The sequence below is a fragment of the uncultured Cyclobacterium sp. genome, from assembly GCF_963977555.1.
Taxonomy (GTDB): Bacteria; Bacteroidota; Bacteroidia; order Cytophagales; family Cyclobacteriaceae; genus Cyclobacterium.
In genome coordinates this window covers 576,715-634,385 of record NZ_CAXBPD010000001.1, presented here as the reverse complement: position 1 = coordinate 634,385, position 57,671 = coordinate 576,715, and the positions used below count along the sequence as shown (strand labels likewise).

Here is a 57,671-nt window from a genome sequence, read left to right as displayed (position 1 = left end):
CCAAGAAACAATTGATGCCTTAATGGAGGTTATGGAAGAAGACTATATAAGTTGGGCCAGATCTATAGCTCCGAACATAATGGATTCCCAAAACGGGAAGGAACTTACCAGTGAATTGGCTGATGGTTTTTGTTCTATTGATCCTGAAATAGCGAAGCAGTTTGCCAGGGTGACTTTTTTGTCAGACAATAGGCAAGACCTTCCTTTAATTCCAGTTAATAGCCTAACCATTCAATGTTCAGATGACATGATAGCACCTGTGTCCGTGGGACAATACATCCACAAGAATGTTCCAAATAATACCTTAAAAATAATAGATGCCAAAGGCCATTGTCCACATATGAGCCATCCAAAAGATACGGCGCATGCCATTAGAAATTTTTTGGAAAAAGAGTTAAGTAGTTGATTAAAATGGGATAATTCGTATCTTCAGAGATTATCTAAAATAAATTAATATGGCACCGGATAAAGAGGAAGAGAATAAACAAAGTAAACGCAAACTAACTCCTGAACTCTATGATATGTATGCGCCACCGGTTTATGGTAAAATTCTAAGTATAGTGCACAAAGGCCCGATTGCAGGAAAAGTACTTGAAAAGGTTTTTGTATCCGCTTACTCAAATAATCCTACATTTCCCTTGCGAAGCCCCCTAATGTCTTTGGTTGACATAGCCCATGAAAAGAGCAAAAAAACAATCAAAGCACTTACTATTTTCAATGAATGTTGTTCAGGTAAGAGTATTGGTATTAAAGACAAAAATAAAACTACCTAATTGTCTATTTCTATGGCTAAATCGCAACATTGATTTAAATGGATCCTAAGACTTTAGTAAAATGACTTAGAGTAGCTAACACTGGTAGAGATTTATTAGTATTGATCCTAAAAAAAAGGACAATACTGCGAAAATCGTGGTGTGCTCATTGTTATTATCAGGGGATGGCCTCCTAAATTTATCAATTTTTACGGGTGAAACAATAAATATTTGATTCCAGCCCCTGAGGCTATTATTTTTGTATCTCGGGAGTCTCAATGGTGAGTACAACCGAAAGTGTTAATTTGAGCTACATTATTTCCGCTAACATTATTATTGTTATGAAAAATAAATTATTTGAATCTTAGACGTAATTGAGAGTCTTTTGAGTCCTTTTTATCTCAATGGCAAATAATACATCGTATAATTGCCGGCATTTTTTCTCATATCTAATTTTATTTTTGGTTGGATATTTCAATTATTAAGGTTTTATTCAACCCTATGCATTAAAAGGCCAATGAATTTTATAACTTTAAAACTTTTGATCAGCCATCATGGTTTTAAAGTGTATAATGATTGTATTCTTACAGACGTTCTTTAGCCTAAAGTATTTAATTCACTAGTTTTGGATTTATGAAAGTATTAATTATAGAGGATGACCCAACTTTGAGTAAGAATATAAGTGATGCACTGAGAGCTGAAAATTTGAATACTGAATGTGTTTATGAGGGACGATTGGCAGAAAGAATATTGAAAAAACACAATTTCGATTGTATTGTAATGGATATCAATCTACCTGGGAAAAATGGATTTGATCTATGTAAGGACTTTAGGCAATACAATACTTCTACTCCGGTTATTATGCTAACTGCATTTGGTGAATTAGAGGACAAGATACATGGTTTTGATTGCGGAGCAGATGACTACCTTACCAAGCCCTTTTACATGAGAGAGCTTATTTTAAGAGTAAAATCTCTCTTCAAAAGGTTTAAAGGCAATGATTTAACTTCTGAAAATAGCTCTCATTTATCCGCAGATGACATTACTCTGATCGACAGTCAAAAAAAAGTTTTCAGGCAAGGAAAGGAAATAAGTTTAACTCCCAGGGAATATCAAGTTCTCCGAAGATTAATAGAAAAAAAAGGTGAAATTGTATCAAAAGCTGATCTGATTAAAGAAATTTGGGGTAATTCTTTTGATGCAAATACAAATACTATAGAGGTATACGTGAATTTTTTAAGAAATAAGTTGGACAAACCTTTCGATAAAAAAACGATAAAAACCAAGGTGGGATACGGATACTATCTCGATCTAAAATGAAAATAAGGAATAAGATATTAATTTATTTTTCAACTACTGTAGTTTTCGTGACAGCCGTTTCACTTGTCCTTATTTATGTATTGTTCTATGAATACAGGGAAGAAGAATTTCAACAACACCAGAATGAAAAAATTCACACAACCATTAAACTGATTGAAAATTTTAAACAGCAAAGCGCAACCATTTCTTTTCTGATTGACCAGCAGGATATTAATGATTTTTATGATGAGAAGTTACTTGTCTATGACTCGAACAAAAGCCTTATTTTTGCCAGTTTAGATAGTTTGGATATTAGTAAAGCAGAAAGTATTCTCAATCAACTTTCTCCTAGTCAAAAATGGGTAGAAACCAAAGAAGAAAATTATGACCTAATCGGTGTTTATGTAGTAACAAGCGATGGAGATTATTATGCTGTTAGTAAGGCATTTGATGCCTTTGGCTACACCAAAATTGCTTTTTTAAGGATAGTTCTAATCGGGATTTTTTTATTTATAACAGTGGTAGTGATTCTGATTTCCTGGTTTTTATCCAGTAATATTTCCAAACCAATTACTGAACTTACAGAAAATCTGAAAAAATATGAGGCTGGCAAGGAAAAATTTGGTGAGTTGGCAATAGAAACATCCTCCTATGAGTTGACACAATTAACGCGAATATTTAATGAGTTGTTGAAAAGGACTAATGAAGCGTTTCTATTTCAAAAGCACACGATCCATCACATTTCACATCAGCTGAAAACGCCTATTTCAGTTTTGGTTTCCGAACTTGAAAGGATAAATAACTATGATAAAATTGAAGAAGTTAAGCCTAAAATTGAAAGTCAAATAGTAAAAGCAAAATCGTTAGGTAGTATTATTAATGTGTTGCTTGAAATTTCAAAAATTGAATCTGGACAAGAAATAAATAAACAAGAATTGCGTATTGACGAAATGTTCTTTGATATTATTGAAGAACTTAAGGTTATTTATCCAGGTTTTAATTTTGAAGTAAATTATACCCATCATGAAGTAAATGAAAACAAACTTATCATTTCAATGAATCAAACATTAATCAGTCAGGCTATACAAAACTTACTGGTTAACTGTGTAACCTACAGTGACAATTCAAAAGCTGAAATATTGATTGATTGTTCCGAAGAAAATCAATTGAAAATTCAAATAATAAACTCAGGCAAACCAATTACCCTAAAAGAACAAGATTACCTATTTGATCACTTTTTCAGAGGCGAGAATAGTGTAGGTAAAATGGGCCAGGGTCTCGGGCTTATCCTTACTAAGAAAATTATGGAACTTCATTCTTCCACAATTACTTATTCAAACACAGCCCATAACATTAACATTTTTACACTAAACTTTATTTTAAGCTAAATTTTATCCACCTTAAGGTCATTTTAAGGTTGTTGTGCTGACTTTTGCATCTTAATTACTAGATGTACTATAATGGAAATTATTAGGTCAGGAAAATTCATTCTCATTCTTTTATCATTGCCCTTTCTCACAAAGGCACAGGACACCCTAAATTTAAGTCGGGAACAGGCTGAAGCTGTTTTTCTAAAAGAAAACCTAATACTTATTGCGGAACGCTTGGAAATCCCAAAAGCCGAGGCGATGGTATTGCAAGCTAAATTATGGCCCAATCCGACAATTGAAATCAGTGAGGTCAATTTATGGGCTACACAATCTCAAATTGAACATGCTGGCGCGGATGGTTTTTTACCGCCATTTTATTCGAATGGGGATTTTGGCAGAAACCAGCAATTTGGAGTTCAAATTGAGCAACTCATTCTTACCGCAGGAAAACGCAAAAAACTTTTGGAATTGGAGCAGGTAACAGCGGACCAATCCATACAATATTTCGAAGATTTGTTGCGGAATCTTAAAATTGAACTTCGAAATCGACTGACTAACTTACAATATTTGCAATTCAGTAGAGCGGTCTATCAAACTCAAATTACCTCAATAGGTCAACTCACACAAGCCTATAAAAAGCAAGTAGGGCAAGGAAACATTCCTAAAGGCGAATACATTAGGCTTAAGGCCCTCGAGTTGGAAATTGCTCAACATATCAATGAATTAAATACAGAGGTAAATGAGGTACAAAAGGAATTGAAATTATTGATGGGATTACCAGCCCCCACACAATTGAAAATTACTGAGGATGGTTATTTATTAGATGTTCAGCAGTTCGAGGAGATAGTTTTTGGTGATTTAATTGATCTGGCAAGGGAAAACCGTGCAGATTTTAAAATAGCTGAATTGAATGTAGCATACAATACCAGATTAAAAGCTTATGAGGAGGCCAAACGAATTCCTGATATCGCACTTGGTGTAAATTATGATAGAGGAGGAAATTTCATTAAGGATTTCGTAGGCTTTGGATTGACGATGGATTTGCCTTTTTTTAACCGGAATCAGGGAAACATCAAAGCAGCAAAAATAGGGATTGAGCAATCCCGAATTCATGTCCACCATAAAGATTTGAGTATAGAAAATGAAGTTTCACTTGCCTATAAAAATCTTTATGCCGCCATTCAGTTTCTCGATCAAATAGAAGCAGGGTATGAGATGGAATTGGATAGTTTACTCACAAGCTACACTAATAACTATATCAGTCGAAACATCAGATTGCTAGAATACCTTGATTTTCTTGAGGCTTATTTGGTGAATAAAGAGATCATTCTGGAAGCGGCAAAAAATGCACTTGAGAAAGCAGAAGAGCTAAACTACACTGTTGGAACAGATTTGATTAAATAAAATATTTAAAAAAAATGAATACCATGAGAATACAGATGAAGCTGATTTGCTACCTATTTGGGGCATTCCTTCTCGGCAGTTGCCAAAAATCTAATGAAGAAAAGGCAACTCCAAAAAACAAACATTACTGTTTAGACGAAGCTTTCAAATCAAAAATTGAATTGGAAAAACCTAAAAATCAAAATGTAACTGTCAGTATACCGCTTACAGGTGTGATAGAGCCCAATCCGAACAAGGTCATCCATTTTAGAAGCTTGGTTTCTGGGATAATATCCAATACTTTTTTTTCCTTGGGTGATATCGTTTCCAAAGGGCAAGTGCTTGCAGAATTGCGGAGTACCGATCTGTCTGAATTACAATCCCGGTCAAAAATAGTTTCTTCTCAATTGATAGTTGCTGAGAGAGAATTGCAATCTGTCCAATCAATGTTTGACGATGGTATTGCTTCTCAAAAAGATTTACTTGTAGCTCATAGTGAACAGGATGCTTTAAAAGCTGAATTGGAAAGGATAAATGCCAATCTAAGTTTGTACAGTGCAAGTTTGGAAAAAGGAGTATTTCAAATTAAGTCTCCTACAGCAGGGATAGTTACTGGTAAATCCATCGCGGCAGGTAACCAAATTTCAACCGATGGAGAATCCTTGTTTACCATATCTGACTTGGATGAAGTATGGGTAATGGTAAATGTTTATGCTGCCAATGTGAAGAATATACAAAAAGGGATGAAGGTAAACATTAAAACACTTTCCTATCCTGATGAATTTTTTAACGGGGAAATCGAAGCTATATCACCTATCCTTGACACGGAAGCTAGGGTATTAAAAGCAAGAGTGGTTTTAAAAAACACTGATTATAAGCTAAAGCCAGGAATGATCGTAGATGTAATAGCTTTAAAGGATTTAAAAACCGAGGCTTTGTCCATTTCTACTTCTGCTTTGGTTTTTGACAACAACCAAAATTTTGTTGTCATCCATAATAGCGACTGCGAAATTGAAATAAGGCAGGTAAATATTCTTTCCAATAGTAGGAATAAAACATTTCTTTCAAAAGGAATAAATGATGATGAAATTATCATCTCAAAAAATCATTTACTGATATACGAGCAAATTAAAAACTTCCAAAACTAATTGAGATGCAGAAATTTGTTCAGGGAATAGTAGGGTTTTCTTTAAAAAACTCCATCATTGTATTTTTTCTAACCGCATTATTGGTGGTTGCAGGAGTCATAAGTTATCTTAATACGCCGATTGAAGCCTTTCCGGATGTAACCAATACCAGAGCTAGAATCATTACACAATGGTCTGGAAGAAGTGCAGAAGAAGTTGAGAAATTTGTTACGCTACGTATCATGAAGGAGATGAACACTATCCCAAAAAAGGCGGAAGTTCGTTCTATTTCTCTATTTGGTTTGTCTGTAGTTACTGTAATATTCGAAGACGGTATTGATGATTTTTATGCCCAGCAATACGCTGCAAACAGGCTTCAGGGGATTGACCTTCCAGAGGGAGCCCAAGCAGAAATAGAACCCCCTTTCGGTGCGACGGGTGAAATTTTTCGCTATGTAATAAAAAGTGATCGGCCTATAAAGGAGCTGACTGCTATTCAGGATTGGGTGATAGAACGTGAACTCGTAGCCGTTCCTGGAATTGCGAATGTGGTAAGTTTTGGAGGTGAAGAAAAGATTTACGAAATAAAAATAAATCCAACAGAGTTGGCAAACTACGACCTTTCTCCATTGGAAGTGTTTGAAGCTGTATCCAAAACGAACATCAATGTAGGTGGAGATGTGATCGAAAGAGGTTCACAAGCCTATGTTGTTCGCGGTGTGGGTTTATTGGAAAGCATAGGTGATATTGAAAACATATTAATTGAAGTTAGAGGTTCAACACCTATTTTAGTAAAGCACGTTGCAGAAGTAAGTTTAGGGGCAAAACCCAGATTGGGGCAGGTAACCCTACAGGATGATGACGACCTGGTTCAAGGTGTTGTTTTGATGCTCAGAGGAGAAAATCCCGGGGATGTAATTGCCAGGTTGAAAGAAAAAATAAGTGATCTAAATGACCGGGTATTGCCCAAAGATGTCAAGATTGAGCCATTTATCGATCGCACGGAACTTGTAGAGGCAACAGTAGGAACGGTTAGCAAAAACTTAATTGAAGGAATCCTTTTGGTTTCTATTATTGTTTTTGTTTTCCTATTCAATTGGCGAACAACGGTTATTGTAGCTTCTGTAATACCACTTTCATTTCTTTTTGCATTAATAATGCTTCGCATTCAGGGTTTGCCCGCCAACCTAATATCGATGGGTGCAATAGATTTCGGTTTATTACTGGAAGGCACGCTAGTAATAGTGGAAACCGTATTTGTCGCCATGGAGAAACGAGCCCATCAATTGGGGATGGCCAGATTCAATCGAACAAGCAAATTGGGATTGATAAAAAGGAGCACAGGAAGTGTAGCAACCTATATTGTGTTTGCTCAAATAATATTAATTGTGGCATTGCTTCCAATTTTTTCTTTTCAAAAGGTTGAGGGAAAAATGTTCTCTCCATTGGCTTTTACATTGGGATATGCCTTGTTGGGTTCGCTTATTTTAAGTATCACTTATGTCCCCGCATTGTGTAAAGTATTATTGACCAAAAACATTGTTGAAAGGGAAAATTTTATTTCACGTTTTTTCCGTACCAATCTGTTTAAGCTTTTTTTATGGAGTAATAAAAGAAGAAAAGCAATCCTTGTAGGGTTTGCAGCAATCTTATTGGCATGTACTGTGAGTTTTATGTTTTATGGAACAGAATTCATCCCCAAACTCAACGAGGGGGCTTTGTATGTAAGGGCTACACTACCTAATAGCGTTAACCTTGAAGAATCTGTAAGGATTTCGAAAGAAATGAAAGGTAAAATCAGAGAATTTGAGGAAGTGAAATTTGTCTTGACACAAACTGGCCGACCCAATGATGGCACAGATCCTACTGGATTTTTTAACAATGAATTTCACATTCAGCTTTATCCTGAAAACGAATGGGTAAGCAATAAAAGCAAAGTAGAGTTGATTGATGAAATGAGGCAAACCCTTCAAAGTTATCCTGGAATAGTTTTAGGCTTTAGCCAGCCAATTCAAGACAATGTTGAGGAATATGTAGCTGGAGTAAAAAGCTCATTGGTCATAAAAATATTTGGAAATGATTTGTTTGAATTAGAAAAATATGCCGATAAGGTTGCTGACAACATCAGAAATGTAGAAGGAATTACAGATTTAAATGTTTACCGTAACATTGGCTTGCCTGAGTTGAGAATCAAGTTAGACGAAAGTAAAATGGGTAAATATGGCGTATCAATGGAAGAGGCACAGTCCGTAGTTGAAATGGCCATTGGAGGTAGGGCTGCGACCACTTTCTACGACAATGAACGTATGTTTGATGTCCGCCTTCGTTTCCAAAAAGAATACAGGGATGACCAACATAGAATCGGAGAAATTTTAATCCCTACCATGGCAGGTAAAAAGATTCCCCTGAGAGAAATTGCTGATATCAGTTTCATTACCGGTCCAACTTTTATCTATAGAGAGGGAAGTAGCCGCTACATAGCTGTTGGTTTTAGTATCGAAGGCCGAGATTTAGGAAGCACTATAGCCGAGGCCAAAAAGAAAGTGGCGGATAATGTTGAATTACCAAAAGCCAATAAAATGATTTGGGCTGGAGAATTCGAAAGTAAGGAAAGAGCTACTAAACAGTTAACAGCCATTGTACCAGCAGTTTTACTGTTAATTTTGTTCCTGTTGTATTTCAACTTCGGGAACCTGAAGGACACGCTTATTGCTGCCAGCACCATCCCCTTTGCCTTTATAGGTGGCTTTGCTTCACTTTGGGCCACACAAACTATTTTCGGAATATCTGCAGGAATAGGATTTATCATTCTTTTTGGTGTAAATACAATTAATGGGATTATTTTAATTGCCGAAATGAAGGAAAATCTGCGCACCATGTGCTTAAAAGATGCCATCTCTAACGGTGTTTATAGCCGCATCAGACCTATTGTAATGATCGCTTTAATGGGGTCAATGGGATTGCTTCCTGCAGCGTTATCAACAGGAATGGGTTCCGAAATTCAAAAGCCTTTGGCGATTATGATTGTTGGAGGATTATTGATTTGTATGATCCTTTCATTAACTGTATTGCCTCAATTTTTTTATTGGGCATACAGGAAATCAAACCATAAAAATTAATGGAAAGATTCAGTTAAACCTAGAAAGGAAAGAATGCATTTGAACCACTGGTCGAAAATAGGGTCTTCTGCATTCTTTCTATTCAATAGTTTTTGAAGTGTTTAGAGTGAGTAATGTTTTGAATTCCAGCTGTTTAAGTTTTGAAAAACCTCCTTTTCTTCAGTGACTTTATCCAAAACAATGGCAATAGCGCCATCTCCAGTGACATTACAGGCAGTGCCAAAACTGTCCATGGCGATGTATAGCGCAATCATTAAACCTATCATCTCTTCGTTAAAGCCGAGCATGGATTGCAAGATGCCTACTGCGGCCATAATGGCTCCTCCAGGTACTCCTGGCGCTGCAATCATAGCGATACCCAAAACAAAAATAAAACCTGAAAAGAGCGAAAAGGTATATGGCATACCAAATAATATCATCAAGGCCATGGCACAAGCAGTGATCTTCATGATACTGCCAGACAGGTGAATGGTAGCACATAAGGGAATAACAAAACCTGCAATTTTATCGGAAACACCATTCTTAAGGGCTTGTTCTAAGGTCACAGGAATGGTGGCTGCAGAAGATTGGGTGCCTAACGCCGTAAAATAAGCAGGCATCATGTTAAGCAATAATTTAAAAGGGTTTTTCTTCGTAACTACTCCTGCAATGATGTATTGAAGCAATAATAATAGAACGTGTAAGGTGAAAATTACCCCAATAATGCTTATGAAAACCGAAAAAATTGAAAAAACTTGTCCGCTAAAGGACATTTTGGTGAAAATACCCAAAATGAAAAGCGGCAAGAGAGGGATAATTACATTCTCTATCAATTGCATGATGATTTTTTGAAAGTCTCTCACCATCAATTTTAAATTTGATTCTTCCTGCGAAGAAAGGCCTATTCCAACTACAAAAGCAAAAACAAGCGCTGACATCACGTCGAGTAAAGGAGGAATATTTATACTGAAATAAGGTGTTAGTTTAGGGCCTTCTTCTGCAATTGGAGCAGCTCCATTGACATGTGATTCCAACAGCATGGGAAAAATACCAGAAGTAGTAATGTAGGTCATAAAACCTGAAAACAAGGTGGAGCCATAAGCAATGGCAGCAGTCATTAACAATAATTTCACTGCTCCTTTTCCTAAATCAGCTATTGCTGGCATTATTAACCCCATTATTATTAATGGGATAGCGAAATTTAAAAACTGTCCGAAAAAAGCATTAAATGTGGTAAATACGCGATTGATTGATTCAGGTAGGTATTGCCCGAAAATAAGACCCAATACTATGGCAATAAAAACTTTAAACAGTAAGTTCGAAAATATGCGCTTCATAATTTATGCTAAATGATAGGGAAGCTTGTCCCAGTTGTAATTTTACGTTTGCTAATATACAGCCATTGTAATAAAGGTACATTTTTAGGGTACCTTATTTTGTATGAAAGGCTTGTAATCATGTTGCTCAATATATTTAAAATAGGCAAGATTTTCTACATTAGGGTCTGCTATCCAGCGTTAGTATACTACTAAATCTTTTTAAAAATATGGAGTAAGCATTTTTGTGTAGGATTTTTAATTTTGGCTCTGGTTTTACCATAGTCGTATTTGTTAAACTAACAGTATTTAATTACGGGCGTCAGAATTCATCCAACTTTTGCCCTTTAAAGGTTCATTTTTATTGGACCGGTAAAACTTCACTAGATAAATAAAATAAGATGAAAATAAACCTGAAAATTTGGCTGGCATTAATTTTAACTAGTGCTATAATGGCTTGCTCGGTAAAAAACCAAGAAGGAGTGAACCTATCAGAGGCAAAAATCCTGATTTCGGCCCAAATTAAATCGCCTATTCAGGAAACTGCGGGAGATATTCTTCTGGAAGAAATTGAAAAGCGAACAGCTCTTCCTCTTGATATAACGAATAACTGGGATGCCAAAACCACCATTGCGCTAGCATTAGCTAGTGAAAAGAATTTGTTTGGTGAGAGTATTCCTTTACGTGATAGCATAAATTCACAAGAATTTCAAAAGGAAGGCTATCGTGTTTTTCATGAAAACAAAGGGGACAAAAATACCATTTGGATCATTGGGGCAGATGCTCGAGGGATTTTATATGGGATCGGTAAATTCCTAAGAACAGCCAAAATGAACAGTGGTAATATTATTATTGATTCGAATATAGATTTTTCAGAAGCCCCGGAATACGCCTTACGTGGGCATCAGTTTGGGTATCGGAATACCGCCAATTCCTGGGATTCCTGGACGGTGGAGCAATTTGACCAACATTTTAGAGAGCAAGTGCTTTTTGGTGCCAATAGTTTTGAAAATATTCCTTTTCAAAAACCCAATTCAAGTCCTCACTTTAAGGTAAACCCTCAAGTAATGGAGGTGGAGTTAAGTAAAATTTGCGAAAAATACGATGCAGAATATTGGGTATGGACACCTGCCCCCCATGATTTGACCATAGAAAATGCACATCAAGAAGGGTTAGTAGAACAAGAAGCATTTTATGCCAAATGCCCTAGGTTAGATGGTGTTTTTGTTCCGGGTGGTGACCCGGGTGAAAACCATCCTGCCCAGTTGATCCCCTATTTAAACGATTTATCAGAAATTTTGAAGCAGTATCATCCGGATGCGGGGATTTGGGTTTCTTTGCAGGGCTTCAATAAAGAAAAAGTAGAATATTTTTTTGATTACTTAGAACAGAATAACCCTGATTGGCTCAAAGGCTTGGTGTACGGACCAAGTAGTCCTCCTATTACTTTGGAGAGAAAGTTATTGCCCGAAAAATACCAGCATCGATTTTATCCGGACATTACCCATACCGTTAGGTGCCAATATCCTGTAGACAATTGGGATCAAGCCTTTGCATTGACATTGGGCAGGGAACCTAGTAATCCTCAGCCTTTGATGTATACTGAGCTTTTTAATAGAGACAGCCAATTTACAGATGGTTTCATAACCTATTCTGATGGTACCCATGATGATGTTAACAAAGTGCTTTGGAGTCAATTGGGAGTAAATCCCGATAAAGATCCCAAAGAAATCATTTTTGAATACAGCCAATTCTTCTTTGGTCCAGCCGTCGCTGAAGCTGCTGCACAAGGTATATTTGCTTTGGAAGAGAACTGGGATGGTCCAATTGCTAAAAATGAGTCAATTAAGGAAACCTTGGCATTGTGGAAAAGGTTGGAAGAAAACCATCCCGAATTGGCTGATAATTGGAGGTGGCAACAATTAGTGATGAGGGCTTATTACGACGCTTATATTCAAGACAGACAGGCTTATGAAAAAATGCTTGAAACCGAAGCCTATTCAATCTTATCCCAAGCCAATACCATTGGTGCTGATAAAGCTATGAAGCAAGCCTTGAAACTTCTCAACAAAGCGGATACTGAACCTGTTTCTCAAGACTTGAAGAGGATTGTTTTTGATTATGGTGAAAAACTATTTCAATCCATAGGGGCTCAGAGTAGTGTTGAAAAATACCAGGCAAGTGGTGCAGAAAGAGGAGCGGTACTTGATTTTATAGATTATCCCTTGAACAATAGATGGTGGTTGGAAGATGAGTTTAAAAAAATCGCCACGTTTAAAACTGAGACCGAAAAATTAGAACGCTTGAAATTTATTAAAAATTATGAACTCGCAGGAGAAGGTGGTTTTTATGACAATATATCCAGTGCCGATGCCATGCATGTCACCTCCAAAACAAATGATGCGATAGATTTTCTATGGGAAAATGACGGTTTAAGCAGAAAACGGCTTTCAACACAATTGTTTCAATTTAGACCCACTTTGGAATACACTGAGTTGGAAGCTAATTCCGATTATTTGATTCGTGTTTCAGGTTATGGGGAGGCCCTATTGAGAGCTAACGGGCAGCGGCTACAACCTACAAAGTATAAAAAGGACTTTGAAGAATTTAAAGAATTCCCCCTTTCACAAGATTTGATTAAGGATGGTAAATTGAAGCTTAGCTTCGACAAACCAGATGAAGATCATTTGAATTGGAGAAAGCAGTCACGTGTTACTGATGTTTGGATTATCAAACAATAAAAATGGAGATTAAGGACAAAGTGCCATTTGAAAAGGAACTTTACCCGCTAAAAGGAATTGTCACGGTACTCAATACACCTTTTACCCAGGAGGATACAATTGATTATAAGGCGTTAAAAGACAATGTACTTAATGCTTTAAATGCAGGGGTTGCTGGTTTTTTAGTGCCTGCAATGGCTGCTGAGGTTTATAAACTTTCCTATCTCGAGCGAGAAAAGATGCTCACTCTTGTTTTAGAAACGGTGGAGGATAGGGTGCCGGTTATTGGAGGAGCAGGGGAACAGGATTTATCCAAAAGCAAAGTCCTATTGAAAAACTATATCAAGCTGGGCTGTAAAAATGTGTTGTTCCAAATCCCGTTTGTGGATGAGCAACAATTCAGTAATCACTTTGAGGAATTGGCTACACTTGGGCCAGAAATGATCATGCTCCAAGATTGGAATGCCACGGGATACGGGTTGCCGGACGACCTTATTTGTAATTTGTTTGAAGAAGTGCCTGCTTTCAGATGTTTAAAAATTGAAACTGTTCCGGCAGGTCTCAAATATTCACGGATTTTGGAATTGACGAAAGGGAAATTGAACGTAAGTGGAGGTTGGGCAGTTTCCCAAATGGTTGAAGGGCTGCATCGTGGTGTCCATGCCTTTATGCCAACAGGCATGCATTCCATTTATACGACTATATATCGTCTCTATGAGGAAGGAAAACCTAAGGAAGCGGAAGCGCTGTTTGAGAAGATTATACCTGTTCTGGCCTTTTCCAATCAACACCTTGACATCTCCATTCATTTTTTTAAACGCCTGCTTTACCGGCAAGGTATTTACGCTACTCCCAATGTGCGAAATCCAATTTTGTCCTTTGATGCGTTACATCAAAAATTGGCAGACAAACATATAGATCGTATTTTGCACATTGAAAAAGAATTGGAAACCCTAAGTTTAAATAAAGCTTGATTTTCATTTAGGTACGTACATTCCTTGTCGAGGATGGTTGGAAAACTTCCTTAAATTATCAGGGTTAATAATTTACTTGTTTTTTTAATGAAGAAGTTAATAATTATTGGTGGAGGTCCTGCGGCACTTATTCTCGCAGCAGAGCTAGACACTAAAAAGTATAAAGTGACCATTTTTGATAAGAAAAAGACAGTAGGTCGAAAATTTTTAGTTGCTGGTGAAGGTGGCTTGAACCTGACCTTTAATGCTGGCTTAGAAGCACTCACAAATCAATACTTTCCTAAAGAGTTTATGACTCCTGTCCTCCATCAATTTACCAATCAGGACCTGATGAGTTGGCTAAGTAAACATGAAATCCCAACTTTCATCGGCTCAAGTAATCGGGTTTTTCCAAAACTCGGAATTAAGCCTATTGAGGTACTTAATAAAATTACAACTTTTATCTCAGACAGGAATATCGAATTTCAGCTAGATACAAAATGGGAAGGCTGGAATGGGGAGGGGCATTTGTGTTTTCGTGATATGAAAGACATTGATACTGATATTGTTGTGTTTGCGATGGGAGGGGCAAGCTGGAAGGTAACTGGTTCTGATGGGGGATGGAAAAAAACTTTTGAAGATCGCGGGATAAGCGTGCAGCCATTTAGAGCAGCTAATTGTGCTTTTGAGGTAGATTGGGATAAAACCTTTATCGCTACACACGAAGGGAAACCTTTAAAGAATATAGCCCTGTCTTTCGATGGGCATAGTTCTAAAGGAGAGTTGAATATTTCCAAATTTGGACTTGAGGGCAATGCCATTTATGCCTTGAGTCAAAAGATTCAAGAAAAATTGCTTGACGAAGAAAGTCTCATTATCCATTTGGACTTAAAACCTACCATGACAGTAGATCAGTTGAAGGCAAAATACAAACGTTCTCGACAAATCAAGGTGACCGATGTTTTGAATAAGGATTTAAATCTTGACCGTACGGCCATTGCCTTGTTAAAGCAATGCTGTGACAAAGATACCTTTTCAAATCCAGAGATGCTGGTGAAAACAATCAAGTCTGTACCCATTGTTATCAAATCTGCAGGAGAATTGGATGAAGCAATATCAACTTTAGGTGGTGTCGATCTAGATGAAATAGATGGAAATTTTCAGTTAAAGAAATTACCTAATTCTTATGCTATTGGAGAAATGCTGGACTGGTATGCGCCAACTGGTGGCTATTTGTTGCAAGGATGCTTTAGCATGGGGTTTGTCTTGGCTAAATATTTGAATGCTCAGGAAGATAAAGAATAGGGGGATGAGCTTGTCTTGAGTGTAACCTTAAGGTTAGGCGTAGATAAATCAAATTTCAGTTATACTTCACTTAGTTCGTTTGGCTTGAGAGAATTGATTCACAAATTGAGCTTTCATATTATTCTAATTTATTTACCCTTATATCAAACAGGGTATCCTCTTTTTTTTGTAACCTTGGTTGAAATGATCCCAATACCAAATTGAAGACTTTATTCGAAAGGCAAAATCTATAAGACCGGAAGCATCAAAGAGCAAATGCTAACCATGATTTAATTCTAGATATTAAATACGCACCTTGTTTAAGGAAGAAATTAATGTTTGCTATTTAGAGTGGTCTGCATAATTGAGAAAGTGTATTGGTTTTGTTTTAATAACGAATAAAGCTAACACCTATTTTTTGCATGTTCACGGCAAAAAATAGGCTTGAAGCCATTTTATAGAGATAATTTATGAGTGAACTATTTTACCATTTTGGAGTGGCATTGGCAATCGGCTTATTGATTGGGCTAGAACGGGAATTTAAAAAGTCCGATGAAGCGCAACAATTTCTTTTTGGTGGGATTCGTACTTTTCCTTTGCTAGCACTTATTGGTTGTTCAGCTGCAATGTTAGGTGAATTGATGGATTCACCTTGGGGATTTGCCATTCCTATGGTTATTGCAGGAGCTTTTTTAGTTGTGGCCTACATTGGCACTGTTAAAAAGAGAGACTTTGGAATGACCACCGAAGTAGCCGCACTGCTCACCATTATAATCGGTATTATATGCTACTATGGCGAAATAGAACTTGCTGCAGCTTTGGGCATAATTGTTTTGGTTTTACTTTCTTTTAAAGTAAAGCTGCATGAGTTTAGTAAAATGCTTACCAGAGAAGAGATTGTCAGTTTGGCCAAATTTGGCCTTATGACAGCCATTGTGCTACCAATACTTCCGGATGAGCCTACGCTTCCTTCCCCGTTTGATGTTTTGATTCTCAGAAATATATGGCTAATGGTCGTCTTAGTGACTGCTATAGGCATGGTTGGTTATTTTCTAAAAAAGCTTATTGGAAACCGTAAAGCAATTGTTTTAACTGGCTTCATTGGAGGCTTGGTTTCAAGTACGGCAGTAACCTTGTCTTTTTCTTCTCAAAGTAAAGGTCGTCCAACCTTATCCAAAGCATTTACCATTGCGATCATCGTTTCTTGGATTACTATGTTTCTTCGTATACTAGTGGAAGTAGTTGTTGTAAATTCAAGTCTCATCAAAGAGATGTGGATACCTATGACTGCTGCAGCAGTAGTAGGTGGTTTGTATTGTTGGTTCCTTTACATGAAAGATGGGAAACATGAAGCCATTGCTGAGGAGGTCAACGTAGAAAAACCTTTTTCCTTGAAGAAATCATTAATTTTTGGTGGCCTTTATGCCGCTGTTATTGTTATAGCGAATATCGCTCAGATTAATTTTGGTGATAAGGGGATTTACTTGTCAGCAATTGCCGCAGGGTTTACAGATGTGGATGCAATTACACTCACAATGGCGGAGATGAGCCAGGTGTCAGGAACGGTTGAGCCAAGCGTAGCCATTCGGGCAATATCCCTGGCGGCGGTTTCCAATACCTTGGTGAAGGCAACAATTGTCTTGTTTACAGCTCATAAAATACTGAAAAAAGATATTTTACCAGGAGTTTTACTGATTGTTTTTGCCGCATTGATTGCTGCTTATTTTGTCTGAACAAGTAGTATTCAAAATGATTGCATCGAATAGTCCTAAGGAGTATAGACCTAGTCATTGAAGATTCTCATTCCCATATTTACCATTTTTAGCAGCGCATTTACCTTTATATACCAATGTGATATTACGACCTTTGATTAAATTAAAATGAGTCAAGGGGTAGCATTCCCAACTGTGACTGACTGTAATCTAAAAAATCAAAAGACATGAAAATAGCCGTAACATCTGCAAGTGGAAAATTGGGCGCATCCATTGTGAAACAATTGGTGAAAGAAATTGGAATAGAGCAAGTAATAGGAATTGCCAGGACACCAGAAAGAGCTAAACACCTTGGCGTTGAAATTAGAAAGGGTGACTACAATAATCGGGGACAATTCGACGAAGCACTGAAAGATATTGATGTGGTTTTACTTGTTTCTGGTATGGATGAGCCTCAAAAAAGAATCCAACAACATAGAAATGTTATTGAAGCAGCAAAGTTAAATGGAGTTAAAAAAATAGTCTATACAAGTATAATTGGAGATGAGAAAAACACTGCGTTTAGCCCAGTGGTATCAAGTAATAGGCAGACTGAAAAAGATGTACAAGCTTCCGGTCTCCAATGGGTTATCGGCAGGAATGGAATTTATATCGAGCCTGATCTTGAATACATTAACCAATATATTGAAGAGGACGGAATTAGGAATTGTGCAGGCGAGGGGAAATGTGCTTACACGAGCCGGGGAGAATTGAGCCAGGCCTACGTGAACATGCTATTGCATGAAAAACACAATGGTCAGTTATACAACCTTGCAGGTAATCCAATTACACAAACAGAATTAGCCGATATTATTAATAAAGTTTACGGTACCAGTCTTTCCTATTATCCAGTGTCCGTAGAGGCATATCAGAAAGAGCGAAAAGAGGCCTTAGGGGATTTTATAGGAACTGTTATTGCTGGTATCTATGAAGGAATTCAAATTGGAGCGAACAATGTACCATCGGATTTTGATAAAGCTACAGGAAGGCCACATAAAGCCCCATTGGAAATGGTGGAGGAAATAAAGGCTAACATTATATAATTACTATAACTTTTGTTGAGCCAGTGAGTATTCATTTTGCGTTAAGATTTACATAGAACCTTGACTTTTTTGGTTCGTTTTTGTGTCATAGCCTGCCCTGATTTAATTCACTCAGGGCCTCCCTTGAAGCGTAGCAACTCAGGGACAAAAATGAACAGGAAGAAATAAGGCTAACCAGTAGCTTAAGCCTTAAAATTATATTAAGCGGTTAATTCATGCCTATAAATATATAATTTGATGGAATTAGGATTGAAAAGAAAAAAACAAGCAAAATTTAAATTCGGTACAATGGGAATTATTGATAGTATCTTAAAAAAGGTAGTGTTACAAGAAGCATTAATTGTAGAAAAAACAAAGCTTTCAGATGCAGCATATAAAATCCGATTAAAATCCGAAGGAATTGCGTCGGCAGATTTTGTTCCAGGCTATTTTTTACGGTTAGGAATTGGAATTGACAAAGAAGAAGTTTCAATGAAGGATAAGATAAGGAGCTATAGTGTTTGGGATATTAATAAATCTGAAGGATATATGGACCTTGCCATAGCCACTCACAGTAAGGGAATGGGGTCCAATTGGGTAGAACAATGCCAGCCAGGAGAAGATGTTTATTTTAAGTGGAAAAAAGGTAATTTTTTAGTGGACAATTCAGCAGACAGTTACCTAATGATAGGAGATTTGTCCGCATTGTCCCATTTGTATATGATTCATAGAGCTCTCCCTGCAGGTAAAAATGTAGAAAGTATAATTTATAGTCATAATAAAAATGAATTGTTCCCAGATATTTCAGGAACAGAACCTTTTGATTTTTATGGGTTGCCTACTAATCCCAAAGAGGAGATTATGGACTTGGTAAAAGCGCGTGTTAGCAAGATGTCAGGCAAGAAAATGGTTTATATCGCAGGGGATAGCAGGATATGTGCGCAGTTAAACCAGTATTTTAGAAAGGAATTGAAATGGGAAACCAAGCAAATTAAAACCAAGCCTTTTTGGAATCCAGACAAAAAAGGGCTTGAGTAGGATTACCACTCGATTATATATTTAAACGAACAAGGAAAGTATGCCTTTACGGCATTCTTAGGAAAAAAGGCCTAAAAAAATCACTATTAGAAGAATTTCACCTAAAATATTCATTAGAGAGTCAATAGAATGTTACTAGGTTTAAATAGCTAACAATCATGAAGTCAATTAAATACCAAAACGTGTCAAGCCCATCCATTGATGTCAAAAGACGCCATCAAATAGTTACAGGGATAATTCTTTTATTGGGGTTCATCTTTATACAGTCTTGTCAAAGTTCTCCGGAAGCAATCACAGTTCAGGAGTCGGTCCATCCAAATATTGAGAAATTAAAAAAACAGTCTTCTGAATTTATTCAAGAAATCATTCAATTGAATGAAAATGTATATGTGGCAGTTGGCTTTGATGGTTCAAATGCTTCCATGGTTATTGGTAAGGATGGGGTAGTGATCAAAGATGCGCTCCGGGCTTTGGGAGCTGCCGAGAAGGTAGCCGAAAAGTTTAAAAAAATATCAAATAAACCAGTTAAAGCAGTTATTTATACGCATGGTCACGAAGATCATACTGGTGGAACTTCAGCATTTATAGACAATAGTAATGAGGTGAAAATTATAGCTAGAGAAGGGTTTAAGGAAGAATTAGAGGGAAATTCACCTGTTGAACCCTTAAGAAATTTAGCTGACCAGCAAATAAATGCTCCTGCAAGAAATTACTACCTTTCCTATGCCTTGGAAATGGAAAAGAATTTATAGTAGGTAACCCATATTTTTGACTTAGGTTTTAATTTCTGTATCGTAGTCTAATACTAGGTCTGAAAAAAGCGCAATTGGCAATAGAAATGTTAGCTGTAAGCATGAAAACATTTGGCCCACGGTTTTAATCGTGGGTTTTTTTGGCTCATTACTATTTAAAACAGTTTCAAAAATTGGCTTCCCTTTTCTCTTATTGTCCTGAAGTTTGGATCCTTTCGAGTAAAAGAATTTCTTTATTAAAATTGAGGGCCTAAAATAACCGCTCAATAGTAAGTGGTATCAATATTCATCAATTTTCACTTAATATTCTGGAAATTAGGCTAGCTACTTATTCCGAAAAATAGTACCATTATTTAAAATAAAAGTAATAGTGTCTCTAAGAGTCCTGTGTTATATTTGATCAAGCAAAAAACGGATATGACTATAAAAATGAGAGAAAGCCTAGTACTAAAAAAGTTAAGGGCCGGAGAAAACGTTTGTTCTTTTAAAGTAAACCTGGCAGATGCACGAGTTGTGGAAATTGCTGCTCAGGCAGGTTTTGACTGTTTATGGCTAGATCAAGAGCATATAGGTCAGGATTGGTCTATTTTGGCTTCCCAGATATGGGCAGCCAAATCCCAAGGGAAAGACACCTTGGTAAGAGTGCCTAGAGGCAGTTATAGCGATTATGTGAAACCATTAGAACTCGATGCCAGTGGCATTATGGTTCCTCATATAATGAACTTGGCGGATGCTAAGAAGGTAATTGGAATGACTCGTTTTCACCCCATTGGCAAGAGAGCCATTGACGGTGGAAATGCAGATGGAGGCTACGCAGCTGGTAATTTTAAGGACTATCTCAGAGATGCCAACCAACAGCGTTTTGTCATCTTCCAGATTGAAGATCCAGAACCTTTGGAAGACATAGAAGCCATCGCTCAGCTGGAAGGTTTTGACATGTTGTTTTTTGGCCCTGGAGATTTCAGCCAGGCGATAGGAGCTCCAGGAGATATGGATCATCCTAAAATTCAGGAAGCCAGGCAAAAAGTGGTAGAAGTTGCCAAGAAATACGGGAAATTTGCGGGTACTACTGGGCCATTAACTAAAGTGGCTGAATATCAAAAAATGGGTTACCAGTTTATGAGTATTGGTGCAGATGTTTTGACACTTACTAAATATTGCAGTGACTTGGTGACAGGCTTCCAAAATGGACCTGAAGAAGCGGGCAATGATAAGGACTATTACGCTGCCAAGAAATGATCAATAAGCCTTTAGGAAATACAGGAATTGGCGTTTCTCAAATAGCTTTCGGAGGAGTGGAAATAGGCTTGCCCTATGGTCCTGGTATAACCTCTGAAAAGGACATGCTTCAGGAAAGTGAAGCAGTAGCGCTGCTGCTACAAGCCTTAGATTCCGGCGTGAATTTTTTCGATACGGCGAGGATGTATGGTAAAAGCGAAGAGCTAATCGGTAAAGCATTTTCCCAACATCGTAAAGAGGTTGTAATCTGCACAAAATGCCAGCATTTAAGAGATGCTTCAGGAAATTTACCTGATGAGAAAGCTTTGGTAAAGATCATTCGGCAATCCCTTGAAGGAAGTTTGAAAGCTCTGCGGATGGAAACTGTGGATGTATTAATGTTGCACCAGGCAGACATTGAAATTTTACAAAATGAGGCCGTTTGTCGTACTTTTGAGGACATTATAAAGGAGGGGCTTTCCATGGCTATTGGTGCCTCTACCTACACTGTGGAGGAGTCTGAAGTGGCGATTAATTCAGGTTTATGGGAAGTGATTCAATTGCCTTATAATCTTTTGGATCAGCGTCAGAGCAAGGTATTTGATTTGGGAGCTGAAAAAGGAGTAGGGATGGTGGTTCGTTCTGTTTTGTTACGAGGGATGCTCAGTGATCGTGGAAAAAATCTAAAGGCGCCTTTGGCCGAAATTGAAAAACACATTGCCAATTATGCTGTTCTTGCAGCAGAAGAAGGACTAACATTGCCAGAATATGCAACGCGATTTGTTCTTGACCAACCAAACGTATCATCGGTGTTGGTAGGTATAGACAAACCGCTCTATTTGGAAAAGGCATTGGAAACAGCCCATCAGCCAGCATTAAGTAAGAAATTAATGGATGGAGCCATTCCATTTCCCGATCCGGAATTCATCAATATTCCTTATTGGGATAGAATGGGTTGGCTTTAGTCTGAAATGTAACGGCAACAAAATATTGAACCAAGTTTACCTTCAAACGAAAGAAACATGTTAAAAATAGGAATGATAGGAATGAGCCCGGGAAATGCCCATCCCTACTCCTGGTCCTCAATCATAAATGGGACATTTGATGGCGAACTTATCAGTGCCATAGGTTATCCCGCTGTGGCAGATTATCTCCAGGCTAACATAGACACGCTGGGTATTCCAGGGGCGTCGGTCAGTCATGTTTGGAGCCAAGATCTTGAGGTTAGTCAAAGCATTGCGAAAAATGCGGGGATCCCATTTGTCGTGGACAAACTTGAGGACCTGATAGGTGAGGTGGATGCAGTCATTCTTGGTAGAGATGATCCAGAGAACCATGTGGAAATGGCCAAGCCTTTTCTGGATGCAGGTATACCACTATTTATTGATAAACCATTGGTCTATTCCCAAGAGGATCTGGATTATTTTATTGAGCAACACCATTTAGGTAAGGTTTTCATGTCCTGTTCTTCAATGCGTTATTCCCAGGAATGTCGGACAGTGAAAACTGGCATAAGGTCCTTGGGGAAAATTCATTTGGTTACGGCAGTAGGGAAGAAGGATTGGAAAAAATATGGAGTCCATCTTTTGGAAGCACTCTTTAGCACCCTGGGTGATCCAAAACCAGTAAAGGTACAGCATATCGGAGAAGAGGATGAGGACATTGTATTGGTTACTTTCGAAAATGGAATCAAAGCAACGGTACATTTATTTAAGGATATCTGTGGGACTTTCCAGCTTAGCTTTTTCGGTGACAAGGGCTGGAAAATAGCTGACATACAGAACTCTTATTCTATGTTTAGGGACAATCTGATCGTATTTATTGATGCGCTTAGGGATGAAAAGCCCTATTTGGAATTCGCTAAAACAGCTGCTATTATGCAAGTAGTGATAGGAGCGAAAGAAAGTTTTGAAAATGGAGGTAAGGTGATTAATTTAGAAAAACATGGACGTTAAAGAATTATTTAGCTTAAAAGGAAAAATAATTGTAGTCACTGGTGGTTCGGGCCAATATGGAAAATGCCTGGTTGAAGGTTTGGCCGAAGCAGGAGGAACTGTCATTACTACCTCTAGAGACCTACAATCGGCAGAAAAGACAGCTGCTTTGTTTCGTGAGAAAGGTTTAGATGTGCACTCTATGGAAGTGGACCAAGGGGATACCGAATCAGTTGGGCGCTTTACCAAAAGCCTAAAAGATAAGTTTGGCAAATTGCATGTCTTCGTAAACAATGCCGTTTCCAGACCTATGAAAGGTTACAATGCTCCTTTGGCGGATTTTGATGAATCGATGCGGGTAAATGCGACGGGGATGTGGGATTTGCTAAAGTCCATGTCAGACCTGATAATAGCCAGTGGGGGTGGAGCAGTGATCAATATCAGCTCCATGATGGGAATGAAAGGGCCCGATTTAACTAATTATGAAGGCACCAGTATGGGGGATTTGCCTCCTGATTATTTCTTCCACAATGCTGGGTTGATCAACCTTAGTCGCTTTATGGCCAAGATGAACGCAGGTAAAAACATTCGATTTAACTGCATCTCTCCTGGTGGGTTGTTTAATAATCAGCCAGAGAAATTTGTTGAGAATTATAACAAAAAAGTGCCAATGAAACGGATGGCCAATAATGATGACATCAAGGGACTAGCCGTTTTGCTAGCATCTGATGCAGGGGCCTATATCAATGGTGAAAACATCTTAATGGATGGAGGATTAAATGCCTGATTCAAATGCCCACAGCACCACAAAGTCTCCATTTTCTCTAGTAGGGAAATGCATCTGGGTGCTAGGAGGAGCGGGATATTTGGGTCAAGAGGTTGTGCGTTTTCTTTGTTCGCAAGGAGCAAAGGTATTGTGCATAGACAGAGAAGACAAGGCAATGGCTTTTGAAAAAGAAGCTAAGCTGGGCAGTTTATTATTTTCTGCCAGTTTTGACCTCTCGAATACGGATGACATCCCTGGATTTGTCATCGAAAAAAAAGATGAATTAGGCGTGCCAGATGGTCTGGTAAATTTGGCCTATGCTGCTAGTGCAAAGTCCTTTGAAGCCATGGAAGCTGCGGACTTTGATCAGGTAAATCATGCCGGGCTCACGGCAACCTTTGTACTTGCCAAAGCGGTGGGAGCCATTATGTCAGAAAAGAAACGGGGAAGCATTTTGTTATTTGGCAGTATGTATGGAATGCAAGCTCCAGATAAGCAAATGTACAAGCCTCCTATGCTTCCAAACCCTATAGAATATGGGGTAGGTAAAGCTGGAATCATACAGATGGCAAAATACTTGGGCATGTATTATGGCCCTAAAAACATTAGGTGTAATAGCATATCCCCAGGTCCATTCCCCAACAGCCAGGTGCAGCAAGATCACCCGGAATTTGTTAAACGATTGGAACAAAAAACTTTCCTAGGAAGAGTAGGTGTAGCGCGTGAGGTGGGAGGAGCAGTGTGTTTTTTACTCTCGGATGCTTCCAGCTATATTACAGGTCATAACCTGGTACTGGATGGTGGATGGACTGCCTGGTAATAAAATAGTTAAAACAATTAAAGAAGATTAAAATGAAAAAGATAGTACATCCCAAAAGAGATTTAAGTTTTGATACAGGCGCTTATTCAGACGCTATATTAACGGATGGTTTTTTATTCGTTTCAGGACAAGCATCAGTGGATTTCGAAACCTCAGAGTTTAAGTTAGGAACCATTGAAGAAGAGACGCAAAGAACGCTGGACAATATAAAAGCGATCATCGAAGCTGCTGGAGGAACAATGGACAATGTAGTAAAGTGTACCGTTCACTTGTCAGATATCTCTGAGTTTGATCGCTACAATAAAGTGTATGCCAGCTATTTCAAAAACACCAAGCCTGCCCGTATCACGGTTCAATCTGTGTTGGCAGAAAACCTAAAGGTGGAAATAGACTGTATCGCTAAAATACCCACTGAAAAATGAGTAAACGACTGATTCTAGATGCGCATTTAGACTTGTCTATGAATGCCATAGAGTGGAACAGGGATTTGAGTAGACCTCTTTCGGAAATCAGGCAGTCAGAAATGCATATGCCAGACAAACCTGACAGAGGCAGGGGAACCGTTTGTTTACCAGAGCTTAGAAAAGGCAAGATTGGGATAGTGGTGGCCACACAATTGGCCCGGTATTCTCCGCCTGATTCTGCCCTTTCAGGCTGGAATTCTCCGCAACAGGCTTGGGCCATGACGCAGGCTCAATTGGCCTGGTACCGAGAAATGGAAGTTCAGGGAGAGATGAAGCAAATTTTGAACCGCAAGGACCTGGATCAGATGGTGGATTTATGGGAAGATGATTCCATTCCAGATGAGAAGAAGCCAATTGGTTATCTATTACACCTTGAAGGTGGCGATTCTCTGGTATCTCCTGATTATCTTGATAGGGCTTATGCTTATGGTTTACGGGCTTTAGGCCTTTCTCATTTTGGTCCTGGTAGGTATGCTCCCGGCACAAAGTCAGAGGGACCTATTACCGAATTGGGTAAGGAATTGCTTCAAAAAATGGGGCAGTATAATATGATTTTAGATGTAACACACCTTACTGATCAAGGATTTGAGCAGGCCATGGATTTGTATAACGGACCCATTTGGGCCAGCCATCACAATGTGCGTAAAATTGTACCGAACCAGCGACAACTGACCGATGCTCAGATCAAAAATCTGGTGAAGCGTGGGGCTGTCATTGGTGGAATGCTAGACTGTTGGGCCATGGATATTCGGTTTATTGATACCATTTCAGATCCTTGGCAATTAGACATTAAACTGGAGCATCTGGTAGACCATTGGGACCATATTTGCCAGTTGGCTGGGAACAGTGAACATATCGGTATAGGCAGTGATTTAGATGGAATATTTGGTACAGAGCAATCTCCCTGGGACCTTAATTCCATAGCAGACCTTCAGAAGTATGAAGAAATTTTAGATAGAAGAGGCTATACATCGAAAGACATTGACAATATATTCCATGGAAATTTCCTTCGATTTATGAGAAATGCTTTACCAGAAAGCTGATTTTTCACCTAACATAATTTACTCCAAAAATGTCAAATAATTTTCAGGCTGGTGCAGCCAGTGTCGATATAACTCCCCCCTTAGGTACCATTATTAACGGAGACTTTGTCACGCATTATGCACAGAAAGTGCACGACTCCTTGCATGCCAAAGCCTTGGTGCTGAAAAATGAGGAAACTACTTTGGTAATTGTAGTGGTCGACATTTGCATAATGGGTAAAGAATTACTGGATGGTACCAAGGCAATCATCCAAAATAAATTTGGGATTTCACCCGAACAGGTACTGATCTCAGCCACCCATACCCATGCCTCAGGAGCAGTAGAAGAGGTGCACATGGTGCCTGCTGATTTGGCGTATAGGAAACGCCTACCAAACCTAATAGTGGAGGCAGTTGAAAAGGCGCTAAGTCAGTTAAAACCTGCTCAAATAGCCTTCGGGAAAGCTGATGCCCCTGAATATGTAATGTGTCGCCGGTACTGGATGAAAGACAGCTATACTTCTCTAAATCCTGTGACAGAGAAAGCAGATTTGATGAAAACCAATCCTTTTGGAGTGGAAGATGAGATCATAAAACCCCTTAATACGCCAGACCCTGAATTAGGGTTTTTGGCGGTAAAAGGTTTGGATGAGCAATGGATAGCACTTCTAGGTAATTACTCCCTTCATTATGTTGGAGATTGGGAAAACGGAACCATTTCAGCTGATTATTTCGGGGAATTTTCCAATGCTTTGAAAGAAAAGTTGGGAGCGGCCGACGAATTTGTAGGCATGATGAGCAATGGCACAAGTGGGGACATCAATATTTGGGATTTTAGCGGACAAAAGAAATTTCCAGATGGGGAACTGGCTAAAAGTAAGAAAATAGGGAATGATTTAGCTGACAAGGTGGTGGAGAATTTGAAAAATTTGGAGTGGAACCAGGAACCATATCTTAATAATAGTTTTGCACTCGTAAAGGCTGGCCGAAGAATACCAATTAGGGATGAACTGGAAACAGCCAGTGCAATTTTGGCTTTAGGAGGTCTTGAGGATTTAAAGCCGGATACCGAAGGATGGCGAAAGCTTTATGCAAGGGAACAAATGTTGCTCCACGAATTTGCCAAAGCAGCGGAAAGTCCAGTGCAGGTCTTTCACATTGGCGAAGGGAAAATAGGTGCTTTGCCTGGAGAGTTCTTTGCTGAAACAGGTTTAAAGATTAAAGCTGAGGTTAATTGTTCTTATTTTACCATTAGTCTTGCCAATGACAATGTAGGGTATGTACCTCCAGCCCATGAAATTGATAAAGGAGGCTATGAAACCTGGAGATGTAGAATAAGTAATCTTTTGCCGGAGGCGGAGGAATTGTTTAGAAAAAAACTGCTTGAATTAATTCACGACAATAAAAATTCTTAATTTTGATTTCAGTTAAAATCAAAGAGTGGAGAAAGAAAAGTGGTTGGAACATTTAAGGGGAAGGGTGCCTGAGAACGCCATGTCCTATTGTTTTTCCCTTTGGGAAGAGGAACCTTTTGTCTTTGAAATTACCAAATCTAGAAGTTCTAAATTAGGTGATTTTCGCTATCGAAAAGACAAAAGCATTCAAAAAATTACCATCAATCATGACCTAAATCCATACCAATTTTTAATTACTTTCATTCACGAGGTGGCCCATCATCGGGTTTTTAGCAAGTACAAAGACAGAATAGGGAATGGGATTATGCCTCACGGCGTGGAGTGGAAGCAATCGTTCAGATGGCTGATGGCTCCCATGTTGCATGAACGCGTGTTTCCAAAGGATGTTTTAATCCCGCTGCGGTTGTATATGGGGAATCCTAAAGCCTCAACTGGTGCTGATTTTTTCTTAATGAAGGAATTGCGGAAATATGACAAAAATGACTTCACTTTTGTGCACCCTTTATTGGGAGATCTTCCTCAACATGCTCATTTCGAGTTACGAAAGAGAGTATTTAAGAAAGTGCGCACCCAGAGGTCAAGAGTGCTTTGTCAAGAAATTTCCACTGGAAGAAATTACCTGATATCAAATAATGCGGTTGTCAAAGAAGTGGATGGTCCAGGAGATATTCCATTTTAGTTCTTGTATTTAAGCATAAATAAGTCCGTCCGTATTGACTTATTGCTCTCCTGAAATTTTATTTCGGGCATTGACACCCAAGGTTCTTAGTTTTTCAGCTTGTGACAGGAGGTTTCCCTTGCCTGTTTTAAGTTGCTTTATGGCATTTGCATAGCTATCCTGTGACCTGTCCAAGTGTTTGCCTACGTCTTCCAGACTATTTACAAAATTTGAAAGTTTGTCATACAGTTTGCCTCCTCTTTCAGCTATTTCCAAGGCATTTTTTGATTGATCATCTCTAATCCATAGGTCTTTAATCATCTTAAGGGCTGCAATAAGATTGCTGCTGCTAATCAATAGTACCCGTTTTTTATAAGCATATTCCCAGATTTGAGGATCGGCCTGAAGGGCTACGATATAAGCGGCTTCGAGTGGAATGAACATGATTACGAAGTCCAAAGCTTTTGCATAGCTCTCATACTGTTTAGCAGAAAGCTGGTCAATATGGGTTTTTATAGCCTTAATATGAAGATCAAGAGCTAACTTTTGTTCTCTTTCATCGATAGTACTACTGTATTTTTCGTAGGCGATTAATGATATTTTACTGTCTATGATTACCTTTTTGTCGTCTGGGTAGTGAATGATCACATCGGGTTGCATTCGTTTGCCATCTTGACCGATAAGGGGATGACCATTTTCATCTTTTAAAAATCCCTGAATGCTATAATGTCGGTCTTTTTCCAACCCCGAGTTTTGAAGGATGGTTTCCAATATGGCCTCACCCCAATTGCCTCTGATTTTGGCATTTCCTTTCAAAGCATTGGTAAGGTTTTTTGCTTCTTGGCTGATTTGCTGGTTGAGCAATGCTAATTCTTTGACCTTACCTTCAAGAGAAAAACGTTCCCTAGATTCCATGGCATAGGCTTCCTGTACTTGTTTTTTAAATGCCTCCAATTCCCTCCCCAATGGATGGAGAATGTTTTCAATATTAACCTGGTTTTGGCTAGTAAATTTTTTGGCTTTTTCTTCTAGAATTTTATTGGCTAGCAATTCAAATTCTTGCTGAAATTGGCTACCAATCTTGTTAAGCTCTTGTTTTTGGAAGGTTAGCTTTTCTTCCAAATAAAGCAATTGGCTGTCCAATTTTCCTTTATCCAGTGCTAGCTGATAGTTTTCTTTTTCGAGTAACTTGATTGAAATCGAAAGGCTTGAATTGTTTTTTTTGATACCCTCCTGTTGTTCCAGGAGGACTTGGTATTTCTCGCTGTAACGTTCCTTTTCCAAGGTCAGCGCATTTAGATTTTTATTCAAAAGATCGCGCTTTTGTTGAGATTGATACAGAAATATAGCCAAAGCGGCTATGATTCCAACCATTAACAACAAAAGCGCAACCAGTTCAATTGCCATTTGAGCTAAAATTAAGAATCGGCTTGTTTTCTTTGGCGAATCGCTTCGTATATCACTATTCCAGTGGCCACAGAAACGTTAAGACTTTCAATCTTACCATGTACAGGTACTTTTACGAACTCGTCGCACAAGCCCAACAATTCATCAGAAACCCCATCTTCTTCAGAACCCATTACCAATACAGTTGGCGTCGTTAAATCTGCAGCATACATCATTCGGTCGGTCTTCTCTGTTACTCCTACCACTTTTAGCCCTGATTTTTTTAGGTCTTTGAGTGTGTAGTAAAGGTTTCTTACCCTACTTACTGGTAAAAAATTCAATGCACCAGCGGAAGTTTTAACTGCGTCCGAATTGATTTGAGCGCTGCTTTTTTCAGGAATAATGATCCCATGAACACCAGCAACCTCTGCCGTTCGAGCGATGGCGCCAAAATTACGGACATCTGTTACTCTATCCAGCATCAAGATAAGTGGTGCTTCCCCTCTGGTAAAGGTACTGTCGATCACATTTTCCCATGAAGCATAGGCTATAGAAGAAATATAAGCGATTACACCTTGGTGGTTTTTTCTGGTAATCCGATTAAGTTTGGTTTCTGGAACCTTCGTTACCGGAAGTTTCTTTTCTTTTGCTAAAGCTAGTAATTCTTTAAGGAGGTCTCCTTTGAGTTCCTTATTGACCAAAATCTTGTCTATTTCTCGGTCTGCATTCAAAGCCTCCATTATAGGCCTGAGGCCAAATATAAAATCTTTTTGGTCTTCGTTTTTGTCAATTAAAAAACCATCCTTCCGTTTCTCCATGCTGTAATTGTTTTGAACCAAACAGGCTGATAGGCTCTGGATCGATTCAATGTATAATATTGGGGGGTTAAAATATTTTTTACTCGTGCAAAGGTAAAGGTTATTTTGGAATTTGAATCCTGAGCCAGGTAAACCCAGGTTTCTTTGTCTAAGTTAAAGTAAACTTCTTGTGGAGGACCCATTATAATGTACACCATTCCACGGTCTGTTGCCCATCCTTCTTTGAAGTCCGTAAACAATATGTTGGCAAATTCCACTTGTCTAAAATATTCTTTGATCAACACTTTGGCCGCTTCTTCATCTCTAGTCATCCTAATCCAGTATTCATCCAATGCTATTTTTTTGTTTTCCGCGGCAAGAAGTGTTTCATGTTCCTTACGGGTAGAAATATAAGCGACCATTTGAATCATTTCTTCCCAAGTAGAAACCTTCGGAAAGGCTTTTCCTGCCGTTTTAATCATTAGTCCTGATGCTGAGGAGGTGTCTTCTTGTACGAAATAATAACCTGATTTCTCAAATGGTACAGGCACGTTCACTAAAAAGTTGCCCTCGTTAATTACTTGCGTCTCTTTGGCTATTTCCGGTGACTTTGTTTCCATTGGAGGAAGTGGAATTGGAAATTCCTGGGGATAAAAGTACCTGTACAAACTTACACTGTGCTCACTTTTAAAGAGTAGAGACTCCTCAGCGTTCAGGAAATTTTGGTCGAAAGGGATGTCATTTCCGAAATAAGCACCGAAAGAAGGTTGTTTTGCGATAAAGGGGCTAATTAAATCTGCATGGTAAACATATTCATCTTCCTGTCGGGTGTCTGTAGCCCTGAAAATCACATAGGCCTGATCATTCGAAGCAGGTATTTCTACCGTTTCTTCAAAATAGAAATGACTGTTTGTATCTTTTTTAAGCAGGTCTTGGTCTAGGGCGATTACATTATCATCATCAATTCGTTGATCGAAACTATTGACTATGCTATAAGAAAAAAGGTAATCATCAAAATTGGCCCCATCTTCTATTTTTTCTACCAACATTTGAAGTTTAAAGGTTCTGTCAGCCGTTTCAATAGGGATAACTTTAAGTGATATTCTGGAATATCTCGAATACCTTAAGCTTTGGTTGATACTTTGCAGGTTATTTTGTGCAAAGGTGGGGAGGTAAAGCAGGGTTAAAATAAATAAAAACCCAATAAATCGTTTCATATACAATGACTTTATTTTTTCCATAGTTGGTTTTAAAAATTAACCTTAATTTTGTTGAAAATAATAAAATTTTAGATGGCTACCTATACAACGGAAATTACTTCCGATAAGTTGATCAGTGACAACCCAATTCATCAACGCCTTTTTAAAGCATACATTGTCGCTAAAGAGTATGTTTCAGGCAATCTGCTGGAAATAGGCTGTGGTGAAGGCCGAGGGGTACATGTTCTCGGCCCTTTGGTACAACATTACCATGGCATGGACAAGATAGGAGAAATCCTGGATAGACTAAAGGATAAATTCCCTGAATTTACTTTTGAACAGGCAATTATTCCACCCATGACTAGCCTAAAGGACAATTCCTTCGATTCTGTGGTGAGTTTTCAGGTGATAGAGCATATTAAAGAGGATAAAAAATACCTTGAAGAAATTTATCGTGTGCTAAAACCTGGAGGGATGGCCTTGATTTCTACCCCTAATATTCGATTTTCTTTGACCAGAAATCCCTGGCATATTAGGGAATACACCCCCGTTCAATTAAAGGAGTTGTGTACTTCTATATTTGATAAGGTAGAGACCAAAGGAGTTGGAGGCAATTCCAAAGTTTGGGATTATTATGCTGCCAATAAAGAGTCTGTAAACAAGATCACGCGCTGGGATGTACTCAACCTGCAATACAGGCTGCCTTCTGCATTGCTCAGAATCCCCTACGAAATACTGAATAGGGCCAATAGAAATAAATTGCATAAAAAACAGGGGAAGGCTGTAGAGCAGTTAAATCATGAGGATTATTTATTTGTGGATGATCCTGAAAATGCCCTTGACCTTTATTATATTTTGCATAAAAAATAGCTTTAAAAAACAATCGACCGCCCATTCTTGACGGGCAGTCGATTGTAAATTATTACGGCATGTTTGGCTTATTTTTTTATTTCAAACCTACAGTTTGGGGGTTAGAACAGTTATTATCTTCTTTGTAGCCGTTGGCTTCCAGTTGATGTGCCAAAAATTCGCGAAAATTCCTGCTGAATTTGGTTTGCTTTTTCTTCATAGCCTTCTTCTGTTAATACTGGCACAAAGTACCGTAACATTTCCATGGAAATTTGAGCTTCTCTATCCATTGCTCTTCCTGTCTCTTGGTAGAAATCTAGCATTTCTATAGATTTTTTAGACATTTGCTCAATTATATCCAAGGCTTCATCTTTCATTCCCAACTCAAATAATATTGGAACCGCCTGTCCACTGGCCAAATCATAAGGAATCGCCTTGCCTGGTAGTCTTTCTAAGCTCAAACGCATAATGTCTGCTGCCCTTTCTTTATCTTCTTCTTCCAATAATGCAATGGCGATACTATTCAATGCGCTTCTATGATTGGAAGTGAATCTTCTGTACTCATCATCAAAATAATTGTCCGGATTGTCCATTCCTCTAAAGGCGAAATTCTCAGTGACATTTGTATAGGCCAAGTCGGTATTGATCAGCTCATCCTGGTTGTCTGGCTTCTGAATAGGAAGTAATCGGTAAGTAAGTCCTTCCATTACTACATGATTACTCATGTCAAAGCCTATAGTGGCCAGAGAAGTGTTGTTGAAATAAATAGGCCTTTCCCAATTATTGGTTGCAATAAGGTCCAGAAGCATCAAATTGCCCTTGGTTACATAGTTACCTTTAATTCGGATGTTTATACTAGGGATTTTTAAGTCCTCAAATTGCTTAGGTACAATGCCAGATTTTTCAACATTCTCTGTGTTTATAGGCAATGTTAGGATACGAGAAGGGACGGTGTTGATATTGCTGCTTGACCGGTTGCCAGATAATTTGAGTAAGTCACTGTCTTCTTTTAACAATTTAAGATAGTCTACCAAAGGAAGACTTTCAATTCTCTCTGTGACGTATAGCACATCATTGGTGCCTTTTTTGTAATTGTCAAAGTCCAGTGAGAAATCCAGCGCTGCAGATTCGTTAACTGGCCTTGCCATTTGCTTTACATACCAGTCTGTATCAAAATAACTCAGTACAATAACCCTTACATCAGTTCTGAAGCCTTCTACTTCCTGAACATACCATAGCGGAAAGGTGTCATTATCTCCTCCAGTAAATAGGATAGCATTTGGAGCACAAGAAGCTAAGAAATTTCTTGCAGAATCCACTGAGAAATAGCGATCCGACCTGTTGTGGTCATTCCAGTTTTCTGCGGCCATTAATAATGGTACAGGAAGTGTAATTAAGGCAGCATATACTCCAGCCATCACCAGTCCTTTTTTCATTTTCCTAAGTTGGCTGCTAATTGCCATTACACTAAAGCCGATCCAGATGGCAAAGGCATAGAATGAACCTACGTATATATAATCTCTCTCCCGGGGTTCCACTGGTGGTGAATTGAGGTATAGTACCAACACTACACCCATCATTAGGAACAGCGATAAGGTAAGCCAGAATGATTCGGGATCATGTTTGGCTTGGAAGAACATTCCTATCAGTCCCAAAATTAAAGGGAGCATAAGGTAATTGTTGTGTCCTTTGTTTTCTTTGATGTAATCTGGGAAATCTGTGGTGACGGTATTCCAGATACTTAAATAAGCCGCATTACTCAGGTCACTTTCTCGGCCGCTGAAATTCCACATGAAGTATCGCCAGTACATGTGCCCCAGCTGATGATCAAACATGAAATAGATGTTATCAAAGAAAGTAGGATCTTGTCCTTCTCTCAATCCTAGTTTGGTTCTGTAGATCTGTTTGTGGCGCTCCTGGGTGGAGTATATTCTTGGCAAGAGCGTTGTTTTCTCCGGATCGTAAATGTTTTTTAGCTGGTAATCTACGATCTCATATTTTTCTTTGCCTTTTGCATATACTGGATCTCCCTCTACTTGATCTACAATGTCAGCGGTGAAATATTGTCCATGAGCTAAAGGCCTGTAACCATATTGTTCTCTTTTAAGGTAGCTGACAAAACTGATTATGTCTTTTGGGTCGTTTTCATTGATTACGGGTTCGGCATTTGCTCGGATTACAATCAATGCGTAGCTACTGTACCCAATGAGAATAAAGGAGAAACATAATAATATAGTGTTAAGGATAACTTTTTCTTTGCGGTAAGAGTAAATTACAGCAAATACAAGTCCTCCTAAAAAAGCGATTGAAAAGAAGATTATTCCAGAGCCGAACGGTAGCCCAAGGTTATTGACGAAGAATATTTCTAAAGACCCAGCAATGCTTGGAAGACCTGGTATAATAAAGTTATTGATAAGCACCAAGGCAACACCTCCTAATAAAAAGGCAATGATTCCTCCTTTAAGGTTGTGGTTTTTGTATTTCTTAAAGTATACAACCAATGCAAGGGCTGGAAGTGTTACAAGATTTAAGAGATGGACGCCTATTGATAAGCCTACCAGATAAGCAATGAAGATCATGTATTTGTTTTCATCCCTTGGGTCTTTAATAACATCCCATTTTAAGAAGGCCCATATAACAATGGCGGTAAAAAAGGAAGACATGGCATATACTTCAGCTTCTACAGCCGAAAACCAAAAACTATCTGAAAAAGTATAAGCCAAAGCGCCAATAAAACCAGCTCCAATTAGGGTGTATATTTGCTCTTTGTCTGGCGTGTCATTGTTTTTAAGCAATAGCTTTCTTCCAAGAAGTGTAATGGTCCAAAAAAGAAACAAAATGGTAAAGGCTGAAAGTAAGGCACTACCAACATTCATCCAATAGGCAATTTCCAGACCGTCCCCAAATGCTAGAAAACTAAACATTCGGTAGATTAATAAAAAGAAAGGTGCTCCTGGGGGATGAGGTACTTGTAATTTATAGGCTACTGCTATAAATTCTCCTGGATCCCAGAAACTAGCAGTTTCTTCGATGGTGAGCAAATAAGTAATAAATGCAATAAAGAAGGTGGTCCAACCTGCGAGGTTGTTGACCCTGGCATAATTCAGCATGTTACCTGGTTATTTATGAAAGGCGAAAATAAAAAAATTATAATGAATTATAGGTGAATTGCTTCATTTTAAAAACTAAAAAAGCTTCCCTTGCTTAAATTGTTAAACGATTATTGAAAAAATATAGGTTAGAGCGAAAAATAATTTGAATTTACATAAACAAAATTTAATTTTAAATAAATGATAAATAAAGTGTTATTACACTTGTTTTATTATAAAAAACCTACTATTATGTATCTTGTAAGCGCTTGAATAGGTGGCAAGAGTTTTAATTGGCCTAAATTTTTAACGTATTTTTTATGTATTTTAAATACAATAAAATGGTTTTTAAATTTTTTTACTTACCTTTACATTGTCAAGTATAAACAGCGGACAAACAGCAAACAAAATTTTTAATTATGAAAAGTATTAACAGCAAAAAACTTAGGATCGGGATAGTAGGTACAGGTGGAATTGGCAGGGGTTTAGCTAAACTCATTGCCAGGAGACAGGACATGGTCATCTCAAGGATATTGACCAGAAGAAAAGGATCAATTGATGATCTTGGTGTTAATCAAGAACTTTTAACCACTTCTCCTGAAGAGGTACTTGATTGCTCAGATTTAATAGTAGTAAGCACTGGAGATCCCATTTATTCAACTGAAATTATTGACAAAGCATTCGTGTATGGACTTCCAGTAGTAACTATGGATGCAGACACTCAGGTGCTGACTGGATCTTGGTTGTCTAAACGTGGTGTGATTACAGAAGCAAATGGGGACCAGCCAGGCTGTCTTGCTGCGCTTAATAAGGAAGTCATTCAAATGGGCTTTAAGCCTTTGGTATATGGTAATATTAAAGGATTTCTAAATAAAACCCCAACACTAGAAGACATGTTGTTTTGGGCTCAGAAACAAGGTTACAGTCTTAGTTCTGTTACCTCGTTTACAGATGGTACGAAACTGCAAATAGAACAAGCATTTATAGCAAATGGACTTGGCTTAGACATTGTTAAACCCGGCCTAGTAGGGTACGAAACAAGTGACTTTGAAACAGGTGCTTTTGCTTTAGGTGAAATAGCTCAAAAAGAAAATGCCATAATCAGTGATTACATTATTTCCAGAGAGTCACCTCCTGGTGTGTTTATTACTGCTACTCATCAGGAAGATTTGGCAGAAGAACTGACAACCTACAAAATGGGTAAAGGACCATTTTATTTGCTTTACAAGCCAATGCATTTGTGCTTTTTTGAGATACCCAATAGTATTTTAAATTTGGTAAATAACAATGAGATTTTGCTGGACAATGGAGATGTGCCTTCCATTAGTGTAGGTACGATTGCGAAGAAGAAATTGACTTCAGGTTCTTATATTGATAAGGGAATTGGTGGAATGGAAGTAAGGGGTGAAGCCATCAGGATAACGGATTGCCCAAACCATATTCCTATCGGTTTAATGAGCAAAGTTCAATTAAAGCGAAATATTGAAGAAGGAGAAATAATCACATTTGACGATATAAATATACCCGATTCTTTGGCTTTGGAAGCCTGGAAAAGCACCATCAATGATGTAGCAGAAAAAAATCGAATGAGTATAAAGGTAAGCTGTTAATTTTTTTATCTTATTGCTGTTTACAGATCCATTGACCTAAATTGCATTTATTGCAATCGTGGTTTAATGGGTCTGTTTTTTTTATGGCCATTCTGAAATAAAATGTTGGCCATGTTTTATTCAGGATTTCTTCATCAGGGCCTGTTTTTAATAAGTCAAAAGAAATTCTTTGGGTTTACGAAATTAATTATTGTCAAATAGCGTTTATGCTGTATGAAAATGAGTTTCATAGAAATCGGATTTAATGAAATATACCCAGATATTATTACCGTTATTACTATTAATTAATAGTATTGTTCCCATAGAAGTACAGGCTCAGGAAGAGGTCATCACAGATGTTAATAAGCAAGAAAACGGATACCTGTTGCTTGATAAAGGACTTCAGTTTAGAATAACCGATGCTATTAATAGTATGTATAACTTTGATTTTGAAAAAGCTGAAAGGGGTTTTCTGGTCATGCGATATACTTACCCAGAACATCCCCTTCCTTATTTTTTAATGGGGTTGAGCCAATGGTGGAAAATTGTTGTAGCTGTAGACAACAAAAGCCATGATGCCCTCATGCTAAAATACATGGATGTAACCATAGAAAAAGCAGCAAAAATGCTGGATGATAACCCTGACAATAAGGAAGCTGCCTTTTTTCTTGCCGGAGCTTATGGTTTTCAAGGAAGGTTGCATAGCGAAAGGAAAAATTGGACAAGTTCTACCTTTGCTAGCAGAAATGCGTTGAAATACCTGGAACTTAGTAGGGGTGAGGAAGAGTTGAATCCTGAGTTATTATTAGGGGATGCCCTTTTCAATTATTTTTCAGTGTGGATACCAGAAAATTACCCTTTGTTAAAGCCATTAATGTTATTGTTTCCCAAAGGAGATCAACAATTGGGATTGCAACAATTGGAAGAAGTAGCTAAAAGTTCTTTTTATGCAAGGGTAGAAGCGCAATATTTTCTATTTAGACTTTATGCTACTGAGGAGAAAAAACCCTTCAAAGCGTTGGAAATTACTAGCTACCTCCATAGTAAATATCCGAATAACCCCTATTTTCACCGTCACTTTGCCAGACAGTTGTATGCAGTAGGCAGGGGAAGGGAAGCAAAGGATGTTTCATTGGAAATTCTTAAGCGAATTGACGAAAAATGGACAGGTTATGAGGCAACCAGTGGAAGATACGCTTCTTTCTTTGTCGCACAGAGTTATGAGAGGATGGGAGAGTCGGAAAGTTCCATGCCTTATTACCTAAGATCTGTGGCCTTCGGTAATGAATTGGATGCTCAGGAAAGTGGATACTATTTGTTTTCCCTTCTTCAGGTAGGTAAAATTTTATTTAAACAAGGAAATAAAAAAGAAGCTAAACGTTATTTAGACTTAGTAAAAGAAAATTCCAAGCGCCGTCATCCTGCTAATAAGGAGGCGCGAGAATTTTCAAAAAAGAATAAACTTTTATAAGCACTAAATTGTTCATTTTTAGCCTAATCAAGTGTAAAACCACGTTTTTTAGCGAATCACGAAACAGTAAGCGCAATAATTTTAAAAATAATGACAATTAAACAACAATATTTCGTCCGTGCGTTCGTTTTTTTCGTAAATGTCTTTAAAATAAATATAAATTAGATTACCTTTGTGCCACATATAATTCGGTAAATTCTTTACAATATGGATAATAGTATAAAAGTGAAATTTGACAAAATTGACCGTAAGATTTTAGAAATTCTACAAGGCAACGCAAAAATTACTAATGCGCAGCTTTCAAAAGATATAGGTTTGTCTCCAGCACCAACTTTAGAGAGGGTTAAAAAATTGGAACAATCAGGAATAATTAAAAGCTATCACGCTAAGTTAGATCCAGAGAAAATTGGACTTGGAGTTAGTACTTTTGTCTTGGTAGGTTTAATCGGTCATAATAAGTCTAATATAGATGCATTTATGAAAGAGATCAACCAAATCCCAGAAGTGATCGAATGTCATCACATTACAGGAACAGGAGATTTTATTTTGAAAATCATATCTAAAGACATTAATTCTTATCAGAAGTTAATGTTGGAGCAGGTAAGTGAGATTAAGGAGGTAGATTCCATGCAATCTATGGTTATCCTTTCCACTTTTAAAGACAGCAAAGTTTTGCCTATTCCGGCCTAAGCTTACAATTATTTAAAGCGTTTAAAGGGTGGCTTTTAGTCACCCTTTTTTTATTATGAAAAATCCGTGGACAACAATTTCTAAAAAAGAGGTGTATGACAACCCTTGGATCAAGGTAGAGGAACACCAGGTTATCACTCCTACTCAGAAAAAGGGCATTTATGGGAAAGTGATTTTTAAAAATTTGGCAATAGGTATAATCCCACTTGATGAAAATGGTTTTACCTGGCTAGTAGGCCAATACCGCTATACGGTGGATGAATACGCCTGGGAGATCCCAATGGGGGGTGGACCCGCCGATCAGACAGCCCTCGAAAGTGCCAAAAGAGAACTTAAAGAAGAAACTGGTTTACAAGCCAAAGAATGGACTGAATTACTAAAGATACATACTTCTAATTCGGTTACAGATGAAGTCGGTTATGTGTACCTGGCCAAAGACTTGACACAGGGAGAAACTGAGTTTGATGATACAGAAGATTTAAAAATCTGGCACTTACCGTTCAAGGAAGCGTACCAAATGGTTTTGGACGGACAAATTACAGATGCCATTAGCATGGCTGCCATTTTAAAAACCGCTGTTTTATTGAAGAAATAATACCAATTTTTATGTTTACAGGTTTACGAAATAATTTTGACAAGACATTTACCCTAGCTTACCCAGTAATGTTAAGTCAACTGGGGCAAGTAATGGTGGGAGTGGCTGACAATATTATGGTAGGCAGACTAGGAGCTGTGCCACTAGCTGCAGCCTCTCTAGCCAACAGTATTTTTTTTGTAATATTAATGTTTGGAATAGGTATTTCCATGGCAGTAACTCCTATGGTCGCAGCGGCTGATGGGGAAGGTAAAACGGGTAAAATAGGAAGATTCTTGAATCATGGTTTTGTGATCAATACAGTGGCTTCTATTTTTCTGTTTCTATTGATTTTAGCCCTTTCCCCCGGTTTGAAATTGATCAATCAACCCAAGGAAGTGGTAGTGCTTGCCATTCCTTATTTGTTGATTATCACCTTTTCTTTGCTGCCTTTCATGTTTTTCCAAACGTATAAGCAGTTTATCGAAGGGCTTTCCCAAACCAAGCAAGCCATGTTTATTACGGTAATTTTTAACCTTTTGAATATAGGGCTAAACTGGTTGTTGATTTATGGACACTGGGGTTTTCCGGCCTTAGGACTAAACGGTGCAGGTTGGGCTACTTTGATTTCTAGAATCCTGATGGCTTGGGCTTTGTACCTGTACGTGACAAAGTCTAAAAGGTATAAAAAGTATATTAGAGGCATACATTTGAAGCAGTTAAGGCTTCCAATAATTAAAAAAATGCTTGCAATAGGCATTCCTACCGGATTGCAATTTATTTTTGAGGTAGGAGCTTTTAGTACTGCCGCTATAATGATGGGTTGGATAGGTGTCAATGCCTTGGCAGCGCATCAAATCGCTATTAACCTTGCTTCTATAAGCTATATGATGGCCTCAGGTCTATCAGCGGCAGCAATGGTGCGGATAGGGAATCAATTAGGTAAAAGGGACATTTCGAAGCTCCGTGAAGTTGGCTTTTCTATCTTTGGGATGGTGAGCGTATTTATGTCCGTGTTTGCAATCACCTTTCTTTTGTTGAAAAATTACCTGCCTTTGCTTTATATAGATGATCGTCAGGTAGTAGAAATGGCGGCCAGCCTCTTGATTATTGCCGGCATTTTTCAAATCTCCGATGGCCTACAGGTAGTTGCCTTGGGTTCATTGAGAGGGTTGTCTGACGTTAAAATCCCTACAGTGGTCACACTTATTGCTTATTGGGTAATTGGGCTTCCCTTAGGTTATTACCTGGCGTTCAAACTTCATTGGAACGAATTGGGTATTTGGATCGGCCTGTTAATTGGCCTTACCCTTACCGCTATTATGCTTATTTACCGCTTTCATTCCTTAAGTTTAAAGCTAAAGCATCATGTTGAGGCCTCAGTTAGATAATTCCGGAAATTGTACCGTGGAAATTATTTTAATGCCTATTTATTTAATAAGTAAGAAAATTCTTTGAATTGGTATAGCTTTTGAATAATTCTAGCAAATTAAAGTTGAACTTGGCTTTTATGAAAAAAGCATTTTCAACAAATTAAAACCATTAAACTTTTATATAATGGAAGGACAGTCTCTCTATATACTAACAGGTGCGAGTAAAGGGCTTGGAGAAGCACTGAAAAATCGGTTGTTGAAATTATCCAATTCAAGCGTTATTGGTATTGCTAGAACTCCAATACAGCCGGAACTTAATTTTATTCCCTTGCAAATTGACCTTTCAGACACCAATAGCCTGATCGATAAATTGGACGAGATTTTTCCATCTGGGAATTATGAAAAAGTAGTATTGATTAATAACGCTGGCTGGATAGGGGAAATCGCTCATAATGGAAATATTTCTCCAAAGGCTATTAAGACTATTCATTCGGTGAATGTAATTGCCCCGGCAATCTTGATGAATGCCTTTATGAATAAATACAAAGACATTAAAGGCACTAAAATTATCATTAATGTAAGTTCAGGAGCAGCGGGAAAGGTAGTCGATGGTTGGTCAGGTTATAGTTCATCCAAAGCTGCTTTAAATCAGATGACTTTAATTGCACAGCATGAATCCGAGCTTAAGCGTCAAGGGTTTAAACTATATGCTTTATCACCGGGCATCATCGATACACCTATGCAAGAATCAATTAGATCAGCTTCTAAAAGCGATTTTAGCGGACTTTCAAAATTTAAATCCTTTAAGGAGAATGGAGACCTAAGTACCCCAGAAGAAGTAGCGGATAAAGTCTTGTACTTAATTGATAATTCTTCAAACTTTGATGGTGTATTACAGGATGTTAGAAATTTTTAGTTGATGGATTTTTGGGGAAATCAAACATCCAAAATAAGGCATTGTCAGGACTTATATTTTCCCAACCATTGACCTCAAATTTAAATCCCATAATTGCAGCTGTCGGAAGGTTCTCCAAAGGCTGCCCGAGATAATTGATCAATTCTGTCATACCAGGATTGTGGCCAAAAATAAATAAGCTGTCAATTTTGTTGCTTGTTTTCTTTATTTCTTTTAGAAGTTGGGGGACAGAAGCCATGTAGAGGGCATTTGAAACATCGATTATAATGTCCATTTTTTCAAAAGCTGTAAGATAAAATTCAGCAGTCATTTTTGCCCTTTTAGCATCTGAAGTCAATATTTTTTCAGGGAAAACATGATTGGTTTGCATTCTTGCCGCCATCATCGGTGCATCTCTCAAACCTCTATCTGACAATGGCCTTTCATGATCACTTAACCTCGGGTCATCCCAAGAGGATTTTGCATGTCTACAAATTACTAATTTTTTCATGAGGTGTTGGTTATTGTGTTTGACCTATGACATAGATACCTTGATTGTTATATAACGATGATTAATAGCCTAAGTTGAAATTGCACAAAAGATTTTGCTATTCAATGGGTTTCTCCATTTCATTGGCATTTGATGTTAAATCTAGGGAATTGATAAAAAGTTAATTCATAAGGAAGAACACCCGACTGTAATGCCACCTCGGGGGGCTCTTAGAGCAATAATCTAAAGAATGGATTATAGGCATTGGACGCGCTTATGGTGCCTTCAGAGAAAGAGATTTCTCAAATGGGTACACTGTCTTACGAAAGTTCTTTGGTGTCAGCAAGAGCAGTGGTACTTGTAGGTATTGCTAGAATGGCCTACTAGGGCTTTCAATTAAGTTACAGTATAAGGGCTAAGAAAGAGCAAACTTTTTGCTTGAAGTTATGCTAGGTCGGTAATTTTTACTGTGGAGAGAAAAAAATTGGTAGTAATCGCTACTGGAGGAGGTAAATTGAGCACTCCGTCAGGCGATTACTACATAGCATTTGCTTTGGAATAGAAATATTATTTTATCGGTGTCCCTCTTCTATCTTTTGGTACATATTGCTCATGTGCATAGGTGTCTGGAAGAACTTTTATCCCTGTGGTAAATTTCAAAGGTGCTTCACCAGCATAGGTAAGTTCAACATAATGGCCAGACCAGCCTTTGGAGGGAGCCTTTATAGGAATAGTGTATTCGCCATCTGCTTCAAAAGGAATGTTTGTGGCTTTCCATTGCGGACCTAAAACATCTATTCTGAAATCCCTGGTAGTTTCATTGGTCGCAGACCATAGTTTTACAGCTACTGGTGGGTTATTGATGTCTGTTTTAATTTGGATCGCATCATCTTTTACTTCCCAACTGTAGGAAGGCCGTTTTACGTTGTTAATAATATAGGAATAAAATCCTAGTAGGATCTGAGCAGCATCGGAATCCCTCAAACCATGACCTGCATTAGGGATATAAGCCAAATGGCTTTCTCCAGGTAGATCATTCCAGTAATACCTCCAACTGTCTGGTAAAAAAAATTGATCTCCAGACCCATTGATTAATAGTTTAGGGATGTTTTTGTATTCTTCTAGAAACTGGTAAGGTTCGACGATTTCCACCAAGCGATTAAATTCCTTACTGTCCATCCAATCAAATATTCCTTCGTGCGAATAATCATTTACTGCTGGTGACCAAAATCCGTAAGTCTGCCAATGGTGCTTAAATGAAGGGGTCAAATTAAGCATGTCAATTACTATAGGAATCATTCCGATTACTCTGTCATCTACTGCTGCGGTGGTCCAGGTAGTCCAACCTCGTTTGGATGCACCTGCAACTACATATTTTTCTAGAGATAAGTCTAAGTTGGTTTTAGAATAGTCCACTACAGCATCCATTGCTGAAACAACAGCTTTCGTCATAGGAAATCTAGCCAACCAAATCGCATCTTCATCTTTAGCACCATTCTCCATAAATTCCCTCCAACCATAGGCTATTAACCCATCTTCGGTTCTTAAACCAAGCGTGTCTCCTACAAACTGAACTGGCTGAAAAGGTATATTATGAACTTTTATGGCTGTAGATCCTGTGGCAAGTGCTGCCTGAAGTATCATGTCGTCTGGTTTTTCCGGAACAGTGGTGTTCTTGCTTCCACCGGAAATAACCAGCAAAGAGGTATTGTGTTTAAGTTCATCTGGAACCACAAAGGAAACCCAATGCCACCAAGTGGTTTCGGTTACTTCTTTCTCTGTCAACCAATTTTGCGAAATGACCTTAAGCACATAATAGGAGTATCCATCTCCTTTAGATTCAAAAGCCAGTTCGTAATTGTATACGTCCTGGTCCTTTTCTACGTAGGCCTTTAAGAGGTCAAAACCCCTTACCTTGGTTTCTTCCGCCTGAACTTCAGTTTCAGAATTGACTTTAGGCTGGCAATTGGGTAAACAAAAGAGGCTAATGCCAATTAAGAGTGCCAATTGTAACGCTTTGTGTATCTTGATTGTATTGAACATTTATTATAGGAGTAGTTTATAGATGTATTACCTAAAAGTAGGAAAAAAGACCATTAATAAAATGGACCTTCTTCTAAAATAATTTCCATGTCTGGTTTATGCTTCTGTAGGGCAGCTATAACCTCTGCCTTCACTGGAGTGCCAAAAAGATAGACCTTTTGAAGGTTTTTAAAATCGAGGAGATGAAGCAAGTTGCCGTCATCTAATGGGGTGAAAGATAAGTTAAGTTCTTCAAGATGAACAAGCTCTTTTAAATAGGGAAGACCTTCTCCATTTATATTGGTTTTTTGTAAAACCAGCCTTCGAAGCTGGGGCATTTTTGCCAATAGGAATAGTGCATCATCATCTATGCCCGAAGAAGCTAAAGAAAGGCGTGAAAAGTAAGGGAAATAATCCGAAAATGCTTTAAGCTCTTCATTGCCTACAGGGGCAGGAGGAAACTTCATTTTCATACCAAAGTATTTGTCATTGGTCAATTCATCTGCAGCAATTTCTACCCCTACTTGTTTTCCGATTTCCTGTAATTCTTGCAATGCAGTATTAAACGCCTCCCTTTCTTCAAGAATTTTATACTGAGCATGTTGAATTTCGGGCATTAATCCTTCAATTTCTGCTAAGATCTCCTGATTTTCTATGTCTCCGTACTTTAAGGTATTAGAGGCACCATTGCTTATCCAGTAAGAAAGTAAGGTAATTTCATTCGCTGTCAATCCTGGCTTGCCTTCAGGAGGCATTCGATCGTCATGGTCGTCGGGAAGTAACACCCTTACTATCAGTTCACTTTTGCTCGTGTCCTCAGGTACTACTGCATGTTTTTCACTTTTCCCAGCTTCCATTAAAGCCATATAGCTGTTGAGGAGCAGGTCACCTTTGGTTTTATTTTCATTATGGCAGGAAACACATTTTGTATCCAAAATTGTTGCTACCATGTCGGCGTAAACCAACATTTCCTCCGGAGATTTGTCGATCTTTTTTGCCGGCAACAAAGCTTCTAAAGGTGCGGTAAGAAAATCTTCCCCATGCGTAAGGGAGCCGCCAAGATGACTAGTATAGGCCAAAGAGAGGTTTGCTAGTCCAAGAAATACATAAAAAACAAACCCTTCTTTTAATTTTCGATGCAAATTTAATTCGTAAATAATAAGGCAAGAAGATATGGAAATCCCTGTGATTAAAGCACCATCAAGGTGATTGTTTACCAAATCTCCCGAATATGCTTCAGCAATGAATAATAGGAATCCAGCAGCGATGGTGATAAATGAGAAGAAAACTGATGTCCACAGCAGTGAACGAATAATAATTGGTTTATTGAAGTTGGGATTAAAAAAGCCCATCAAAATAAAACCCGTGGTGATTAGGATCAATACTATTGGAAAATGCAGCACCAGTGGATGAAATCTGCCAAAAAAAACGAACAGATGACTTTCCTGATCAAGACTAAAGGGTACAAAAAAAATGGTAAAGTAAAGAAGGATAAGTATAGCGGGCAAGAATATTTTTTTACTAAAGTAAAGGTTCCACTTATTATCGTTTGGTGGCAAGTCGTTATTGTCCATATGATTCCTGTATATCAGGTACTAAGGACCTGTTATTGTGCTAATGCTGTTGCTTGGATGAAAAATTAGGCTAAAATGCCATTTAGGGTTCCAGTGCTATCTGCAAATTGTGTTTGTTCTAGGCCTACAGATTGCATCCAGGTCGTATAAAGGTTTGCCAGAGGGGTATTTTCCTCGTAAATCAGGTTTTGACCGGATTTAATTTTATGCCCTCCGTGACCTCCTACAATAATAGGTAGATCTCTAGGTGAATGTCTGTTTCCATCGCGTAAGCCAGAAGCAAACATAACCAAAGAATTATCCAATAAAGTGCCATTTCCTTCTTTAATAGATTTCAACTTGTCTAAAAAATAAGCGTATTGCTCGAGGTGCCATTTAGTAATACGGTCATACTGTTCCATATTTCCTGGATGATTCATGTGGTGAGAAAGAGAGTGGTGCGCCCCATTTACCCCGTCTAAGAAGGAAAAGTTTCTATTGCTTACTGAGTTGCCAAACATGAAAGTAGCTACCCTACTGGCATCGCTCCACATGGCTAGTGCAATGATGTCAAACATTAACCGGGTTTTTTCCGTCACGTTTACACCACTGTGCACTTCAGCATATTCTTCAATAATTTGATTTACACTTATCAACTCACGTTTGATATCTGGAGTGATACTGCTTGCAAAATCCTTTAAACTATCCTGATTGTTAATTCTTTTTTCAATGGACCGGATAGATTCTAAATATTCTTCAAGTTTGTCCTGGTCAGATCTGCCTAGATTATTTTTGAGTGATTTTGCGTCGGTCAATACAGCATCCAAAATGCTGCTTTTGTATGGATTCTCTATTTTGTTATTTCCGGGAATGAAGGTTCTAAACAACCTGTCGAAAGCCATTCTGGGATCTATTTCTTTGGATAGTGGGGTCATGGCATTCTTCCAAGAAATACTGCTGGCATACAGTCGGGTAAAACCTACATTGATATCCACCCCAGTCTGAATTCGATCTAATCCGTATTCTAAAGAAGGAAACAATGTTTCGTTTTTATAGTGGTTGGCAAGGAGTTGATCAATAGAAATGCCACCGCTGTTAATATTGTCTCCAGCCGTTTTTTGGATAGGAAGACAAGTCAGAAGGTTGGCAGTTTTGGCGTAATGCCCGTCCGCTCCTTGAAAAATAGAATGCTGGTTCATCAACTGGCCCAATACCAAAATATCGTCTTTTAAATGGGCCAAAGGAGCCAAGGTAGGGGAAAGGGTATAGTTTCTTCCAATGCCCTCCGGTGTCCATCTTCCCGGATGTACACCATTAGGCATAAACATAAAGGTGGATCTTACCGGAAACCCATCATTGCCAATTTTATTAATATTTAGTGGAGAAGCCATTGCTTCCATAAAAGGTAGTGCAATAGCAGCCCCCATACCTTTCAATAATTTCCTTCTTGATATTTGCCACTTTTTATTCATAAATATTAATGTTATAAAGCAAGCTTATACTTCAAATTTGTTTTCACCCCGCTGATCATGCCCTAAAACCAGTAAATGGCTAGGGTTTAATTTTTTATTTAAACGAAAACCAAATGAAACTATGGTTCAAGTTAGTTACTATCTATTGATTAATCAATCTCATTTACCTTTTTCTGAAAATCTTTGATCTTCATTCGAAAAGGATAGCTCTGAACCAAAGCAGTAATAAATTTATCTGGATTGAATTCATTTTCTATTAAGCTGGCTGATAATTCCCTAATTGCGGTTTCATCAGTAAAAGTCGTGCCTCTACCTATGGCAAAAGACAATGATTTTTTGGATAGGTTACGCGCAAATTTGTCTTTCTCTTTCATGAGTAAGTTTTTCAATTCTGCAGGTCCTGCAAAGGTTTCTCCTGAAGTTAGTACCCCTGTAGGGTCTATAGGAGTGTTGCCATAGCTGTCTCTCCATTTACCATCAGCGCCAAAATTTTCCAAGCCTAATCCAAGAGGGTCCATTTTTTCGTGACAGGATTGACAAGCTGGGTCCTCTCTATGCTTTTCCAAAAGTGCTTTCAAGCCTAAATCTTCATGCAATGATTCATCTTCTGGTAATTCAGCAACATCTGGTGGCGGTGGCGGTGGTGAGGTGCCTAGTATCTCCTCTAAAACCCATTTCCCCCTTAGTACTGGGCTTGTTCGGGTAGGCAATGAGGTAACAGCTTGTACACTGCCTAATCCCAAAAATCCTCCTCTGGAATTATTGGCTAACATCACTTTTTTGAAGTCGCTTCCTTTTACACCATCGATTCCATAGTAGGTAGCAAGTTCTTCATTAAGAAAGGAATAATCACTATTGATTAGATCAAGGAAGTTTTTGCTTTCAGTCATTACATAATGGAAGAAAGACGTTGTTTCTTTGAACATGGCCTCTCTTATAGAAGGCGTAAACTCAGGAAATCGAACCAGATCTGCCAAGGGTGCATTTGCATCCTTTAATTTATTGATTCCCAACCACTGGCTCACAAATGATTCTGAAAACCTCTCAGACTTGGGATCATTCAGCATTCTTTTTACCTGATTTTCGATTTCTCCGGGAGCTTGAAGCTTGCCTTCCATAGCAAGGTTAAACAGTTCATCATCAGGCATGCTAGACCATAAGAAAAAAGAAAGCCTGGTAGCCAATTCAAAATCTCCTAAGGCGATTGGGTCAGGGCCCAATGGTTCTTCTTCCATTTTGTAAAGAAAGGAAGGGGAAATTAGTACAGCCTTAAAAACTTCAGCAATTGATCGATTAAATTTTTGTGGATCTGGATCTTCGGGACGAGAGTAATAGACTGTGGAAAAAAGGGCTATAAATTTCTCTTTTTCTTCGGTCTTTAAAAGCCTTCTATAGGCTTTACTGGCAAAAGGAAATAGCACTTCTTCTGCAGCTTTCTCTGGTGGGTTAAGTGGCTTAAAGTTATCGGAGAATAAAGGCATTAGCCAATTTATAAACCTTTCCCAAAGATTCTGACGATAGTCTTCGGGGACTAGTTCATTCCATTTCTCTGGATCTTCAAAAATTCTGGAAACGATTTCTTCAGAGGCATCGTAATACCGTTCCATTTTAAGAGGGGTGAAAAACAAGGAGCCTCCTTGGTTGTCAAATCCACCACCCCCGGATCCATCTGCAGGAAACCTATTCACAGCATCGAAGTTGACACCGGTCAAATCTAATACGGTGTAATGATACTCTGTGTGACTAAGCCTCCGAATGATAACTTTGCCAGGTGTTCTTTTCTCGAGCGATTTTAATAAAATTCCATTGATTCCGTCCAGGAGGACGTGATAATCTGTTTCATTTAATCCAGGCTTATTCGATGGTGGCATTTCTTTCGATCGTATTTGATCCACTACCTTTAGCCAAAATTGCCCATCTTTAACAATGCGGCCTTCTTCTTCATATCTTTTAAGGTTCACTCCGCCTTTAGGATTTCCTGTATTGTGACATGAATAGCAATGTTTGTCCAATACCGGGATGATTTCGGTAGTGTAATCTAAGGTTTCCTGAGCGCTAACTCTAAAAATAATTAAGGTAGCTATCGCCAGTAAAATATAAGATTTCATCAATGGCATAGATTTTATTTGGGTTCAGTTTAAGGTCATGGCTTAAATTTAACGTAATTAATTGATTAATTCCAATGTTATTTTGATGGAAGGTTATTGCTTGATAAGGAAACCCAAAAAGGTTAATACCCAGTCAATTATAGGTTGGATTCGTTGAAGACCCTTGGTTTGTTACTATTTTTATTAATTGGCCTGCATCAGGCCAGTATTTCACCTATACTATACATTTTGTTGACTTTTTATAATGACAAGAAAACCATTTCATTTAAAGACTGAGGAATTGCACCGGTATGGAGAAACCCCTCAGACTGCAAAGGGGCATTGATAACAGCAAATAATTGATGGGTAAAGCAGGGTAATAGGGATAGGTTATAGCAACTTATTAATATCTTATCCGCTACGGGAAACAAAATCAGCCACTTCGTTGCTATTTTCAATTTACCATAGCGATGTTGTGCTAGGATCTCTAAGGAAATTGATTTTTTGCGATTACCACATTTTCGTAAAAACGGAACAGACTTTACGAATTCTATTACCTCATGCGAGTTTAATTTCTCCACTAGCTTTTTTAAAAGCTTAGTCGTGGGAATCCTATGTTCTAAGGAAAAATATGCAAAAAAATAAGGAGATCAATCGATCTCCTTATAAAAATACTGCTTCAAACTTGAAGTGTTTGAAATACTATATCAGGCATCAACACCTAATGCTTTAGCCATTACTTCTCCAATTTCGGCTGGAGACTCAGCTACAAAAATACCATTTTCTTTCATGATACGCATTTTTGCTATGGCTGTATCATCCTTGCCACCAATAATAGCTCCAGCATGCCCCATTCTTCTGCCTGGAGGTGCTGTCTGTCCTGCGATAAAACCTACCACAGGCTTTTTGTTTCCATTTTCTTTAATCCACTGGGCAGCTTCTGCTTCGTAATTACCACCAATCTCACCGATCATCACTATAGCATCGGTTTCAGGATCTTCCATTAATAACTGAACTGCATCTTTTGTAGATGTTCCGATTATAGGATCCCCACCAATACCGATAGCAGTTGAAACACCTAATCCAGCTTTTGTGATTTGGTCAGCAGCTTCATAAGTAAGGGTGCCTGATTTTGAAACGATACCTACTCTTCCTTGTTTGAATACAAAGCCAGGCATAATGCCAACTTTAGCTTCACCTGGAGTTATTACTCCTGGGCAGTTAGGGCCTACCAAAATTGCTCCTTTTTTCTTAACATACGGCTTGGCTTTCATCATATCCTTTACAGGAATTCCTTCAGTAATCGCAATGATCACTTTGATACCCGCATCCGCAGCTTCCATAATTGCATCTGCAGCAAAAGCTGGGGGAACAAAGATGATAGTAGTATCTGCTCCCTTAGATTTAACTGCATCTTCAACTGTATTAAATACTGGCCTACCTAAATGAGTACTACCACCTTTTCCAGGAGTAACGCCTCCTACAACATTGGTACCATATTCTATCATTTGCTGGGCGTGAAAAGAACCTTCAGTTCCTGTGAACCCTTGTACAATTACTTTGGAATTTTTATTTACCAATACGCTCATAAGTCTACTTTTAATTAATTTGCTACAAAAATAGAAGATAAAGAGTGATCACAAAAAGAAATGGCAAACAATATCAATATAATTTATACTATGGATAACTTTTTATATTTTTATGGGAGATAACCTCTCTTGGGGAAAAAGTTTTTCTAGACTGTTTTTACGTTTATTGGCTTTTTTCAAAACGAGACCAAATTGTGAAAGTATCACTGAATTAAGGGGCCATAGTAGTTTAAACAACTAAATATTACCTCTATTTAATGCTAGATTGGAATTTATTTGGGTAGATTTATGAATTAGAAATCTAAAAAGTGGAGTAAGGACCCTTTTAGCTTTTCAAAACAGCATTATAGTTTTTCGTCAGGTGAAAGTTTAACCAACTTACGCTGTCCTCTGGTTTGATAGCAATAATCAAAAATTCCGAGAGCAGGTAACTAACTTGAATGAAATGGATCGAAACCTAAATAATTGTAGGTTAAACTTTTAAAGTTATGGTTTTTGGTGACCTGCAAGCTTTTTATAAAATTTAAGTAAATCGTTCCTTTCTAGGGATGGGAAATTATGGAAAGTTCCAGAAATAAAAAGGCTTATTCGAAAAAGCCACCTTCAGACAAAAAGCAATTAGTCATAATGGCTGCATTGGCTGTTTATCCTGAATCAGGTTCTGATCCACTCGTGGTTGAAATTCCACTGTACAATCAATTTTGGTTTTTGCTGATAGCGGTCATCTTTCTACTCGCTATTATTTGTGGTATTTGTGTTTTCGTTCGTCAAACAAGGGATAGAGGAATTCTAAGAAATACGCTTCAAAAGAAAAACATAGAAATAGCTCAAAGGGAAGATCGATTTAAGTTTGTTTGGAACAATTCCCAAGATGGCTTGTTGCTTTCGGTTTTAGGGGGGAAAGTATTGGCAGCTAATCCATCCCTTTGCTCAATGGGAAATGTTACTGAAGAATTGCTTCAAGAAAATGGTTTGCAGTATTTATTTCGAAATACTGACACCTATGAAACTGTAAAAACTGAGATCTCTGAGAAATTAAAACATAATGATGACATTAAGGTCGTAAGAGAAATTGTGATGCCGCTTAGCTCCGGTAATAAAGAGATTGAAGTTTCAATCTCTAAGATGAAGGAAAGTTTTGAAGGCAAAGCTATGTTTCTAAATGTTTTTCGGGATATTTCAAAGAAAAAAGCTTATGAAAAGGGGTTGAAAATTGCCAAAGAAAAAGCGGAAGAAGTGAGTCATATGAAAAGCAATATTATCTCTAATATGAGCCATGAAATTCGAACGCCATTAAATGGAATACTTGGCAGTACTGAATACATTATCCAAACAAGATCTGAGGACAAAGAACTTTTAGAGCACCTGGATATTATAAAAGAAAGTGGTGAGCGACTACTTCATACCATTACTAATTTCCTAGACCTGTCCTCTTTAGAATCAGATGAGGTAAATATTGTTTTAGAAAATACCAATGTCAATGATTTTATTTCAAAAATATTGATAAATCATAAATCCATAGGAATAAAAAAAGGTATCTTAGTCACTTCAAAATTTTTAACAAAACCGTTTGAAACAGCTATTGAGCGGAAATACCTTCAGATTATCGTTAATAATATAGTAGGGAATTCAGTTAAATATTCCGAAACTGGGTTGATTCAGGTTGTCGTAGAGAAAATTGATAACCATTTGGTCATAAAAGTTCATGATCAAGGTATAGGTATTAGTAAGGATTACTTGGATAAATTGTTTTTTCCATTTGAACAAGAGAGTAAAGGTTTTAACCGTAAATTTGAAGGTTCAGGCTTAGGTTTAGCTATTACCAAGCATTTAATTGAAAAATTAAATGGGCAAATACAAGTGGAAAGTGAAAAGGGAAATGGTACTTTAGTAAGAATTTCATTACCACTTTGTATTTAGACTATTTTAGGCACGTTATTATTTAATTTTATAAGTATGTTTTCTCTTAAAATACTAATAACCGAAGACGATACCGTTTCGGCACTTTTATTAAAAAAAGCTCTTGAAAAGAATCACCACCAAATTATTGGGATGGCTGATTCTGGCGAGATGGCTTTGGAAATTCTAGAAAATAACCATGCAGACATCGTCATGATGGATATTAATCTTTCTGGGAAGTTGGATGGTATTAAGACCACTGAAATTATTAATGAAAAATATAATATTCCTGTAGTTTACCTAACTGCAAGTTCCGATAGCGAAACCCTGCAAAAGGTAGCCGTTACCAACCCAAGTGCCTATGTCATTAAACCATTTAATATAAGAGAATTAAATATGGTTATTGAATTGGCCATTTTTAAAGATAAAAAAGAAAAAGAACTACAAAGTTTAAACAATGAGCTTGAGGAGAAGGTCAAAAAAAGAACCGCAGACCTCAATGAAGCCAATAAAGAGCTTCAAAAAGCACTTGAAAAGGAAAGAGAGCTTAGCGAATTAAAATCGAGAATTGTACAAAATGTATCTCATGGTTTTAAGACCCCTTTGACTTCCATATTAAGCTCTGCACAGTTACTAAAATTGTATGCTGAAAAAGAGCATCCTTTTAAAGCCAAATTGGTCAAGCATGCCAATAAAATTGAAAACTCTGTACGAAACCTAAATAGTTTATTGACCAGTGTCCTGTTTTTCGGCAAAGCCGATGCAGATAAAATGAATTATAAACCCGTAAGGATTTATACCTCTGCATTTCTTAATGAGGTGGTGGATATGGTAAAGGCAGGAATAGACAATGATGTTAAGATCAATGTGGAATTTGAAAAACTTCCTAAAATGATCACCTCCGATATGGATTTGTTATACCAAATTCTAGAAAATTTATTGTCCAATGCCGTAAAATATTCCAAAGATGGAGGTTCGGTTTACTTCAAAGTTAGACATGAAAATGACACGCTATTTTTACATATTAAAGATGAAGGTATAGGCATTAATTTGGCTGAGCAATCTCAGCTTTTTGACCGGTTTTTTAGGGCCAAGAATGTGGGGTTGAGGGAAGGTTCTGGTTTAGGTTTATCCATTGTCAAAAAGTGCATAGAGGTCGTCGGTGGGAAAATAAACTTTAAAAGCAAGGTCAATAAAGGAACAGAATTTAGTTTGGAGATTCCAGCAAAAAAATAACTGTGAATGATTACAGTAAAAGGTGTCCAATTTTCATATGGAAATCAGCCTAAAATAAATATTCCTGACATTGAATTAAATCGTGGAGATGAGCTATTGGTTTTAGGAAAATCAGGATCGGGAAAAACTACTTTTTTAAATATTTTAGCAGGCTTACTTGCTCCACAGCTTGGTGAGATTTTGATCGATGGTGTTTCTCTTTACAAGCTTAAGGGGCATAAATTAGATGAATTTAGAGGAAGCAATATTGGGATAATATTTCAAAAACCGCACCTTCTTTCACCCTTAACGGTTGCTGAAAATATAGCGCTACCTTATTTTTTCGCCAAGAAGGCATCGGCCAATAAGGTCCTGTTTTATTTGGAAGAATTGGGGATTCTTGACAAGCAACATGCCCCCATTCAAACTTTGAGTGAAGGCGAGGCTCAAAGGGTTTCTATTGCCAGGGCTTTAGTAAATGAGCCTAAAATTATTTTAGCTGACGAACCTACGGCAAGTCTGGACGATGAAAATGCAGAGCTAGTGGTGAATTTACTTAAGCGACAAGCGAAAAAACTTCATGCAAGCCTAATAATTGTCACTCATGACCACCGGATTAAAAATCACATAGACCGTCGTATCATCATAAACCCAAGCGGCTTATGAATATTTTTAAGTTGAGTTGGAAATACTTGATGGCTAAACCGCTGAGTACAGGCTTAAATATCCTCCTTCTTGCCCTGGGTTTATCGATCATAACTGTTTTACTGTTAATAGAGGATCAGTTCGAAAACAAAATGAGCAGAGATGCTGCAGGAATTGATCTTGTCATAGGCGCCAAAGGGAGTCCTTTGCAACTGGTGCTCTCCTCAGTTTACCATATAGATTTCCCCACTGGTAATATTCCATTGGATGAAGCTAAAGCTGTCTCCAGAAATCGCCTTGTAAAAAAAGCCATCCCAATGGGGCTTGGTGACAATTATGAAGGTTTCAGAATTGTCGGTTCCAATCATGAGTACCTCGAGCTCTACAAGGTGAATTTTAATACAGGAAAAGCATGGACCAAGCCCTTTGAAGTAGTTCTGGGTAGTAAAGTTGCCATGGATAAAGGTTTTAAAGTAGGGGATACCTTTGTGGGTTCTCACGGTATCGCTTCTGCTAGCCATGAACACGATGAACACCCCTATGTTGTGGTAGGAGTTTTGGCTCCTTCTTACAATGTAATTGACCAGCTTATTCTTACTAGTATTGAGTCTATTTGGTATTCACATGACGATGCTTACGACCCAATGGAACTGGAGCAGGAAGTTGCAAAAAGAGGCTTTCCTAAAACGGATGAAAGCAGAGAAGTAACTACTGTTCTGGTTGCTTACCGAAATCCTATAGCTGCGATACAACTTCCTCGAATGGTTAATGCTAGAACTTCCTTGCAGGCTGCTTCACCAAGTTTCGAAATTGCGAGACTTTATGAATTGCTTGGAATTGGAATATCCCTTATTCAGGGACTGGCCTTGGTTATTACATTTATTGCTGGATTAGGAATATTTATCGCATTATTTAATTCTTTAAAGGAAAGAAAATACGACTTGGCAATTATGCGGGCTATTGGAGCCGCTAAAAGCCAATTATTTCTTTTGATACTTTTGGAAGGCGTAATTCTCACTTTTATGGGAGCAGTTATAGGATTGTTTTTTGGACACCTTTTTATCTATATTTTGGTTATAACAAATGAGCAAGGTGTGATTTCAGGACTTACCCCTTTTGTAATAGTGGAAAAAGAGTGGTGGGTAATTGCATATGCATTGTTTGTAGGTATTCTTGCTTCTATTCTACCAGCATGGAATGCTTATCGTACTGATATTGCTGGACAACTTACCAGGTAAAATTTAAGAGCGTATGAGGTATTTATTATTAGTGATTGGACTCATTTCATTTTCTGCCATTGGACAACAGGAAAACGTTTGGAAAAACTTATCCTATGTCACTTATGAAATCGGAGAAGATGATTTTGGGGAATTGTACATGCCGGTTTTTGGAGAGAAAACCCTTGAAATGGAAGGCAAAGAGATCATGGCAGATGGTTATATTATTCCCTTTGAAGGTATGTTTAAACCTGAGCACATAATACTTTCTTCCCTTCCTTTAGCAGAATGTTTTTTCTGTGGTTCTGGAGGACCAGAAACTGTTATGGAAGTGATGCTAAAAGAACCTGTTAAGTACACCTCTAAAAAGGTAAAAGTTAGAGGTAAATTAGTACTAAATACTAAGGATCCAGAAAAATTAATGTACATCCTGAAGGAAGCCCAACTAATCAGCACTTAATAATGGGTGAACAATTTATGGCTTCAAAATTGATGCCTTGGATTCTCTGGATCATTGAAGAAGGATGGGGTTTATTTGGTAAAAATAACCTTATTTTTAATTGTATTCGGTGTGTTTAAGTAGCGAATAGGTAAGGGGCTAAAATTACAGTGTTAAATTTTTTTTGTCGCATTATTTTTTTAACATTTGAATTTATTTGCCAAAAGGCAAAAATAGATAACGATAATTTCCTTTATAAGTCATGAAAAAGATATCATTTGTTTTGTTGGTTTTGCTTAGTGTTTCAATTTTTTCTTGTGGAAATAAGAAAAGTCAAAACGAATTATTGCAAGAGCAGGTTATTCTAGTTCATGATGAAGTAATGCCCAAAATTGGCAGCTTGAAATCTCATCAAGAAAAATTAAATGAAAAAGCTGAAAGTCTTGAGAAATCAGAAGAATCAGCGGACTCCCAAACACAAATAGCGGATTTGAGAGCTGCTGCTGAGAATTGCGAAAGGGCCTATGACGAAATGTTCATTTGGATGCGTCAATATGAAATAGACCTTGAAAAAATGTCAGATGAAGAAGCTGAGATTTACTTAAAGGACCAGCTTGTAAAGGTTGAAAAAGTCAAAGATTTAATTCTACATGCTTTAGAAAAAAGTGAGACTTTGTTATAAATTTTGTTATTGATTAAGGGCTTTGTTTACTTTCTCAGGCGTAATAAGCCCATAATCATTTCCCCAGATATTATAAATATAAGTACCTATTTGAGCGATTTCAAGCGGTGTCAAATTATTGTTTTCAGGCATTGGCTGATTGTATTCCACATTATTTACGATAATACTACCTTTAAGGCCTTTTCTAATAATATAGAGAGTTCTATTTACGTCAGTCATCATATAATCTGCTTGCCTAAGGGGAGGAATGAGTCTGTTTAAACCTGTCCCATCTTCTTGATGGCAAT

Annotated in this window: 49 protein-coding genes (2 of these 49 only partly in view); 37 read left to right on the top strand and 12 right to left on the bottom strand. The window is 38.0% G+C overall.

The window, feature by feature from the left end; all coding sequences use genetic code 11:
- From AAC073_RS02350 to AAC073_RS02320, 7 genes are all read left to right on the top strand, one after another.
- On the top strand, window positions 1-406 hold the 3' portion of the coding sequence (locus AAC073_RS02350) for an alpha/beta hydrolase (RefSeq protein ID WP_339922223.1). It extends 404 nt beyond the left edge of the window; the window shows 406 of its 810 coding nt (coding positions 405-810); the start codon falls outside the window, past its left edge; its stop codon occupies window positions 404-406.
- A 49-nt stretch (window positions 407-455) separates the two neighbouring features.
- A complete protein-coding gene (locus tag AAC073_RS02345) occupies window positions 456-773 on the top strand; it encodes a hypothetical protein (RefSeq protein WP_339922222.1) in 318 nt (105 codons plus the stop codon).
- A 612-nt stretch (window positions 774-1,385) separates the two neighbouring features.
- Window positions 1,386-2,072 (top strand): response regulator transcription factor, encoded by a 687-nt coding sequence (locus tag AAC073_RS02340; protein ID WP_339922221.1) that lies wholly within the window; start codon window positions 1,386-1,388, stop codon window positions 2,070-2,072.
- On the top strand, window positions 2,069-3,439 hold the full coding sequence (locus AAC073_RS02335; RefSeq protein ID WP_339922220.1) for a HAMP domain-containing sensor histidine kinase: 1,371 nt from the start codon (window positions 2,069-2,071) through the stop codon (window positions 3,437-3,439). Before AAC073_RS02340 ends, AAC073_RS02335 begins: the two co-directional genes overlap by 4 nt.
- Before the next feature lie 72 nt (window positions 3,440-3,511).
- The gene (locus tag AAC073_RS02330) at window positions 3,512-4,825 is read left to right on the top strand and encodes a TolC family protein (protein WP_339922219.1); all 1,314 of its coding nucleotides are present in this window, start codon (window positions 3,512-3,514) and stop codon (window positions 4,823-4,825) included.
- A gap of 14 nt (window positions 4,826-4,839) precedes the next feature.
- The gene (locus AAC073_RS02325) at window positions 4,840-5,952 is read left to right on the top strand and encodes an efflux RND transporter periplasmic adaptor subunit (RefSeq protein ID WP_339922218.1); all 1,113 of its coding nucleotides are present in this window, start codon (window positions 4,840-4,842) and stop codon (window positions 5,950-5,952) included.
- Between the two features lie 5 nt (window positions 5,953-5,957).
- On the top strand, window positions 5,958-9,050 hold the full coding sequence (locus AAC073_RS02320; protein ID WP_339922217.1) for a CusA/CzcA family heavy metal efflux RND transporter: 3,093 nt from the start codon (window positions 5,958-5,960) through the stop codon (window positions 9,048-9,050).
- A 101-nt stretch (window positions 9,051-9,151) separates the two neighbouring features.
- Here AAC073_RS02320 and AAC073_RS02315 read toward each other — a convergent pair whose 3' ends face one another.
- Window positions 9,152-10,366 carry a dicarboxylate/amino acid:cation symporter gene (locus AAC073_RS02315; protein ID WP_339922216.1) on the bottom strand — a complete coding sequence of 405 codons (1,215 nt, stop codon included), beginning with the start codon at window positions 10,364-10,366 and terminating at the stop codon, window positions 9,152-9,154.
- 380 nt (window positions 10,367-10,746) lie between these two features.
- Here AAC073_RS02315 and AAC073_RS02310 point away from each other — a divergent pair, with 380 nt between their 5' ends.
- The 16 genes from AAC073_RS02310 (at window position 10,747) to AAC073_RS02235 (ending at window position 28,183) form a co-directional block, all read left to right on the top strand.
- Window positions 10,747-13,086, top strand: coding sequence for a hypothetical protein (locus tag AAC073_RS02310; protein WP_339922215.1), 2,340 nt, complete (start codon window positions 10,747-10,749; stop codon window positions 13,084-13,086).
- A 2-nt stretch (window positions 13,087-13,088) separates the two neighbouring features.
- Window positions 13,089-14,039 carry a dihydrodipicolinate synthase family protein gene (locus AAC073_RS02305; protein WP_339922214.1) on the top strand — a complete coding sequence of 317 codons (951 nt, stop codon included), beginning with the start codon at window positions 13,089-13,091 and terminating at the stop codon, window positions 14,037-14,039.
- Window positions 14,040-14,126: 87 nt separating this feature from the next.
- Window positions 14,127-15,323 carry a TIGR03862 family flavoprotein gene (locus tag AAC073_RS02300; protein ID WP_339922213.1) on the top strand — a complete coding sequence of 399 codons (1,197 nt, stop codon included), beginning with the start codon at window positions 14,127-14,129 and terminating at the stop codon, window positions 15,321-15,323.
- A 449-nt stretch (window positions 15,324-15,772) separates the two neighbouring features.
- The gene (locus AAC073_RS02295; protein WP_339922212.1) at window positions 15,773-17,035 is read left to right on the top strand and encodes an MgtC/SapB family protein; all 1,263 of its coding nucleotides are present in this window, start codon (window positions 15,773-15,775) and stop codon (window positions 17,033-17,035) included.
- Between the two features lie 206 nt (window positions 17,036-17,241).
- The gene (locus AAC073_RS02290) at window positions 17,242-18,096 is read left to right on the top strand and encodes an SDR family oxidoreductase (RefSeq protein ID WP_339922211.1); all 855 of its coding nucleotides are present in this window, start codon (window positions 17,242-17,244) and stop codon (window positions 18,094-18,096) included.
- Window positions 18,097-18,384: 288 nt separating this feature from the next.
- Window positions 18,385-19,113, top strand: a complete 729-nt coding sequence (locus AAC073_RS02285) for an SIP domain-containing protein (RefSeq protein ID WP_339922210.1) — start codon at window positions 18,385-18,387, stop codon at window positions 19,111-19,113.
- 158 nt (window positions 19,114-19,271) lie between these two features.
- Entirely contained in the window at window positions 19,272-19,865 is a 594-nt protein-coding gene (locus tag AAC073_RS02280; RefSeq protein ID WP_339922209.1) for an MBL fold metallo-hydrolase, read from the top strand.
- 429 nt (window positions 19,866-20,294) lie between these two features.
- Window positions 20,295-21,104 carry an aldolase/citrate lyase family protein gene (locus AAC073_RS02275; protein ID WP_339922208.1) on the top strand — a complete coding sequence of 270 codons (810 nt, stop codon included), beginning with the start codon at window positions 20,295-20,297 and terminating at the stop codon, window positions 21,102-21,104.
- On the top strand, window positions 21,101-22,048 hold the full coding sequence (locus AAC073_RS02270; RefSeq protein WP_339922207.1) for an aldo/keto reductase: 948 nt from the start codon (window positions 21,101-21,103) through the stop codon (window positions 22,046-22,048). The genes AAC073_RS02275 and AAC073_RS02270 overlap by 4 nt, the downstream gene beginning before the upstream one ends.
- Before the next feature lie 57 nt (window positions 22,049-22,105).
- Window positions 22,106-23,038 carry a Gfo/Idh/MocA family oxidoreductase gene (locus AAC073_RS02265; RefSeq protein WP_339922206.1) on the top strand — a complete coding sequence of 311 codons (933 nt, stop codon included), beginning with the start codon at window positions 22,106-22,108 and terminating at the stop codon, window positions 23,036-23,038.
- On the top strand, window positions 23,028-23,804 hold the full coding sequence (locus tag AAC073_RS02260; protein ID WP_339922205.1) for an SDR family oxidoreductase: 777 nt from the start codon (window positions 23,028-23,030) through the stop codon (window positions 23,802-23,804). Before AAC073_RS02265 ends, AAC073_RS02260 begins: the two co-directional genes overlap by 11 nt.
- The gene (locus tag AAC073_RS02255; protein ID WP_339922204.1) at window positions 23,797-24,603 is read left to right on the top strand and encodes an SDR family oxidoreductase; all 807 of its coding nucleotides are present in this window, start codon (window positions 23,797-23,799) and stop codon (window positions 24,601-24,603) included. Before AAC073_RS02260 ends, AAC073_RS02255 begins: the two co-directional genes overlap by 8 nt.
- A gap of 32 nt (window positions 24,604-24,635) precedes the next feature.
- The gene (locus AAC073_RS02250) at window positions 24,636-25,025 is read left to right on the top strand and encodes a Rid family detoxifying hydrolase (protein WP_339922203.1); all 390 of its coding nucleotides are present in this window, start codon (window positions 24,636-24,638) and stop codon (window positions 25,023-25,025) included.
- Window positions 25,022-26,110 (top strand): membrane dipeptidase, encoded by a 1,089-nt coding sequence (locus tag AAC073_RS02245; protein ID WP_339922202.1) that lies wholly within the window; start codon window positions 25,022-25,024, stop codon window positions 26,108-26,110. Before AAC073_RS02250 ends, AAC073_RS02245 begins: the two co-directional genes overlap by 4 nt.
- Window positions 26,111-26,139: 29 nt before the next feature.
- A complete protein-coding gene (locus AAC073_RS02240) occupies window positions 26,140-27,504 on the top strand; it encodes a neutral/alkaline non-lysosomal ceramidase N-terminal domain-containing protein (protein WP_339922201.1) in 1,365 nt (454 codons plus the stop codon).
- A 25-nt stretch (window positions 27,505-27,529) separates the two neighbouring features.
- Window positions 27,530-28,183 (top strand): transcription elongation protein SprT, encoded by a 654-nt coding sequence (locus tag AAC073_RS02235; protein WP_339922200.1) that lies wholly within the window; start codon window positions 27,530-27,532, stop codon window positions 28,181-28,183.
- 39 nt (window positions 28,184-28,222) lie between these two features.
- Here the strand turns inward: AAC073_RS02235 and AAC073_RS02230 are convergent, their stop codons facing one another.
- The 3 genes from AAC073_RS02230 to AAC073_RS02220 are packed head-to-tail and all read right to left on the bottom strand — an operon-like array spanning window position 28,223 to window position 31,562.
- On the bottom strand, window positions 28,223-29,569 hold the full coding sequence (locus AAC073_RS02230) for a DNA recombination protein RmuC (RefSeq protein ID WP_339922199.1): 1,347 nt from the start codon (window positions 29,567-29,569) through the stop codon (window positions 28,223-28,225).
- 11 nt (window positions 29,570-29,580) lie between these two features.
- Window positions 29,581-30,366, bottom strand: coding sequence for a 23S rRNA (guanosine(2251)-2'-O)-methyltransferase RlmB (gene rlmB, locus AAC073_RS02225; protein ID WP_339922198.1), 786 nt, complete (start codon window positions 30,364-30,366; stop codon window positions 29,581-29,583).
- Window positions 30,339-31,562 carry a GWxTD domain-containing protein gene (locus AAC073_RS02220; RefSeq protein ID WP_339922197.1) on the bottom strand — a complete coding sequence of 408 codons (1,224 nt, stop codon included), beginning with the start codon at window positions 31,560-31,562 and terminating at the stop codon, window positions 30,339-30,341. Before AAC073_RS02220 ends, rlmB begins: the two co-directional genes overlap by 28 nt.
- Window positions 31,563-31,637: 75 nt before the next feature.
- On the opposite strand from AAC073_RS02220, the gene AAC073_RS02215 reads away from it, so the two are divergent.
- The gene (locus AAC073_RS02215) at window positions 31,638-32,414 is read left to right on the top strand and encodes a class I SAM-dependent methyltransferase (protein WP_339922196.1); all 777 of its coding nucleotides are present in this window, start codon (window positions 31,638-31,640) and stop codon (window positions 32,412-32,414) included.
- Window positions 32,415-32,527: 113 nt separating this feature from the next.
- On the opposite strand, the gene AAC073_RS02210 is transcribed toward AAC073_RS02215, so the two are convergent.
- Window positions 32,528-35,503 (bottom strand): DUF2723 domain-containing protein, encoded by a 2,976-nt coding sequence (locus AAC073_RS02210; RefSeq protein WP_339922195.1) that lies wholly within the window; start codon window positions 35,501-35,503, stop codon window positions 32,528-32,530.
- A 398-nt stretch (window positions 35,504-35,901) separates the two neighbouring features.
- Between AAC073_RS02210 and AAC073_RS02205 the strand changes: the two genes are divergently transcribed.
- The 6 genes from AAC073_RS02205 (at window position 35,902) to AAC073_RS02180 (ending at window position 42,095) form a co-directional block, all read left to right on the top strand.
- Window positions 35,902-37,092 (top strand): NAD(P)-dependent oxidoreductase, encoded by a 1,191-nt coding sequence (locus AAC073_RS02205; RefSeq protein WP_339922194.1) that lies wholly within the window; start codon window positions 35,902-35,904, stop codon window positions 37,090-37,092.
- A 244-nt stretch (window positions 37,093-37,336) separates the two neighbouring features.
- The gene (locus AAC073_RS02200; protein ID WP_339922193.1) at window positions 37,337-38,542 is read left to right on the top strand and encodes a tol-pal system protein YbgF; all 1,206 of its coding nucleotides are present in this window, start codon (window positions 37,337-37,339) and stop codon (window positions 38,540-38,542) included.
- A 207-nt stretch (window positions 38,543-38,749) separates the two neighbouring features.
- Window positions 38,750-39,232, top strand: coding sequence for an Lrp/AsnC family transcriptional regulator (locus AAC073_RS02195; RefSeq protein ID WP_014018107.1), 483 nt, complete (start codon window positions 38,750-38,752; stop codon window positions 39,230-39,232).
- Window positions 39,233-39,287: 55 nt separating this feature from the next.
- On the top strand, window positions 39,288-39,827 hold the full coding sequence (locus AAC073_RS02190) for an NUDIX hydrolase (protein ID WP_339922192.1): 540 nt from the start codon (window positions 39,288-39,290) through the stop codon (window positions 39,825-39,827).
- 11 nt (window positions 39,828-39,838) lie between these two features.
- On the top strand, window positions 39,839-41,197 hold the full coding sequence (locus tag AAC073_RS02185) for an MATE family efflux transporter (RefSeq protein ID WP_339922191.1): 1,359 nt from the start codon (window positions 39,839-39,841) through the stop codon (window positions 41,195-41,197).
- A gap of 166 nt (window positions 41,198-41,363) precedes the next feature.
- Entirely contained in the window at window positions 41,364-42,095 is a 732-nt protein-coding gene (locus tag AAC073_RS02180; RefSeq protein WP_339922190.1) for an SDR family NAD(P)-dependent oxidoreductase, read from the top strand.
- On the opposite strand, the gene AAC073_RS02175 is transcribed toward AAC073_RS02180, so the two are convergent.
- Window positions 42,082-42,585, bottom strand: a complete 504-nt coding sequence (locus AAC073_RS02175) for a histidine phosphatase family protein (RefSeq protein ID WP_339922189.1) — start codon at window positions 42,583-42,585, stop codon at window positions 42,082-42,084. The two genes, AAC073_RS02180 and AAC073_RS02175, sit on opposite strands and share 14 nt — an antisense overlap.
- Window positions 42,586-42,828: 243 nt before the next feature.
- Here AAC073_RS02175 and AAC073_RS02170 point away from each other — a divergent pair, with 243 nt between their 5' ends.
- Window positions 42,829-42,951 carry a hypothetical protein gene (locus AAC073_RS02170; protein ID WP_339922188.1) on the top strand — a complete coding sequence of 41 codons (123 nt, stop codon included), beginning with the start codon at window positions 42,829-42,831 and terminating at the stop codon, window positions 42,949-42,951.
- A gap of 180 nt (window positions 42,952-43,131) precedes the next feature.
- On the opposite strand, the gene AAC073_RS02165 is transcribed toward AAC073_RS02170, so the two are convergent.
- From AAC073_RS02165 to sucD, 5 genes are all read right to left on the bottom strand, one after another.
- Window positions 43,132-44,607, bottom strand: a complete 1,476-nt coding sequence (locus tag AAC073_RS02165) for a PhoPQ-activated pathogenicity-related family protein (protein ID WP_339922187.1) — start codon at window positions 44,605-44,607, stop codon at window positions 43,132-43,134.
- Window positions 44,608-44,660: 53 nt separating this feature from the next.
- Window positions 44,661-46,160, bottom strand: a complete 1,500-nt coding sequence (locus AAC073_RS02160) for a c-type cytochrome domain-containing protein (protein ID WP_339922186.1) — start codon at window positions 46,158-46,160, stop codon at window positions 44,661-44,663.
- 65 nt (window positions 46,161-46,225) lie between these two features.
- On the bottom strand, window positions 46,226-47,611 hold the full coding sequence (locus tag AAC073_RS02155; RefSeq protein WP_339922185.1) for a DUF1552 domain-containing protein: 1,386 nt from the start codon (window positions 47,609-47,611) through the stop codon (window positions 46,226-46,228).
- 149 nt (window positions 47,612-47,760) lie between these two features.
- Entirely contained in the window at window positions 47,761-49,719 is a 1,959-nt protein-coding gene (locus AAC073_RS02150) for a DUF1592 domain-containing protein (RefSeq protein ID WP_339922184.1), read from the bottom strand.
- 686 nt (window positions 49,720-50,405) lie between these two features.
- Complete coding sequence (gene sucD, locus AAC073_RS02145; protein ID WP_339922183.1) at window positions 50,406-51,287, bottom strand: succinate--CoA ligase subunit alpha; 882 nt, start codon at window positions 51,285-51,287, stop codon at window positions 50,406-50,408.
- Window positions 51,288-51,845: 558 nt separating this feature from the next.
- Here sucD and AAC073_RS02140 point away from each other — a divergent pair.
- From AAC073_RS02140 to AAC073_RS02115, 6 genes are all read left to right on the top strand, one after another.
- A complete protein-coding gene (locus AAC073_RS02140) occupies window positions 51,846-53,207 on the top strand; it encodes a HAMP domain-containing sensor histidine kinase (protein ID WP_339922182.1) in 1,362 nt (453 codons plus the stop codon).
- A 36-nt stretch (window positions 53,208-53,243) separates the two neighbouring features.
- Window positions 53,244-54,422, top strand: a complete 1,179-nt coding sequence (locus AAC073_RS02135; protein WP_339922181.1) for an ATP-binding protein — start codon at window positions 53,244-53,246, stop codon at window positions 54,420-54,422.
- 6 nt (window positions 54,423-54,428) lie between these two features.
- Entirely contained in the window at window positions 54,429-55,067 is a 639-nt protein-coding gene (locus AAC073_RS02130; protein ID WP_339922180.1) for an ABC transporter ATP-binding protein, read from the top strand.
- Window positions 55,064-56,284 carry an FtsX-like permease family protein gene (locus tag AAC073_RS02125; protein ID WP_339922179.1) on the top strand — a complete coding sequence of 407 codons (1,221 nt, stop codon included), beginning with the start codon at window positions 55,064-55,066 and terminating at the stop codon, window positions 56,282-56,284. The genes AAC073_RS02130 and AAC073_RS02125 overlap by 4 nt, the downstream gene beginning before the upstream one ends.
- 13 nt (window positions 56,285-56,297) lie before the next feature.
- The gene (locus tag AAC073_RS02120) at window positions 56,298-56,723 is read left to right on the top strand and encodes a hypothetical protein (RefSeq protein WP_339922178.1); all 426 of its coding nucleotides are present in this window, start codon (window positions 56,298-56,300) and stop codon (window positions 56,721-56,723) included.
- Between the two features lie 241 nt (window positions 56,724-56,964).
- Window positions 56,965-57,384 carry a hypothetical protein gene (locus tag AAC073_RS02115; protein WP_339922177.1) on the top strand — a complete coding sequence of 140 codons (420 nt, stop codon included), beginning with the start codon at window positions 56,965-56,967 and terminating at the stop codon, window positions 57,382-57,384.
- 6 nt (window positions 57,385-57,390) lie between these two features.
- On the opposite strand, the gene AAC073_RS02110 is transcribed toward AAC073_RS02115, so the two are convergent.
- A protein-coding gene (locus AAC073_RS02110; protein ID WP_339922176.1) for a cytochrome c crosses the window boundary here: on the bottom strand, window positions 57,391-57,671 show its 3' portion. The gene runs 154 nt beyond the window's last position; the window shows 281 of its 435 coding nt (coding positions 155-435); its start codon lies beyond the right edge, outside the window; it ends in the stop codon at window positions 57,391-57,393.

Excerpts from the sequence above, each read along its gene's own strand:
- AAC073_RS02345 (WP_339922222.1), top strand. The coding sequence starts at position 456 with ATGGCACCGGATAAAGAGGAAGAGAATAAACAAAGTAAACGCAAACTA.
- AAC073_RS02340 (WP_339922221.1), top strand. The coding sequence starts at position 1,386 with ATGAAAGTATTAATTATAGAGGATGACCCAACTTTGAGTAAGAATATA.
- AAC073_RS02335 (WP_339922220.1), top strand. The coding sequence starts at position 2,069 with ATGAAAATAAGGAATAAGATATTAATTTATTTTTCAACTACTGTAGTT.
- AAC073_RS02330 (WP_339922219.1), top strand. The coding sequence starts at position 3,512 with ATGGAAATTATTAGGTCAGGAAAATTCATTCTCATTCTTTTATCATTG.
- AAC073_RS02325 (WP_339922218.1), top strand. The coding sequence starts at position 4,840 with ATGAATACCATGAGAATACAGATGAAGCTGATTTGCTACCTATTTGGG.
- AAC073_RS02320 (WP_339922217.1), top strand. The coding sequence starts at position 5,958 with ATGCAGAAATTTGTTCAGGGAATAGTAGGGTTTTCTTTAAAAAACTCC.
- AAC073_RS02315 (WP_339922216.1), bottom strand. The coding sequence starts at position 10,366 with ATGAAGCGCATATTTTCGAACTTACTGTTTAAAGTTTTTATTGCCATA.
- AAC073_RS02310 (WP_339922215.1), top strand. The coding sequence starts at position 10,747 with ATGAAAATAAACCTGAAAATTTGGCTGGCATTAATTTTAACTAGTGCT.
- AAC073_RS02305 (WP_339922214.1), top strand. The coding sequence starts at position 13,089 with ATGGAGATTAAGGACAAAGTGCCATTTGAAAAGGAACTTTACCCGCTA.
- AAC073_RS02300 (WP_339922213.1), top strand. The coding sequence starts at position 14,127 with ATGAAGAAGTTAATAATTATTGGTGGAGGTCCTGCGGCACTTATTCTC.
- AAC073_RS02295 (WP_339922212.1), top strand. The coding sequence starts at position 15,773 with ATGAGTGAACTATTTTACCATTTTGGAGTGGCATTGGCAATCGGCTTA.
- AAC073_RS02290 (WP_339922211.1), top strand. The coding sequence starts at position 17,242 with ATGAAAATAGCCGTAACATCTGCAAGTGGAAAATTGGGCGCATCCATT.
- AAC073_RS02285 (WP_339922210.1), top strand. The coding sequence starts at position 18,385 with ATGGGAATTATTGATAGTATCTTAAAAAAGGTAGTGTTACAAGAAGCA.
- AAC073_RS02280 (WP_339922209.1), top strand. The coding sequence starts at position 19,272 with ATGAAGTCAATTAAATACCAAAACGTGTCAAGCCCATCCATTGATGTC.
- AAC073_RS02275 (WP_339922208.1), top strand. The coding sequence starts at position 20,295 with ATGAGAGAAAGCCTAGTACTAAAAAAGTTAAGGGCCGGAGAAAACGTT.
- AAC073_RS02270 (WP_339922207.1), top strand. The coding sequence starts at position 21,101 with ATGATCAATAAGCCTTTAGGAAATACAGGAATTGGCGTTTCTCAAATA.
- AAC073_RS02265 (WP_339922206.1), top strand. The coding sequence starts at position 22,106 with ATGTTAAAAATAGGAATGATAGGAATGAGCCCGGGAAATGCCCATCCC.
- AAC073_RS02260 (WP_339922205.1), top strand. The coding sequence starts at position 23,028 with ATGGACGTTAAAGAATTATTTAGCTTAAAAGGAAAAATAATTGTAGTC.
- AAC073_RS02255 (WP_339922204.1), top strand. The coding sequence starts at position 23,797 with ATGCCTGATTCAAATGCCCACAGCACCACAAAGTCTCCATTTTCTCTA.
- AAC073_RS02250 (WP_339922203.1), top strand. The coding sequence starts at position 24,636 with ATGAAAAAGATAGTACATCCCAAAAGAGATTTAAGTTTTGATACAGGC.
- AAC073_RS02245 (WP_339922202.1), top strand. The coding sequence starts at position 25,022 with ATGAGTAAACGACTGATTCTAGATGCGCATTTAGACTTGTCTATGAAT.
- AAC073_RS02240 (WP_339922201.1), top strand. The coding sequence starts at position 26,140 with ATGTCAAATAATTTTCAGGCTGGTGCAGCCAGTGTCGATATAACTCCC.
- AAC073_RS02230 (WP_339922199.1), bottom strand. The coding sequence starts at position 29,569 with ATGGCAATTGAACTGGTTGCGCTTTTGTTGTTAATGGTTGGAATCATA.
- rlmB (WP_339922198.1), bottom strand. The coding sequence starts at position 30,366 with ATGGAGAAACGGAAGGATGGTTTTTTAATTGACAAAAACGAAGACCAA.
- AAC073_RS02220 (WP_339922197.1), bottom strand. The coding sequence starts at position 31,562 with ATGAAACGATTTATTGGGTTTTTATTTATTTTAACCCTGCTTTACCTC.
- AAC073_RS02215 (WP_339922196.1), top strand. The coding sequence starts at position 31,638 with ATGGCTACCTATACAACGGAAATTACTTCCGATAAGTTGATCAGTGAC.
- AAC073_RS02210 (WP_339922195.1), bottom strand. The coding sequence starts at position 35,503 with ATGCTGAATTATGCCAGGGTCAACAACCTCGCAGGTTGGACCACCTTC.
- AAC073_RS02205 (WP_339922194.1), top strand. The coding sequence starts at position 35,902 with ATGAAAAGTATTAACAGCAAAAAACTTAGGATCGGGATAGTAGGTACA.
- AAC073_RS02200 (WP_339922193.1), top strand. The coding sequence starts at position 37,337 with ATGAAATATACCCAGATATTATTACCGTTATTACTATTAATTAATAGT.
- AAC073_RS02195 (WP_014018107.1), top strand. The coding sequence starts at position 38,750 with ATGGATAATAGTATAAAAGTGAAATTTGACAAAATTGACCGTAAGATT.
- AAC073_RS02190 (WP_339922192.1), top strand. The coding sequence starts at position 39,288 with ATGAAAAATCCGTGGACAACAATTTCTAAAAAAGAGGTGTATGACAAC.
- AAC073_RS02185 (WP_339922191.1), top strand. The coding sequence starts at position 39,839 with ATGTTTACAGGTTTACGAAATAATTTTGACAAGACATTTACCCTAGCT.
- AAC073_RS02180 (WP_339922190.1), top strand. The coding sequence starts at position 41,364 with ATGGAAGGACAGTCTCTCTATATACTAACAGGTGCGAGTAAAGGGCTT.
- AAC073_RS02175 (WP_339922189.1), bottom strand. The coding sequence starts at position 42,585 with ATGAAAAAATTAGTAATTTGTAGACATGCAAAATCCTCTTGGGATGAC.
- AAC073_RS02165 (WP_339922187.1), bottom strand. The coding sequence starts at position 44,607 with ATGTTCAATACAATCAAGATACACAAAGCGTTACAATTGGCACTCTTA.
- AAC073_RS02160 (WP_339922186.1), bottom strand. The coding sequence starts at position 46,160 with ATGGACAATAACGACTTGCCACCAAACGATAATAAGTGGAACCTTTAC.
- AAC073_RS02155 (WP_339922185.1), bottom strand. The coding sequence starts at position 47,611 with ATGAATAAAAAGTGGCAAATATCAAGAAGGAAATTATTGAAAGGTATG.
- AAC073_RS02150 (WP_339922184.1), bottom strand. The coding sequence starts at position 49,719 with ATGAAATCTTATATTTTACTGGCGATAGCTACCTTAATTATTTTTAGA.
- sucD (WP_339922183.1), bottom strand. The coding sequence starts at position 51,287 with ATGAGCGTATTGGTAAATAAAAATTCCAAAGTAATTGTACAAGGGTTC.
- AAC073_RS02140 (WP_339922182.1), top strand. The coding sequence starts at position 51,846 with ATGGAAAGTTCCAGAAATAAAAAGGCTTATTCGAAAAAGCCACCTTCA.
- AAC073_RS02135 (WP_339922181.1), top strand. The coding sequence starts at position 53,244 with ATGTTTTCTCTTAAAATACTAATAACCGAAGACGATACCGTTTCGGCA.
- AAC073_RS02130 (WP_339922180.1), top strand. The coding sequence starts at position 54,429 with ATGATTACAGTAAAAGGTGTCCAATTTTCATATGGAAATCAGCCTAAA.
- AAC073_RS02125 (WP_339922179.1), top strand. The coding sequence starts at position 55,064 with ATGAATATTTTTAAGTTGAGTTGGAAATACTTGATGGCTAAACCGCTG.
- AAC073_RS02120 (WP_339922178.1), top strand. The coding sequence starts at position 56,298 with ATGAGGTATTTATTATTAGTGATTGGACTCATTTCATTTTCTGCCATT.
- AAC073_RS02115 (WP_339922177.1), top strand. The coding sequence starts at position 56,965 with ATGAAAAAGATATCATTTGTTTTGTTGGTTTTGCTTAGTGTTTCAATT.